This window comes from Kocuria sp. CH-021 (genome assembly GCF_049716185.1).
GTDB classification, from domain to species: domain Bacteria; phylum Actinomycetota; class Actinomycetes; order Actinomycetales; family Micrococcaceae; genus Kocuria; species Kocuria cellulosilytica.
On the sequence record NZ_JBNAFK010000029.1, the window covers coordinates 1 to 41,407 of the forward strand.

Consider the following 41,407-nt stretch of genomic DNA (forward strand, 5'->3'; position numbering starts at 1 on the left):
TCATCTTCGGGAGGCCTCGACCCCTATCCGGCGACCGACGCGCCGACCCGCACTACACCCTGGATCCTGAAGAGCCGAAAATGTCGCACGGGCATCCCGAAACAGGCGTCACGTAGTCAGGGGAACACCGGAGCTGCCCGGGAATTCCACGATGCAGTGGCGTGCACGAGAATCCACTTCGTTCCGGCGTTCGGTCCCGACCCGTTCCTGCCGTGCTGCGGCATGGTCCACGGCCCCTGACAGGGACGCCCCGGCCGGCCACCGCGCTCATGATGAGCGGGCCGAGGGCCGACGCTCCACCGTCTGTCGAGCAGAAGCCCTGCCCACTAGTGTGAACTGTGTCTCGTTACACCCTGTCCCAGGAGCCCACGATGTCCTCTCGAAGCCGTCCCCTGTCTCGGCGCACCGTGCTCGGCGGTCTCGCCGCTGCCGGGACTGTCCCTCTGCTGACGCCGGTCACCGCTGCCTCGGCGGCCGGGGCCAGGGCGCCGCTGCGCTCCGAGGCGCGGACCAAGGTCGTCCTCCTGGGCACCAACGGGGGACCGGGATGGGGCGCCACCGAGCCGCCGCGGAGGGGCATCGCGAGCGCGCTGGTCGTCGGTGACCGCTACTACCTGATCGACACCGGCGAGGGCGTCGGATTCCGGCTCATGGACGCCAAGCTCGGGAACTGGGAGTCCCGGGCCGCGCTGAGCGACCTGCGCGCGATCTTCCTCACCCACCTGCACTCGGACCACATCAACGACCTGTCGAACATCCTCAGCCTGGGCGCCTACAACGGCCTGGTGGCCGCGGACCGTCCCGTCCCGGTCTGGGGACCCGGCAACCGCGGGGCCCTGCCGCCGAAGACCGGCACCCACCCGATGCCACCCATCACCGCCCCGGAGAATCCCACCCCGGGCACCGAGGAGATGGTGGGGCTGCTCGTGCGGGCCTTCGCCACGGACTTCAACGACCGCGCCATCGACGGCGGCATGCCGGCCCCGCAGGACATGTTCGCCGGCCACGACATCCCCCTGCCGGAGCGGCTCGTGGACGACCCGAACGGTGATCCGCACCCGCGGATGAAGCCGGTGGTCTTCTACGAGGACGACCGGGTGACGGTCTCGGCGACTCTCGTCCAGCACGCGCCGATCTTCCCGTCCTTCGCCTTCCGCTTCGACACCGAGGACGGCAGCGTCGTCTTCTCCGGCGACACCGGGCCCAGCGACAACCTCGTCCGGATGGCCCGAGGGGCGGACGTGCTGGTGCACGAGGTGATCGCCACCGAGTGGGCGGCCCAGCGCTACCCGGAGCCCCGCAGTCCTGAGGACGAGGCCGCCTTCCAGCACCTCGTCAAGTCCCACACCCCGGTCGAAGAGGTCGGCGCCGTCGCGGAGCGGGCCGGTGTCCCGACGCTCGTGCTCAACCACTTCGTCCCCGGCAGCTGGCCGCTCGAGAAGTGGCAGGCCGCGCAGCAGGGATACAGCGGCCGTCTGATCGTCGGAGCCGACCTGGACGAGATCGGGCTCTAGTGCAGGCTCCCTGAGTTCCTGTCGTCGGTGCCGGGCCGCAGGTAGGCGGCCAGGTTCGCCAGCGACGAGGCGAACCCCGCGGCGTGGTCCTCGGCGGAGATCCCGTCGGGGACGTTCTCGGCGCGGATCTCCACGCGGGTGCCGTCCTCGACCCGGGTGAGCTCCCAGGTCATGGTCATCGTGCCGGCGTAGGCCGGGTCGTCGGAGACGAAGTCCCCGGCCTGCACGATGCGCACCCCAGGAACCAGCTCCACGAAACGGGCCTCCACGACATCGGAGGCGGCGGTGGTCTTGCCCGGGGCGCCGGCGGCGTCGTCGTAGGTGAGGACCATGCGGGAGGACCCGCCCGGGCGGGCGTCGAAGCGCTCGAAGCGGGCCGTCATCCCCTCCGGCGGCAGCCAGGCCGTGAGCGCGTCCGGGTCGACCAGGGCGGCGTAGACCTGCTCCGGTGAGGCGGCGACCACCCGTGCGGCGGTGTCCGTGCGGGTCATGCGGCCATCGTAGGACCTGGCCCCGCACCGGCTCCAGGGGTCGGCGGCCATCAGACGGGTTCCCCTCAAGGGGTGGCGCCGATCACGTCACATCGTATACGATCGCCAGCAAGAGACCCGGGCCGCACCGCTGGACCTGCTGGACCCGGGCCACCTCCGCAGACCACGAAGGCAGGACGGCATGGCAGAGACGACACCGGCTCCTCCCGGGGCCACCGGGCCCGTTGACTTCACCGACAGGGCGAACCGCCCCGGGAAGGTCATCGCGCTGCACCTGAACTACCCCTCCCGCATCGCCCAGCGGGGCCGCTCCCCGAAGTTCCCCGGCTACTTCCTCAAGGCCGGGACCTCCATCGCCCGGACCGGCGCCACGATCGAGCGCCCGGCCGGCACCGAGCTGCTGGCCTACGAGGGCGAGATCGCCCTGATCATCGGGCAGACGTGCCGCCGGGTGCGCCCGGAGGAGGGCTGGTCCAAGGTCTCCGGCATCACCGCCGCCAACGACTGGGGCCTGTACGACCTGCGCCACGCCGACAAGGGCTCCAACGTCAAGAACAAGTCCGGGGACGGCTACACCCCGCTCGGGCCGGACGTCATCCCGGCCGCCGGGCTCGACCCGGCCGCGCTGCGCGTCCGGACCTGGGTCAACGGGGACCTCGTCCAGGACGACACCACCGAGGCGCTGGTCTTCCCCTTCGGCCAGCTCGTGGCGGACCTGTCCCAGCTCATGACGCTGGAGGAGGGCGACGTCATCCTCACGGGCACCCCGGCCGGTTCCTCCGTGGCCCAGCCGGGCGACGTCGTCGAGGTCGAGGTCGATGCGCCCGAGGCGCCCGGCGCTCCCTCCAGCGGACGGCTGGTCACCCGCGTGGTGGCCGGTGAGGAGCCGATGGCGCCCTACGGGCACGGCCCCCAGGTGGACGACACCCAGCGGGAGGAGGCCTGGGGCTCACGGGAGGCCGCCGGGCTGGCGCCGGCCGCGGCCGACGCCGAGCCGTACCACTACGTGCCGGCCGCCCCGGTCCCCGACCGCACCCTGCTCACCGACGAGCTCAGGGCGAAGATCAACGAGACGGCCGTGGCCACGATCACCGCGCAGCTGCGCAAGCGGGGGATCGACAACGCCACGATCGACGGCGTGCGGCCCACCCATCCCGGCCACCGCATCCTCGGCTACGCCAAGACGCTGCGCTACGTGCCCAACCGGGAGGACCTGTTCAAGGCCTTCGGCGGCGGGTTCAACGCCCAGAAGCGCGCCATGGACACGGTGCAGCCGGACGACGTGGTGGTCATGGAGGCCCGGGGTGAGAAGGGGACCGGCACCCTCGGCGACGTCCTCGCCCTGCGCGCCAAGGTGCGGGGCGCCGACGCGGTGATCACCGACGGCGGGGTGCGGGACAGCGCCGCTGTCGCCGAGGTCGGCATCCAGGTCTACTCCAGCGGCGTCCACCCGGCCGTGCTCGGCCGCCGCCACATCCCCTGGGAGGTCGGCGGGACGGTGGCCTGCGGAGGGACCACCGTCCAGCCGGGCGACATCGTCATCGGCGACGACGACGGCGTCGTGGTCGTCCCCCCGCAGCTGCTGACCGAGGTGATCGCCGACGCCTGGGAGCAGGAGCAGCAGGACGCCTGGGTGTACGACCGGGTGGCGGAAGGGCACCCGGTGGACGGGCTGTTCCCGCCCAACGCCGAGTGGAAGCGCAAGTACCAGGAGCACCAGCAGCGGCACGCCGACCGGGACGCCCGGTGAGCACCGAGGTCCTCCGGTCCAAGTCGGAGACGGCCTACCACGCCATCCTCGAGGGGGTCCAGCAGGGCCGCTTCGCCCCGGGCAGCCGCCTGGTGCTGGCCCAGCTGGCCGCCGAGCTCGAGATGTCCGTGGTGCCGGTCCGCGAGGCCGTGCGGAGGCTCCAGCAGGACGGGCTGGTGGCCTATCAGCGCAATGTCGGGGCGACCGTGGTGGGCATCGATCCCGTGGAGTACCGCTACACCATGGAGACCCTGGCCCTGGTGGAGGGATTCTCCACCGCCCAGTGCGCGCCGCTGGTCACCGGGGCCGAGCTGCAGCGGGCCCGGGAGATCAACGACCGGATGCGCCGGGTGCTGGACGACTTCGACCCGGTGAGGTTCACCGCGCTGAACAAGCAGTTCCACTCCACCCTCTACGAGCACCACCAGAACGCCCACATCCTCGAGCTGGTGCACCGCGGCTGGAACCGGCTGGCCGCTCTGCGCTCGTCCACCTTCGCCTACGTCCCCGGCCGGGCCCGTGCCTCCGTGGACGAGCACGACCACCTGCTGGACCTCATCGCCGAAGGCGCCCCCTTCGACGTCGTCGAGGCCGCCGCGAGACAGCACCGCCTCAACACGCTCGACGCCTACCTGGCGTCACGAACCACACCCCAGGACACCGCACGCCGAAAGGACACACCATGACGAGCACCGAGACCGACGCCCAGAACGCACAGCGCTGGGTTCCGGCCCACCTGCCGGAGAAGATCCAGCACTACATCAACGGCGAGCACGTCGACTCGATCGACGGCGACACCTTCGACGTGCTGGACCCCGTCACCAACCAGCCCTACCTGAAGGCCGCCTCCGGCAAGGTCGCCGACATCGACGCCGCCGTCGCCGCCGCCAAGGACGCCTTCGAGAACGGCCCGTGGCCGAGCATGCTCCCGCGTCAGCGGTCCCGGGTGCTGCACCGGATCGCCGACATCGTGGAGTCCCGCGGCCAGGACCTGGCCGAGATGGAGTGCTTCGACACCGGTCTGCCGATCAAGCAGGCGCTCGGCCAGGCCCAGCGCGCCGCCGAGAACTTCCGCTTCTTCGCGGACCTGATCGTCGCCCAGGCCGACGACACCTACAAGGTGCCCGGCCGCCAGGTGAACTACGTCAACCGCAAGCCGATCGGCGTGGCCGGGCTCATCACCCCGTGGAACACCCCGTTCATGCTGGAGTCCTGGAAGCTGGGCCCGGCGCTGGCCACCGGCAACACCGTGGTGCTCAAGCCGGCCGAGTTCACCCCGCTGTCCGCGTCCCTGTGGCCGGGCATCTTCGAGGAGGCCGGTCTGCCGGCCGGTGTGTTCAACATCGTCCACGGCTACGGCGAGGAGGGCTTCGCCGGCGACTCCCTGGTCAAGCACCCGGACGTCCCGCTGATCTCCTTCACCGGCGAGTCCCGCACCGGCCAGATCATCTTCGGCAACGCCGCACCGTACCTCAAGGGCCTGTCCATGGAGCTGGGCGGCAAGTCGCCCGCCGTCGTCTTCGAGGACGCGGACCTGGAGGCGGCCATCGACGCGACGATCTTCGGGGTCTTCTCCCTCAACGGCGAACGCTGCACCGCGGGCTCGCGCATCCTGGTCCAGCGCGGCATCTACGACGAGTTCGTGTCCCGCTACTCCGCCCAGGCCCAGCGCGTGAAGGTCGGCCTGCCGCACGAGGAGACCACCGAGGTCGGCGCCCTGGTGCACCCCGAGCACTTCGAGAAGGTCATGTCCTACGTGGAGATCGGCAAGCAGGAGGCCCGCCTGACCGCCGGCGGCGGCCGTCCGGAGGAGTTCCCCGAGGGCAACTTCATCCAGCCGACCGTCTTCGCCGACGTCGCCCCGGACGCCCGGATCTTCCAGGAGGAGATCTTCGGCCCCGTCGTGGCGATCACCCCGTTCGACACGGACGAGGAGGCCCTGGCGCTGGCCAACAACACCAAGTACGGCCTGGCCGCCTACATCTGGACGAACGACCTGAAGCGGTCCCACAACTTCGCCCAGAACGTCGAGGCCGGCATGGTGTGGCTGAACTCCAACAACGTCCGCGACCTGCGCACCCCCTTCGGCGGGGTGAAGGCCTCGGGACTGGGCCACGAGGGCGGCTACCGGTCCATCGACTTCTACACCGACCAGCAGGCCGTGCACATCAACCTCGGCGAGGTGCACAACCCGGTCTTCGGCCGCCAGGAGCAGGCCGCCGAGGAGCTCCAGGCCTGATCCTCCGCGCCTGCCGACACCCACCACTCAGCACAAAGGACAGCACCATGACCCACCTCGACGACCGGACGATGACGTCCTCCGGCTTCTACGTCTCGCAGGAAGCCCCGATCCGTTCCGACAACCCGATCCCCACCCCGCAGGCGCCCGCGCCGGACATCCTGCGCTGCGCCTACATGGAGCTCGTGGTCACCGACCTGGAGCGCTCGCGGGAGTTCTACGTGGACGTGCTGGGGCTGACCGTGACCGAGGAGGACGAGAACACCGTCTACCTGCGGTCCCTGGAGGAGTTCATCCACCACAACCTCGTGCTCCGGAAGGGTCCGGTGGCCGCGGTCGCCGCCTTCTCCTACCGGGTGCGCAGCCCCGAGGACCTGGACAAGGCCGTGGCCTTCTACGAGGAGCTCGGCTGCCGCGTGGAGCGCCGCCCGGAGGGCTTCACCAAGGGCATCGGCGACTCGGTGCGCGTGCAGGACCCGCTGGGCTTCCCGTACGAGTTCTTCCACGACGTCGAGCACGTCGAGCGGCTGGCCTGGCGCTACGACCTGTACACCCCGGGCGCCCTGGTCCGCCTGGACCACTTCAACCAGGTCACCCCGGACGTGCCGCGCGCCACGAAGTTCATGCAGGACCTGGGCTTCCGCGTCACCGAGGACATCCAGGACGACGAGGGCACCGTGTACGCCGCCTGGATGCGCCGCAAGCCGACCGTGCACGACACCGCCATGACCGGCGGCGACGGCCCCCGCATGCACCACGTCGCCTTCGCCACCCACGAGAAGCACAACATCCTGGCGATCTGCGACAAGATGGGCGCCCTGCGCATCTCCGACCGCATCGAGCGCGGACCCGGCCGCCACGGCGTCTCCAACGCGTTCTACCTGTACATCCTCGACCCGGACGGCCACCGGATCGAGATCTACACCCAGGACTACTACACCGGCGACCCGGACAACCCGGTCGTCACCTGGGACGTGCACGACAACCAGCGCCGTGACTTCTGGGGCAACCCGGTGGTCCCGTCCTGGTACACCGACGCTTCCCTGGTCCTGGACCTGGACGGCAACCCGCAGCAGGTCGTGGCCCGCACCGAGGACTCGGAGATGGAGGTGACCATCGGCGCCGACGGGTTCTCCTACACCCGTGAGGGCGACGCGAACGGCACCTACAAGGGCGAGGCCGCCAAGGGCTTCAAGCTCGGCAACCAGCTCTGACCCTCCCCGGGGCGATGGCGGCCGGCCGGCTCCCTGCACGGAGCCGGCCGGCCGCCGCCGTCCCGGAGACAGAGCACCCGCAGAACACAGGAGAGGACATGCTGGACCACGAGACCCATGTGAAGATCGCCGATGAGCTGCACCGGGCGGGGCTGGACCGCACGCCGGTGCCGCGGCTGACCAAGCGGTACCCGCAGATGGAGATCGAGGACTCCTACGCGGTGCAGAGGATCTGGGCGCAGCGACAGGAGGAGGCCGGCCGCACCAAGGCCGGGCACAAGATCGGGCTGACCTCCAAGGCCATGCAGGACGCCACCGGCATCGACGAGCCGGACTACGGGGTGATCTTCGACGACCAGGTGGTCGAGTCCGGCCACGTCTACGAGTGGGCGCGGTACACCCACCCGCGCATCGAGATGGAGCTGGCCTTCGTCCTGAAGGAGGACCTCGCCGGCCCCGGCGTGAACCTCTTCGACGTGCTGCGCGCCACCGAGTACGTGGTGCCGGCCCTCGAGGTGCTGGACTCGCGCATCGAGATGGAGGGCCGGACCATCACCGACACCATCTCGGACAACGCCGCGCTCGGCTCCATGGTGATCGGGGGCCGCCCGGTCGCCCCGGACGCCGTCGACCTGCGCTGGGTCGCCGGGGCGCTGTGGCGCAACGAGGAGATCATCGAGACCGGGGTGGCCTCCGGGGTGCTCAACCACCCGGCCAACGGGGTGCACTGGCTGGCGAACCGGATCGCCGGCCACGGGGACCGGCTGGAGGCCGGGGAGATCATCCTCGCCGGGTCCTTCACCCGCCCCATGTGGGTCCACGCCGGGGACACCGTGTACGCCGACTACGGAGAGCTGGGGACCATCACATGCCGATTCGCCTAGAACCGCAGCCCGGGTTCAAGGACCTGTTCACCGAGGCCGCCCGCGCGAAGCGCGGCGGGCGGCCGGCGGCCGGCATGTTCGTCAGCTCGGGAGACCCCACCGCGACCGAGATCTGCGCCTCGGCCGGCCTGGACTACCTCCTGCTCGACGCCGAGCACTCACCGCTGGGACTCGAGACCGTCCAGTCCCAGCTGCGCGCCATGGCCGGCTACCCGGTCGTCCCCGTGGTGCGCGTGCCCGCGCTGGACACCGTGCTGGTCAAGCAGTTCCTCGACCTGGGCGCACAGTCCCTCGTCATCCCGATGGTGGACAGCGCCGGGGACGCCGAGGCGGCCGTGCGCGCCATGCACTATCCGCCGCGCGGGGTCCGCGGAGTCGGTTCCGCACTGGCCCGCTCGGCGCGGTGGAACCGGATCCCGGACTACCTGGACCGGGCCGCCGACCTGGTCACCCTGGTCGTCCAGGTCGAGTCCGCCGCCGCCGTCGAGAACGCCCGGCAGATCGCCGCGGTCGACGGCATCGACGGCATCTTCATCGGTCCCTCCGACCTGGCCGCCTCCATGGGCCTGCTCGGCCGACAGGACCACCCCGACGTGGTGCTCGCCGTCAAGGACGTCATCGCCGCCGTGCAGCAGGCGGGGAAGTTCGTGGGGGTCAACGCCTTCGCGCCGTCCCAGGCCCAGGACTATCTCGACGCCGGCGCCGACTTCGTCAACGTGGGCGCCGACGTCGCGCTGCTGGCCCGCGGGACCGAGGCGCTCGCCGACGCATGGTGCGCTCCGGCAACGGGGGAGCAGGCGCCGCGCGGGTCCTACTGATCCGACGGGGCTGGTCGCTGCCCGAGACGGGCGGCGACCAGCTCGGCGCTGTGCGCCAGCCGCCGGCCCAGCGCCTCGACGTCGAGCCGGCGGGTGGCGTAGACGACGGCCAGTGCTGCCGGCAGGTGGCCGGGAGCACGCAGGGGAACGGCCACGGAGGACACCCCGTCCAGCACCTCGTTGCTGCTGACGGCGAATCCGCGCTCCCGGGCCTGCTCCACCTCCGCGCGGGGGCGGACGCCGCCCGTCAGCTCGGTGAGCTCGTCCGGGTCCATGCCCGCCTGCACGGCGAGCCCGGGGGCGCCGCGGTCCAGCGGGTGGCGGGTGCCCGGGCGCTGGGTGACGGCGTGGCCGCGGAAGGGCTCCACCGTCACCAGCGTGATGCACTCCTCCTGGCCCCAGACCGCCACGAAGGCGCTCATCTGCAGCTCGTTGGCCAGCGCGGTCAGTTCCGGCAGGGACGCCGACTGGAGGTCCTGCTGCACCCCCCGCGCGAGCACCGCCAGCCCGGGTGCGCCGATCAGCCGGCCGGTGGAGTCCCGGGTCAGCAGGCCGTAGCTCTCCAGGGTCCGCAGGATCCGGTAGGCGATCGACCGGTGCACGCCCAGCTGGGCGGCCACGTCGGCGATCGTGGGCGGCTCCTCGGCCGAGACCACGAGCTCGAGCATGCGCAGCCCCCGGGAGAGGGTCTGCGAGGGCGCCGCCGCAGCGGCGGCCCGGCCCTGCATGCTCCCGGTCGACTGCGCGGCCGGCGTCCTGCTCGCCGGCACCTGGGCGGAAGGACGTCCCTGAGCGTTCACCGTGGCCCCTTTCTGTGGGCGGTCTGACGAGGTTCCCCGGGCCGGGTCGCGGAGCGGCCCCGGAGGCCTGACGGGTCTCGGCCCGGGGGCGACCATGTTTTCACCGCAGCGGAGCGTGAGCGGCGTCGCAGGGTCTTGTGAGGACGATCACCCACCGTATATGATCTGTCCCAAGAGTTCGATAAAAGAACGGTGTGTTCCATTATAGAACACGCAGGCCGTTCCTCCCTCTCATTCCGCCAGGAGGCCCCATGCTGTTCCACCACCACGGGTACGTGTCCACGGACCCCCGTGTCCAGCCCGCCGCCGGTGTGGGCGTCGACCGTTCCCCCGAGCTGCCCGAGACCATGGACGTGCTCGTGGTCGGCGCGGGCCCGGCCGGCATGACCGCCACCGCCCAGCTGGCCAGCTTCCCGGACGTCATGACCTGCCTCGTCGACCGCCGCCCCTACCGGCTGGAGATCGGCCAGGCCGACGGCATCCAGGCCCGCAGCGTCGAGACGTTCCAGGCCTTCGGCTTCGCCGAGGAGATCACCGCCGAGGCGTTCCACCTGAGCGAGATGAACTTCTGGAAGCCGGACCCGGCCGACCCGGGGCACATCGTCCGGACCGCACGGGCCGTGGACGACCCCACGGGGGTCAGCGAGTTCCCGCACCTGATCGTCAACCAGGCGCGCGTGCTGGACTACTTCGCCCGCTTCGCGAAGAACGCCCCGTCCCGGACCGCACCGTACTTCGGCTGGGAGTTCGTGAAGCTCGAGGTCGGTGAGGGGGAGTACCCGGTCACCGTGACCCTGAAGCGCACCGGCGACCAGCCGGAGGGCGGCACGGGCCCGGGCGAGGAGCGCGTCGTGCGCACCAAGTACGTCCTGGGGGGCGACGGCGCGCGCTCGAAGGTCCGCCGGGACATCGGTGCCCAGCACGTGGGCGCGGTGTCCTACCACGCGTGGGGCGTCATGGACGTCCTGGCCGAGACCGACTTCCCGGACATCCGCACCAAGTGCGCCATCCAGTCCAAGCACGGATCGATCCTGCACATCCCGCGCGAGGGCGGCTTCCTGTTCCGCATGTACGTGGACCTGGGCGAGGTCAGCGCGGACGACGCCGGCGCCGTCCGCAGGACCCCGATCGAGTCGATCGTGGCCCAGGCCAACCAGATCGTCTCGCCCTACACCGTGGACGTGAAGGACGTGGCGTGGTGGAGCGTCTACGAGGTCGGCCACCGGGTGACGGACCGCTTCGACGACGTCCCCGTCGAGGAGGCGGGGCAGCGCAGCCCGCGGGTGTTCATCGCCGGCGACGCCTGCCACACCCACTCGGCCAAGGCGGGCCAGGGCATGAACGTCTCCATCCAGGACGCGTTCAACCTGGGCTGGAAGCTGGGCCACGTGCTGACCGGGCTGAGCCCCGCGTCGCTGCTGTCCACCTACTCGGCCGAGCGCCAGCCCGTGGCCCAGAACCTCATCGACTTCGACCGGGAGTGGTCCGCCATGATGGCCGCCAAGCCGGAGGAGCTGGGGAGCGCGTCCGCGCTGGAGGACTTCTACCAGAAGACCGCCGAGTTCCCGGCGGGCTTCATGACGGAGTACCCGGCCGGGCTGCTCGTGGGCGAGGCGGTGCACCAGGACCTCGCCACGGGCTTCCCCCTGGGCAAGCGCTTCAAGGCGCATCCGGTCAAGCGCGTCTCGGACACCAACCCGAAGTTCCTGGGCCACCAGCACACCGCCGACGGGCGGTGGCGGATCTACGCCTTCGCCGACGCCGCCGTGTCCTCCGCGCAGGACTCGGCGCTGCGGGCCTGGGCCGAGTGGATGGACTCCGCGGAGTCCCCGGTGCGCCGGTTCACCCCGGAGGGCCAGGACCTCGACGCCCTGTTCGACCTCAACGTGGTCTACCAGCAGCCGCACGAGGAGGTGGAACTGATGAAGGTGCCGTCCGTGTTCCGCCCGAAGGTCGGCAGGTTCCAGATCTCGAACCTGAACAAGGTGTGGGGCACGGACCCGGCCGATGACATCTACGCGGCCCGGGGGCTGAGCCGGGACGGCGTGGTCGTGGTGGTCCGCCCGGACCAGTACGTCGCCCACGTGCTGCCGCTGACCGCGACCGCCGAGCTGTCGGACTTCCTGACGCCGATCTTCACCATCTGATCGGTCTGCTGCCCACCTACCAGTCCGTGGGGGGTGCTCGCCCCGGTGCTGCTGGGCCTGCTGCGCATCGTCCAGGGCATCTCGGCGGGCGGCGAATGGGGCGGGGCGGCCCTGATGGCCGTGGAGCACGCGCCGGCCGAGCGCCGTGGGCTGGCCGGTTCCATGCCCCAGCTGGGCGTGCCCCTGGGCCTGCTGCTGGCCACCGCCGTCACCGCCCTGATGACCGGGGTGATCTCCCCCGGGGAGCAGTTCCTCGAGTGGGGATGGCGCATTCCGTTCGCCGCCTCGATCGTCCTCATCGCGGTCGGCTACTTCGTCCGCATCGCCGTGGACGAGTCCCCCGTCTTCCAGGAGATCGCCGCCAAGAAGGAGCAGGCGAGCGTCCCGATCGTGGAGCTGTTCCGCAAGTACTGGCACCTCGTGGCCATCGCGGCCCTGATCTTCGTGGGCAACAACTCCGTGGGCTACATGTCCACCGGCGGCTTCATCCCCGCCTACGCCACCTCGGACGCGGTCGGGCTCTCCCGGACCGACGTGCTGGTCGCCATGACCTTCGCCGCCACCGTGTGGCTGGTCTCCACGCTGGGGGCCGGGATCGTCTCCGACCGCATCGGGCGCAAGCTCACCTACCAGATCGGCTACGTCTGGCTGATCCTCACGATCTGGCCGCTGTTCCTGCTCATCGACTCGGGCTCCCTGCTCAACCTGTACATCGGACTGGGCCTCGTCTGCATCGGTACGGGCCTGACCTACGGCCCCCAGGCCTCCCTGTACTCCGAGCTGTTCCCGGCATCGATCCGGTTCTCCGGCGTGTCGATCTCCTACGCGATCGGCGCCATCCTCGGCGGTGCCTTCGCGCCGATGATCGCCCAGGCCCTGCTCGACGCCACCGGCGGCACGCCCGCCATCGCCGTCTACCTGATCGGGATGTGCGTGGTGGCCCTGGTCGCCGTCAGCCTGGTCCGGGACCGCTCCAGGATCGACCTGTCCATCAACAACCAGGCCGAGCAGGAGATCGGGAGCACGGTGTTCGACAAGCGCCCGGTGCCGGACCGGCCCCGCCGGATGAGTGCTTCCAGGAGCTGAAGGAGCCGGTCCCGGGCCTCACACCACCCGGGCGTCGATGAGGGCGGGGCCGTCCGCCCGCAGAGCCTGCTGGTAGGCCTCCTCGAACTCCGCCCGGGTGGTGGTGCGGGTGGCGGGCACCCCGTACCCCTGGGCGAGGGACACGAAGTCGATCTCGCCCAGGACCAGGCCCGGCACGTCGGGCACGCCCATTCGCTCGGCGAATCCGGCCAGCGCGCCGTATCCGGAGTTGTTGACGATCACGAACACGGTGCGGGTGCCCCGCTGCGCCGCCGTGTACAGCGCGGTGATGCCGTAGTTGGCGGACCCGTCGCCGACCGTGGCCACGACGGTCGCCTCCGGCGCGGCCAGGGAGATCCCGACGGCGGCCGGCAGGCCGAAGCCGAGACCGCCGGAGGCCGGGAAGTGATAGCCGCCCGGCCGGTCGACGGCGACCCGCTCGAGATACTCCAGGTCCAGGGTGGTGGTCTCGTTGACGTAGACCACGCGGTTGTCGACGTGCTGGTTCAGGACCTCCAGGATCTCTGTGCCCGTCATCCCCTCGGGAGAGGTCCTCGCCGCGGGCAGCCGGCGCTCCGGGCGCCGAGCACCGCGGTCCCGCACGCCCTCGGCGAGCACGGTGACGGCATCGGCGACATCGGCGACGACCGCCCGGCCGAAGGGGGCGCGGGTGGCCTCGGACGGATCCTGCGTCACCTGCCAGACCTGCGTGCCGGGCTCGAGGTAGTCCCCCGGCTCCCACCGGTGGTACCGGAACACCGGTGCGCCGAGCACGAGCACCGTGTCGTGCCCGGCCAGCCGGCGGCGCACCGAGTCGATGCCCGGGACCAGGACGCCGCCGAAGTTGGGGTGGGTGGTGGGGAACGGTGCCCGGGACGGGGACGGCGCCACGTACACCGTCGCGTCGGCGTGCTCGGCCAGCCGGAGCACGGCGGCGAAGACCGCGGGATCCGCGACCGCGGCCGCGTCGACCTGGGGGCCCAGCACCAGCGCCGGGCTCCGGGCGTCGTCGACGGCGGCGACCAGCTCACGGGCGATCCGATCGGGCAGTCCGCCCGCGGTGGTCACCGAGCGTTCGAGCAGCAGGGCGTCATCGGGAAGGGCCGGTTCGCTCCAGTCGTCCAGGGGGACCGACACGTAGACAGGGCCTCGTGGATGGGTGGTGGCCTCGAGGACGGCCTGGGACAGCGTGCGCGGCACATCGGTGGCGGACAGGGGCTCGTGCGCGTACTTGGTCAGCGGGTAGGTCAGCATTCCCGCCTCCATGTTGGCGAGCATGGCTTCCTGCCCGACCGTGCGCCGCACCTGCTGGCCCGCCAGCAGCACCAGCGGCACGTGCGCATACCGGGCGTTGGTCAGCGCGCCCATGGCGTTGCCGGTTCCGGACGCGGCGTGCAGGTTGACCAGGACCGGCTTGCCGGAGGCGCGGGAGTAGCCCTCGGCCATGCCCACCACCACCTGCTCGTGCAGTCCCAGCACGAAGTCGAAGTCCTCGCCCAGCCCGGCCAGGAAGGGCAGCTCGTTGGACCCCGGGTTGCCGAAGATCAGGGTCATGCCGTGCGCACGGAACAGGTCCGCGGAGGCCTCCAGGACTGTCCTGCCGTCTGCCATGGTTCGACTCCCGTCAAGTGAGTGGTGCAACGCGGCCGCTCCGCCGGTTCGACGGCCTGGATGCCGGTCCGGAGCTCCTCCGGTCCGATCCGGTGGAAGGCCCGGGCCGAGAACCTGCGGACCCCTGCCTCTCGGAGGGGTGGATCCGACCGGTCGTCGCCACAGCGTGCTGTTGGGCCCAGCGTATCCGCTCCCCGCGGACCTCGGCCGGAGTCGGCCGGCCGCGGCTCTTGTCACCGCAGGTCGGACCGCGATAGGAACGACACCAGGGACGCCTCACGGTGGGCGTCCCGAAGGGAAGGACCCACGGTCGTCCCGGCCTCGACCGGCGATCCGGCGAGGTCGCGGCGGCCGTCATGACCCGCCGCGGCGCCCCGGCACCCGGAGACTCCCGAGTGTCCCGGTTCCCGGTGGAGAGGCCGGACCAGCGGGCGTGGACCTGCCCGCCGAGACGAAAGGCACGCGATGAACGCCACCCCAGACGCCCCCCGCCCCTCCGACCCGGAGGAGGAGGAGAACACGCAGGACCGGTCGAACCCGGCCTCGGACGCCTCGGACGGGCTGGCCGATCCGGAGTCCGCGGAGCACTTCCGCCAGGCCGTCGAGGACCGCCTGAGCGAGCCGGCGCCCGAGGCCTCCGGTGCCGAGGAGCCGGCACCCGGGGAGGACCCGGACGAGGACAACCCGGTCTCCGTGGACAATCCGGAGTAGGGACCCGTGGGGCGGCCGTCCCCGGGTGTTCCGAGCCGCCGGGCCTGCCGGAGGGGCGGGGCTCAGCCCTCGCAGTCGGTGCAGTAGCTGGTCCCGTTCTTCTGGCGGGCGAGCTGGGAGCGGTGGCGGACCAGGAAGCAGGAGCCGCAGGTGAACTCGTCGGCCTGCTCCGGGACGACGGCCACGGTGAGCTCTTCGTGGGAGAGGTCCGCCCCGGGCAGGTCGATGCCCTCGGCGGTGTCGAAGTCCTCGGCGTCGATGACCGCGGTCTGGGTGGTGGCGCTGCGCTGGACCTGGATCGCCTCCAGGGACTCGTTGGCCGGCTCGTCCTCGGGTCGGGTGCGCGGAGCGTCGTAGTCGGTGGCCATGATGTGGTGCGTCCTCCTGGAGCGGGGTGGTGCTGTGCAGGGGCGGTTCTGCACGGAAGGACCAGAGTGTACCCCACCGGACGAGGGTCCGGTGCACGCCCGTGATTGCGGCATCTGCACCTGACGCGGCGGGCGGCGCCGTCCCGGTCAGCGGCGGGCGTCCGAGGTCTCGTCCTCGAGGTCGTCGAGCACCCACTCCGACAGCTGCCCGGCCGGAACGACGGTCGTGACGTCGGTGCGCCGCAGTGCCTCGTGGAGCGACCGCGGCCCGTCCGTGGCGTCGGCGTCGAAGGCGGCCAGCGCCGCCGTGTACCCGGCGGCCAGGTGGTGCGCCCAGGCCCGGTGGCGGGCGTAGCAGGGGTGGCCGGGATCGGCGCTGCGCACCTCCAGCCACCGTGCCGTCTCCGCGGGATCGAGGGGGAGGGGCACCAGCACCTGGTGCAGGGGCCAGGTGACCTCGGCCCAGCGTCCCGCGGGGGTCTCGTTCATGGGGTAGTAGGTGGCGATCCATCGGACGGGGGAGTGGGGGTGCAGCTCGACGGCCAGAGCCCCGGAGGCGGAGTGGATGATGCCTTCTTCCTGTGCGCAGAGGGAGCGGGGCGGCCTGGGGCTGGACCGCATCGCCGGACCGGGGGTCCGGCGCTGATCACTCAGACTAGGCATGTGGCCGAGGTCCGTGGAAGTGCATTGAACAGTGTGACGACGAGCTGTCCTCCCCGGTGCTGACACCGGGCGCCCAGGGGCGTCGCTTCCGCTCGTGACCGGTGCCCGGGGCCGTGACGCCGATTTTCGTCGAACGCGAATATTCGGGAATCTTCTTCTCCCCGAGGGAGGACGCGGCCTTGCCGGCTCGGGCAGAGTGATCCGCATCACCTGCAGCAGGTGTCTTCGTCGGAGAGGTCACGGCGTGGACGGCCACCCGGCCGTCCACCGTCGTCTCCCGCGGATCCGGCCGGCTCCACCGGGACGGCCGGTTCCGTCCGCACCCACCGGTGCTCTCCGGCGGTCCGGCGGCACCGACCCTCCGTCCGCGCTCCCGCTGCGCCACCCGCCGTTCAACCGGCAACGAAGACCCCACCGATCGAAGAGGAGATGATCGCATGAACCGCCGGACTGTTCGACTCAATGAGCACGAGGTGACTCCCGTGGGACTGTGGAGTCTGCGGGCCGGAGCGCCCACCGTGGCCGTCCTGGTCTCGCTGAACTTCCCCGGTCTCGCTCCGCACACCCGGGACCTGATGCGCCGGACGACCCGCACCGCCCTGCAGACGCTGGTCAACGCCGGCGCCCGCCCGGTCCTGGTCGACTCCAGCGCCCGGCAGCTGCCCGATCCCGCGGTCACGGCGGCCGCGGACGGGGTCCTGGTGCTCGGAGGCGGGGACGTCGACCCCTCCCTGTACGGCGCGGAGGGGCACGAGCCTCACGAGTACGGGGTGGACCGGCGCGCTGACCTCTACACCCTGCAGCTCGTCCGGGAGAGCCTGGGCCGTGACGCCCCCCTGCTGGCCGTCGGCCGGGGCTCCCAGCTGCTCAACCTGGCCTGCGGGGGAACCCTCATCACCCACCTCGACACCTGGCACCGGCACCGGGGCGGACCCGGGCAGGCGATGTGCGTGGAGGAGGAGGTCACCCTGGAGCCGGAGAGCCTGCTGGCGGACGTCCTCGGCGCCCGGCGGCTGACCGTCCGGTCCGCCCACCACCAGGCGGTGGGCGTCGTGGCCCCCGAGCTGCGCGTCACCGCGGTGGCCGAGGACGGCATGGTCGAGGCGACCGAGCACCGCGACCTCGGCTGGGTCGTCGGTGTGCAGTGGCACCCGGAGGACCCGCGCGGTCCGGGGGCGGACCGGCGGAAACTGTTCGCCGCCTTCGTGGAGCAGGCCCGCTCCGCCCGGCACCGGGCCCCGGAGGTGTCGCTGGCGGCCGCGTGAACCGTCCCGCCGCCCGTCCGTGCCGAGGAGCTCCGGGCCTCGGCACGGACGGGCGCAGCCTGCCGGAGCTCCGGCAGGTCATCTTCTCGACGCGCCGGCTCCGTGGACGAGGGGCTTCCGGGGCAGAGCCGGCCCGGACCAGCGCACCGGCCGCGGTCCGGTCCCGGCGGCAGCGGCAGGACACCGGTGCGCGCCGGGTCCGCGCGGGAGCATCCGGGCGTCCGACGCTCTACTCTGTCAACATGCTGATCACCACCGCGGCACCGCCCGCCCCTGCCGAGACCACGCCGGAGGCCCTCCGATGAGCGGCGGTCTGATCGCCCTGCTGGACGACGTCGCCGCCCTGGCCCGCGTCACCGCGGCCTCCGTGGACGACATCGGCGCGGCCGCGGGCCGGGCGAGCATGAAGGCCGCCGGCGTCGTCGTCGACGACACCGCCGTGACCCCGCAGTACGTCCAGGACGTCTCCCCGGCCCGCGAGCTGCCCATCATCTGGCGCATCACCAAGGGCTCGCTGCGCAACAAGCTGATCTTCATCCTCCCGGTCATCCTGCTGCTGAGCCAGTTCGCGCCGTGGCTGCTGACCCCGATCCTCATGCTCGGCGGCAGCTACCTGTGCTTCGAGGGGGCCGAGAAGATCTGGGCGAAGGTCTCGGGCCACGGGGCGAAGACCAAGACCCCGGTGGTCGAGAAGGGCAAGGACGCGGAGGACACGATGGTCGGCGGCGCGGTGCGCACCGACCTGATCCTCTCGGCCGAGATCATGGTCATCTCCCTCAACGAGGTGGCCGATGAGCCGCTGCTCTCGCGCGCGGCCATCCTGGTGGTCGTCGCACTCGGCATCACGGTCCTGGTCTACGGCGTGGTGGCCCTGATCATCCGGATGGACGACTTCGGCCTGCACCTGGCCGAGCGGTCCTCCCCGACCACGCAGAAGATCGGCCACGGCCTGGTCAAGGGCATGCCCGGGCTGCTCGCGGTGATCTCGGTGGTGGGCACGGCCGCCATGCTCTGGGTGGGCGGGCACATCATCCTCGTGGGCCTCGACGAACTGGGCTGGCACGCCCCCTACGAGGCCGTCCACCACGTCGAGGTCCTCGTGCACGACGCCGTCCCCGGCGGCCTCGGCGCGGCGCTCGCCTGGCTCACGAACACCTTCTTCTCCGCGGTCCTGGGCCTCGCCTGGGGCGCCGTCCTGGTCCTGGTGTGGGAGCTGCTGCCCTTCGGCAAGGGCGAGCACGAGGCCGAGCACGCCGCCCACGGCGCGCACGAGGCGCAGGGCGAGCACCACGGGAAGCACTCCGCGGCGTCCGCCCCGGCAGACTCCTCCCCGGCGGCGTCCGCCGCGGAGGACGGCGGCGCCACGACCGACCGGCCGGATGCCGCCCCGCCGGCCGACGGGGGCTCCTCCGCGGCCCGCTGACCGCCGGACACCGGCTGCCCGTGCCGTGACCGCAGTCCCCTGACCCGGGGTCCGCCGCTCGCCGCGGGCGGCCGGGGACCGCACGCGGAGAGGCGGCCCCGCGCTCCCGGGCGGCGCCGCCCGTCAGAGGTCGTCGGGGTCCCCGGAGCGGGCGCCGAGGTACTCGTCCAGGACGGCGGAGCCCAGGTCCGCCGGGTCCGGGGCCACCACGCGCCCGTCGATCCGCTCGGCCATCCGCCGCAGGAACCGCTCCAGCCCGGGGTCGTCGCCGAGCCGGAAGAACGTCGCCTGGGCCCCCATGCGCCCCAGCCGGTCGAGCTCCTCCACCGTGGCGCGCAGGGTCTCCGGCTCCGTGGGCCAGGAGAACCAGCTCTCGCCGTCGGGCAGCAGGTGCGCCGTGGGCTCCCCGTCGGTGACCACGAGCAGGACGGGCTGCATCGACGGGTGCTTGCGGAAGAACCGCGTGGCGAGCAGCAGCGCGTGGTGCAGGTTGGTGCCCTGCTCCCGCACCGGCGGCAGGCCCGTGAGCTCGTCGACCGGCAGCGCGCGGGCGTAGCGGCCGAAGGCGACGATCTGCAGCTGGTCCCCCCGGAACCGGGTGGAGACGAGGTGGTGGAGCGCCAGCGCCGTGCGCTTCATGGGCACCCAGCGTCCCTCGGCGGCCATGGAGAACGAGGTGTCCACGAGCAGGACGACGGCGGCCTGCGTGCGCGCCTCCGTCTCCGCCACCTCGATGTCCCGGACGTCGAGGCGCAGCCCCCGGCGGGCGTCGCCGCCCTCGGCCGCCGTGCGCCGGATCGCGTTGGTGATCGTGCGGGTGGTGTCCCAGGGCTCGGCGTCCCCGAACTGCCACTCCCGGGTGGCGCCCGAGGGCTCGCCGGCCGCCCCCGCGAGGCGGGTGTCGCGCTGACCGGTCCGGGAGGACAGGTTCTGCGCGGCGTCCCGCAGCAGCGCCTTCCCGATCCGTCGCACCGCCCGGGGCGAGAGCCGCAGGTCGCCGTCCGCGCCGCGCTGCAGGTAGCCGCTGTCCCGCATCGCCTGCTCCAGCTCGGCCAGGGTCCGCGCCGACACCGCGGCGTCCGCGCCCAGCTGGCGCGCGAGCGCGTCGAGGTCCATGTCGTCCAGGTTGGCGCCCCGGTGGTGCTGCGCCAGCTGCTCGGCCAGCGCGTCGAGCTCGGCGATGTCCTGGAGCACGCCCGTGCCGTCGCCGAGCCCCAGGCCGTCCTGGCCGCCGAAGTCCTCGGAGCCGCCCCAGTCCTCACCGGGGCGCAGCCCCTGCAGGTTCGCGTCGAGCCGGCCGAGCTGGTCCATGAGCTCCGGGGAGCCGAACGCCTGGGCGGAGAGCTGCATCAGCTCCTGGCGCTGCTCCGGGGACATGGAGTTCAGCATCCGCTGGGCCGCCGCGGCGCGCTGGGCCATCGCGTCGATCAGCTCCTCGACCGACTGCGGGTTCTCGGGGAAGTGCTCCCCGTGCTTCGCCATGAAGTCCTGGAAGTCCTCGTCGGTGTCCTCGCCCCGGGCGTGCTTCTCGAGCAGCTCGTTGAGGTCCCGCAGCATCTCCGCCACGGCCTCCCGGTCGGCGTCCGTGGCGTTCTCGAGGGCCTGCTTCATCCCGGCGAAGCGCTGGTCCAGCAGCTCGCGGCCCAGGAGGTCCTTGATCTGCTCGTACGCCTCCCGCGCGGACTCGGACTGCCAGTCGTAGGACGCGAGCTCGCTGACGGCGGCGGCCGTGGAGCTCGGCAGGCCGTCGAGCTGCATCTCCCGGAAGGAGCGGTCCATCGGGTCCATCCGGGCGTCCCGCAGGAACTGCTCGCGCTCCAGGCGCAGCGCCTTCTCGAGCAGCTTCTTCGCCTCCTCGAGGGTGCCGCCCAGGCGGTGGCGCTTCAGCAGCTCGCGCCGGCGCTGCTGCACGCGCCGGGACAGGTCGTCGAGACCGTCCCGGCCGCGGCCGCCCCGCCGGAGGAACTCGCGCAGCGCGTCCTCCGGCGAGTAGCCCGCCATGACGTCCTCGGAGACGGCCTCGAGCGCCTCGGACAGGTCCACCGGCGGGGCCAGCGGATCGGGTCCTCCGGCGTACCGGCCGTAGCGGGAGGACCGGTGGTGTGCGGGCATGACGCCCCCTCTGTGTCTTGTGCCGTGTCTCTTCCGGATCCCCGTGCCGTGGACGCGCGGTCGGTGCCGCGGTCCTCCCCGGGCGGGGCGCCTCAGCCGTAGACGGTGCCGCCCTCGTCGGCGTCCTTGGAGATCTTCTGCGCCAGGTAGAGGCCCTCCAGCGCGAGCTCGATCGCGCTGGCGCGCTGTCCCGGCGTGCTCGCGCCCAGGCGCGCGGCGATCTCGTCGTAGGCGGTCCCGGCCCCGTCGTCGTCGTCCGGTGCCAGCTCGGGGAGCCCGGCGAGGAAGTCCCGGGCCGAGACGTCGTCGCCGGTGGACACCGTGGTGCGGCCGTCGAAGGCCTCCACGACCGGTCCGAGGTCGAGACCGCGGAAGCGGCCCCGGACGGTCTCGGCGGTCGCCCGGCGCAGCAGGTGGTCGAGGATCGCGCGCTCGCGGCCCTCCTCGCCGGACTCGAACTCGATCTTGCCGGCCAGGACGTCGGTGGCCGTCTCCATGTCCACCATCCGCGCCACGGCCTCCTCCTCGCCGCGGATCGTGGCGCGCCGCAGCGCCGCCGCCGCGACCGTCTCGGCGCCCGCGATGGCGAACCGTGCCGACACCCCCGAGCGCTGGTCCACCGCGGAGGAGTCCCGCAGCAGGCGGGTGAACCGGGCCAGGGTCTCGAGGATCGTGTCCGGGACCTCGGCGATCAGCTCGGCCTCCTGGCGGATCACGGCGATCTCGTCCTCGAGCTCGAGCGGGTAGTGGGTGCGGATCTCGGCGCCGAACCGGTCCTTGAGCGGCGTGATGATCCGGCCGCGGTTCGTGTAGTCCTCGGGGTTGGCCGTGGCCACCACGAGCACGTCCAGCGGCAGCCGCAGGACGTAGCCGCGGATCTGGATGTCCCGCTCCTCCATCACGTTGAGCATGGCCACCTGGATGCGCTCGGCGAGGTCGGGCAGCTCGTTGATCGCCACGATGCCGCGGTGCGAGCGCGGCACCAGCCCGTAGTGGATGGTCTCCGGGTCCCCGAGCCGCCGCCCCTCGGCGACGCGCATCGGGTCGACGTCCCCGATGAGGTCCGCCACGGACGTGTCCGGAGTGGCGAGCTTCTCCACGTAGCGCTCCGAGCGGTGCCGCCAGACCACGGGCAGCTCGTCCCCCTCGAGCAGGATCCGGCGCCGCGACGCCTCGGTCAGGGGCTCCAGGGGGTGCTCGTTGAGCTCCGAGCCCTCGATCGCGGGGGACCACTCGTCGAGCAGGCCGGCGAGGGTGCGCAGCAGGCGGGTCTTGCCCTGGCCGCGCTCGCCCAGCAGCACCACGTCGTGGCCGGCGAGCAGGGCCCGCTCCAGCTGGGGCAGCACCGTGCGCCCGAGCCCGTGCAGGCCCGGCCAGGGGTCACCGCCCTCGGCCAGCGTGCGCAGGAGGTTCTCGCGGATCTCCTCGCGCAGGGTCCTGTGGGCGACGCCGGCGGCGCGGAGCTCGCCGAGCGTGCGGATGTCCGGGTGATCGGTCACAGCGCCAACTTAACCCCGGCGTCAAGGGGCGCCCGTGCGCGGGGGTCCGGCGTCGTCGGCAGCGGTGCGTCCCGCCGCCCGCGGCGGCGCTCCCCGGCGGCGCTCCCCGGCGCCCGACGGCAGGGCCCGACGGCAGGGCCCGACGGCGGAGCCCGGCCGCGGCCCACGGCGGTGCCGGGCCGCGGCCCCTGTGGCCGCGGGGGTCCCGCCAGTACGCTGGTGCATCATGGGCACTCGCAAGGCACCACGGAGCACCCTCGTCCTGCTCGTGCGGCACGGGGAGACCCCCACCACGGGCAAGGTCCTGCCGGGGCGGGCCCCCGGCCTGCACCTGTCCGAGCGCGGCCGGGCGCAGGCGGACCGGGTGGCGGAACGGCTCGCGGGGGTCCGCGTCGACGCCGTCTACACCTCCCCGCTCGAGCGCACCCGCGAGACCGCGGCGCCGACCGAGGCCCGGACCGGCCGGGAGGCGGTCGTGGAGCCGGGCCTGCTCGAGTGCGACTTCGGGGAGTGGACGGGCGAGGAGCTCTCCCGCCTCTCCCGGCTCAAGGCCTGGTCGACCGTCCAGCGGGCGCCCTCGACCTTCCGGTTCCCCGGCGGGGAGAGCTTCCCTGAGATGCAGGCGCGGACGGTCGGCGCCGTGGACCGGGTGCGGGCGGCCCACGAGGGCGGGGTGGTGGTCTGCTTCTCGCACGCCGACCCCATCAAGGCGGCGCTCGCCCACGCCCTGGGCACGCACCTGGACCTCTTCCAGCGCATCGTGGTCAGCCCGTGCTCGGTCTCGGCGGTCTCGTACGCGCCGGGACAGGCGCCGGCCGTGCTCACGGTGAACTCCACCGACGAGCCGCTGGCCGGCCTGAGGGTGTCGTGAGCGGACGCTGATGGGCGAGCTCGTGCTCCTGACGGAGGGCCGGATCGAGCTCCTCGGCATGATCCGGGAGAGCAGCAACTCCGCGCTGCTCGTCGAGGTCACGCTCGAGGAGCAGACGGCCTGGGGGATCTACAAGCCCCTCGAGGGCGAGCGGCCGCTGATCGACTTCCGTCCCGGCCTGCACCGGCGGGAGCGCGCCGCGTACGTGCTGAGCGAGTTCCTGGGCTGGGGCCTCGTCCCGCCCACCGTGCTGCGGCAGGACGGCCCGTTCGGCGCGGGGTCCCTGCAGCGGTTCGTGGAGCACGACCCCCGGCAGCACTACTTCACTCTCTACGACGCCGCCCCGGACACCCACGACGCCCTGCGCCGGATCGCGCTGTTCGACCTCGTGGCCAACAACGCCGACCGCAAGGGCGGCCACGTGCTGCGGGGCGCCGACGGGCGGATCTGGGGGATCGACCACGGGCTGTGCTTCGCGGCCGCGTTCAAGCTGCGGACCGTCGTCTGGGACTTCTCCGGCGAACCCGTCCCCGAGGAGCTGCTCCGCGACATCGCCCCGCTGGCCGACGACGTCCCCGCCGAGCTCGCCGAGCTCCTCGACGCCACGGAGGTGGCCGCGCTGCGGCGGCGGGTGCGCCGGCTGCTCGACGAGGCGGTCCTGCCGGTGGACGCCACCGGCCGCCGGATCCCCTGGCCGCTGCTGTAGCCGCGGGCCGGTCGTGCGGATCCCGCCGCCCCGGTGCCGTCACGGCCGGAGCGGGAGCTCCAGGGCGAGTTCCGTGGCGGCCTGCTGCAGCTGCGGCAGGTATGTCCGCAGGCCCTCGAGGTCGGTGCGGAAGAGCGGGGCCGCCAGGGCGACGGCGGCGATCAGCCGGTGCGACGGGGACAGGACCGGCACGGCCACGGCGGCCATGCCCACGTCGTTCTCCTCCTGCTGGCCCGCCCAGCCCTGGACGCGGATCCGCTCGACCTGGCGCCGGAGCTCCGCGCGGTCGGTGAGCGAGTGCCCGGTGCGCGGGACGAGCTCGATCGTCTCCAGCAGGCGCTCGCGGGTGCCCGGGTCGCTGAAGGCCAGCAGCGCCTTGCCGATGGCGCTGGTGTGCAGGGACCCGTGGTCCCCGGGGTCGGTGGTGGTGCGGAACTGGGGGCCGTCCACCTTGCGCACCGTGAGGAAGTGCGGCCCGTCGAGCACGCCGAGGATCGAGCTCTCCCCCGTGACCGCGGTGAGGTGCTGGAGGATCGGTGCCGCGGCGCCCTCGAAGCCGCGGGTGCTGGCGACCTTCTGTCCCAGCTGGTAGACGCGCAGGCCCAGCCGGTAGCGCTTGTCCTGCGGGTCGTAGGTCGCGAAGTCCGTGCTGACCAGGGTGTTCAGCAGCCGGTAGACGGTGCTGAACGGGTACTGCGCCTGCTCGGCGATCTGCGCGGCGGTGGCGCCGTGCGGGTGCTCCCCGAGCAGGGTCAGCAGGCCCAGGGCCTTGCCCACGGTTCCGGAGGCCTCGGTCGTCATGATGACACCTTCCTTGACACGGTCTGTGAGGTACATCATGCTCATAATTCAAATAACAGCAACAGTTGCCAACATTCGGAAGCCGAGACATGAAGCGGACACTGCGCATCGCCGTCGTGGGGGCGGGCCTCATCGGGCGCCAGCACGCCCGGCGCGTCCTGGGCCGCCCGCACCTGCAGCTGCGCTACGTCGTCGACCCCTACGCCGATCCCGCCGGCGTGCCCACGGGACCGGACACCGCCCTGGTGGCCGATCTCGGGCAGGCCCTGGGGGACGTGGACGGCGTGGTCCTGGCCACCCCGAACGCCGCCCACCGCGAGGGGGCGCTGGCCGCCGTCGCGGCCGGGGTGCCGGTGCTCGTGGAGAAGCCGATCGCCGACACCCTGGAGGCGGCCGAGGAGATCGTCACGGCCGCCGAGGCGTGCGGGGTGCCCGTGCTGGTCGGCCACCACCGGCGGTACTCCCCGCTGCTGGCCCGCGCCGCCGAGGTCATCGCGTCCGGGGCGATCGGGGACCCGGTGGCGGTCATGGGCTCGGCGCTCTTCCGCAAGCCCGACGACTACTTCGAGAGCGCGCCCTGGCGCACCGGGCCCGGGGGAGGGCCGATCCTCATCAACCTCGTCCACGACGTGGACGCCCTCCGCGCCCTGTGCGGGGAGATCGTCCGGGTGCAGGCCGTGGCCGGCAGCGCCGCCCGCGGCCTCGCGGTCGAGGACACCGCGGCGCTCACCCTGGGCTTCGCGAACGGCGCGCTGGGCACGTTCATCGTCTCCGACGCCGCCGCCTCCGCCCGGTCCTGGGAACAGACCTCCCGGGAGAACCCCGGCTACGAGACCGACGAGCACGAGGACTGCTACCACGTGGCCGGCACCCGCGGGTCGCTGTCCGTGCCGACCCTGCGGCTGCGGACCCACCCGGGTGCGGCCTCGTGGACGGAGCCCGCCACCGTCAGCACCGTGGCGGCGCCCCGCGAGGACCCGCTGGACCTGCAGCTGGAGCACTTCGAGCACGTCCTCCGCGGGGAGGCGGCGCCGCGCGTCCCCGCCCGCGAGGGCCTGCAGTCGCTGCGCGTGGTCCACGCCGTGGCGCAGAGCGCCCGGACCGGGCTGCCCGTCCGCGTGCCCACCGATCCTCCGGCGGCCCGCCCGGCCGCCGCCCGTTCCGAGCAGCCGCCCGTCCCGAGAACAGGAGTGGATGACCATGTCGTCGATCCGTGAGCCGGCAGCGCCGGCCGACCCGCCGCCCGACCGGGAGGCCGGCGTCCTCCGCTGGCTGGGCTACGTGGAACAGGTGGTCGGAGGGCTCCTGATCCTGGTGATCTTCGTCTTCGTCCTGATGCAGGCCGTGCAGCGCTACCTGCCCACGGGCACGTGGGTGGGCGCGGGAGAGCTCTCGCGCTACGCCCTGGCCGGGCTGACGTTCCTGATGGCCGGCTACCTCTACGGCCACGGCCTGCACATCACGGTGCTCGTGATCGACCGGTACACCTCCGGGCGGACCGCGAAGGCGCTGCACGTGCTGACCCACGTCCTCGTCCTGCTGGCCTCCCTGCTGCTGCTCAACGAGGTGTGGTTCCTGCTCACGGACTCCGTCTCCCAGTCCACCCCGGCGCTGGGGATCCCCATGCTGTGGATCTACCTGCTGCCCCTGCTCGGGATCCTCACCCTGACCGTGCGCTCGGCCGTGGCGATCTTCGTGCCGCGGGCGATCGCCGCCGACCCCAATCCGCTCCTCGCGGAAGGAGCGTGAGCATGAGCATCTGGATCCTCGCCGTCCTCATCGTCGTCCTCATCGGCCTGCGCACGCCCGTGGGCCTGGCCTTCCTGGGCCCCAGCGTCCTGTACATGCTCCTGGAGGGGAACTCCGCGGGCCTCGGCTTCCGCCAGGCCTTCAACGGCGTCGCGTCCTTCCCGTTGCTGGCCGTGCCCCTGTTCATCCTGCTCGGCTCCATCGCCAACCGCGCCGGGATCGCTGACCGCATCTTCGACTTCGCCCTGGCGCTGCTGGGCCGGGTCCGCGGCAACCTCGGCTACGTCAACATCGCCACCAGCCTGGGCTTCTCCTGGATGAGCGGCTCCGCGCTGGCCGACGCCGCGGCCCTCGGCAAGATCCAGGTGCCGGCCATGATGAAGGCCGGCTACACCTTCCGGTTCGCCTCCGGCCTGACCGCCGCGTCGGCCCTGATCGCCCCGGTGATGCCCCCGTCCATCCCAGCCGTCATCTACGCCTCCGTGGCCGCGCTGTCCACCGGCGCCCTGTTCGCGGGCTCCGTGCTCCCGGCCTTCCTCATGGCGGCGGGGCTGGCGCTCACCGTGCTGCTCCTGACCCGCCGCAACACCGCGCTGGAGACCATCCCGTTCGACTGGTCGACGCTGGGCACCGCGACCCTGCGGGTGATCGGCCCGCTCGGCGCCCCCGTGATCATCCTCGGCGGCATCCTGCTCGGCCTGTTCACCCCCACCGAGGCCGCCGCGGTCGGGGTGGCCTACATGGTGGTCCTGGGCTTCGTCTACCGCACCCTGAACCTGCGCTCCCTCGTGGAAGCGGTCCGCGAGGCGGCGACCACGACGGCGGCGATCACCCTCATCCTGGCCTCGGCCTCCCTGCTGGGCTGGATCCTGGCCCGGGAGCGGGTGCCCCAGGAGGTCGCCGAGTTCGTCACCTCCTTCACCGACAGCCCGATCGTGTTCCTGCTCCTGATCAACGTGCTGCTGATCCTGCTGGGGATGGTCATCGACGCCACCGCGGTCATCATGATCACCGTCCCGGTGCTGATGCCCATCGCCACCCAGTTCGGCATCGACCCGATCCACCTCGGGGTGATCATCATCGTCAACCTCATGATCGGGCTCCTGACCCCGCCCGTGGGCAGCGTCCTCTACGTGATGAGCTCCGTGACCCGCCGGGGGGTGGACGAGGTCTTCCGGGGCATCGCCGTCTTCCTGGTCCCCCTGGTCGTCGTCCAGCTGATCATCACCTTCTTCCCGCCGGTCGTCACCGGCCTGCCGGCCCTGCTGGGCCTGTAGCCCGCCCCGCGCCACCGTCCACGTCCCGACCCACAGCACCGATCCACAGCACCGAACCACGTCACCGACCCACAGGAGAACACCATGCGATCCACCACCCGTCAGCGTCTGGCCGCCGCCGTCAGCCTGCCCCTGGCCCTCGGCCTGCTCACCGCCTGCGCCGGCGGGGGCTCCGGGAGCGGGGGAGGCGAGGGCGGAGGCCAGTCCCTGAGCTTCGCCAACAGCTACCCCGAGGACCACCCGCACAACCGCTGCGGGGCCGTGCTCGTGCAGGAGGCCGTCGCCGACGACGACCTCGAGCTGGAGATCTTCCCCTCGAGCCAGCTCGGCGGGGACACCGACCGGTTCACCTCCGTGATGTCCGGGGACATCGCCCTGGACCTGCAGGGCTCCTCCGGGCTGGCCGCGACCTACGAGCCCATCGGTGTGATGGACATGGCCTACGCCTTCGACGACGTCGACCACCTCTTCTCCTGGTTCGACGAGTCCGAGGCCGCGCAGCAGATGAAGGAGGACTTCGAGACCGAGACCGGGGCGAAGATCCTGGACGTCTGGTACTACGGCGACCGGACCTTCTCCGCGAACTCGCCCATCCGCACGCCCGCGGACCTCGACAACCTGCGCATCCGCTTCCCCGACTCCCCCGTGCACCTGCAGAACGCCGAGGCCCTCGGGGCGGAGCCGGTCGCGGTGGCCTTCGAGGAGATCTACCTGGCCCTGCAGCAGGGCACCGTGGACGGCCAGGAGAACCCGGTGCAGCTCACGGCGCAGAACAGCTTCGACGAGGTCCAGGACTACGTCAGCCTGAACCGCCACTCGGTGGGCTCGCAGCTCGTGGTGATGAACGCGGACGCCTGGAGCGGGCTCTCCGAGGAGCAGCAGACCGCGCTGACCGAGGCCGTGCGGGACGCCCGCGCCGACAACCTCGAGTGCGCCCAGACCGAGGAGCAGGAGGTCCTCGACGAGTGGGAGGCCGCCGGCACCCCGGAGGTCATCGAGGACGTCGACGTCGAGGCCTTCCGGACCAGGGCCCAGGACTACTTCCTGAACAACCTCGACGGCGAGCAGCTCGAGCTCTACCAGGACATCCGCGACTCCGCCGGACAGAACTGACCGTCCCGCGGACCGTGCACGAGGGGCGCCGACCGCACCGCGGCGGCGCCCCTCGCCCTGCCCGCGCGCCGGTGCCGTCCGGGAGGGTCTAGCGGCGCAGCGTGACGGCCGGGTTCTCGCCGTAGACCTGCCGGTGGCGGCGCGCGAAGTCACCGGGGTGGGCCATGCCCCACCGCCGGGCGATGCCGCGCACGGTGTCGCCCCGGGCGGGGTCCGCCCGGAGCAGGTCGTCGTGGGCGGCGACCAGCCGCAGCTCGCGGAGGTAGGCCCCCGGGGTGGTCCCCGCGTGGGAGCGGAAGGCCCGGGTGAGCTCCACGGTGCTGAGCCCCACGTGCCGGGCGACGTCCTCGACCGTGATCGGCGACGGCGCAGCGGCGTGCAGGTACTCCACGGCGCGCCGGTAGGCCGCGTGCTGCCCGGCGGGCGAGGTCCGCCGGGACCCGGGCTCCGCGACGAGGGGGAACGCCTCCAGGGTGGCCACCGCGATCCGCCGCCGCAGATCGGCGCGCAGCAGCGGGAGCTCGGCGATCTCGGGGTCGGCCAGGGCCTGCTGCGCGAACGCGAAGGTGCTCCTCCAGTACCTCTCCTGCGCGGGGGACCGCGGGCGCGGGTCGTGGAAGGCCGGCTCGAGCGCCTCGTCCCCGTAGACCGACCGGGCCGTCTCCTGCAGCGTGGCCCGTCCGACGGTGGCGGAGTCGACCAGCAGCTGGTCCACCTCGCCGTAGTACTCCTGACCGGGCTGGACCAGGAACACCCCCAGCCCGGTGCCCGACCGTCCGTCGATCGTCCATTCGACGCCGCCGGCGCGCGGCACGACGACCGAGAAGACCTCGTCGAGCACCATCCGCCCGGCGATGCTGCCGCGGAAGGTGAGCTGCCCCAGACTGAGGTCGGCGTCCCCCCGCACCTCCTGGCGGTACAGGAACGGCGCCCCCTCGGCGACCGGGCCCATGCGCGCACTCGTGTAGACCTGCCGCAGCGCCTCGTTGGCCACCTCGGGGTCGGTGGTCGCCACGTGCAGGTGGATCGGCGTGCCGGGTTCCGCGCGCATCGGGGATCAGCTCCGCAGGGTGGTGGCCGGGGCCTGGCCGTACCGCTGCCGGTAGGCCGCGGCGAAGCGTCCGCGGTGGCTGAAGCCCCAGTGCGCGGCGGCGGCCTCCACGGTCGCGCCGGCGGCGGGGTCGGCGGCCAGCAGCTCGTGGTGGACGGCGTCGAGCCGGGCGCCGCGCAGATAGGCGGTGGGGGTGGTGTCCAGCTCCCGGCGGAAGGCCGCCTGGAGCCCGCGCACGCTCATCCTGGCGGCCGCCGCGATCTCGGCCGGGCCGACGTCGGCGCCCACGTGCTCCTCGATGAAGGCGACCGCCCGCCGCACCCCGGCCGGGGCCGGGCGGGACTGCCCGGCCGGTGCCTCGCCGCGGGTGAGGAAGGAGCCGGGGAAGGTGTGCAGCAGGGCGGTGGTGAGGGAGCGGGCGGCCTCGGCGCGCAGCAGCGGGCTGCTCATCGCCCGCTCGTCGGGCAGCAGGTCGCGGGTCAGGTGGGAGACCGTCCCCAGCCAGTACCGGGTCATGGCCGGCGAGACCGGGCGGACCCCCGCGAACGCCAGCCGGAAGGTCTCGTCCCCCAGCAGCTGCCGTGCGTGCTCCTCCACGGCCGCAGGGTCGAGGGACACGGTGATCGCCTCGAGCTCGTCCCACCAGCTGCTGAAGGTGCGCTGGGGGAAGAGGAAGGGCCCGGTGCGCGGGAAGCGGTCGCCGGCGCTGGTGGCGCTCAGTGCGCCCGCCGTCACGTGGCACACCCGCAGCACGTCGGCGCCGTCCGTCCTGCCGGCGCACGAGGAGCCCCTGAGCAGGACGCGCTCGTAGGCCACCGGCCCGATGCCGGTCGCGGCCAGCCGCATGTCGAACGCGCCCTCCGGCGACCTGCGCACGCCCCGGATGGCGAAGACCTCGTCGAGCACCGCGATGCCCTCCGCCGGGTCGCGGGTGGTGAACACCGACCGGCGCACCTGGGAGTCCATGCTCCGCAGGCTACGCCCGCGCGCGGACGGAGTCGACAGCCGGCGCCCCGGCCCAGCACCCCGGTACGGCACCGCAGCACCGTGCCGGGTCGTGGCGACAGCACGGGGCGTTCTCCGCGCGCGGTCGCCGCCGGGACCCGGCGCCGTCCCGGGAGCGCGACCGGTGACGGGGGCCGGGGCGTGCGGCATCCTGGGAGAGTGCCGCACCTGGTCCTGGAGGTCGACCCCGCCCTGTGGTTCCTGCTGTCGCCGCGACGCCGGAGCCCGCACTTCACCGTGGACGTGCCCGGCACGGACACGGTCGGCCACGTGGTGCGCATGGTCGGCATCCCGCCGACCGAGGTCGGCCCGCTGCGCCTCGACGGGCGGCCCGTGGGACTGGAGGCGCGTCCCACCGCCGCGGCACGGCCCGGCACGGACCCCGTGCTGGAAATCCGTCCCCGCCGCCGGCCCCAGCCCACCCGGCACACGCCGCCCCGCTTCCTGCTGGACGTCCACCTGCGCCCCCTCGCCCGCCGGCTCCGCCTGCTGGGGCTCGACGCCGCGTGGGAGCCCGACGCCGAGGACGCCCACCTCGTGGAGCGGGCCGCCCGGGAGGAGCGGGTGCTGCTGACCGAGGACCGGGGCCTGCTCCACCGCGGCGCCCTGCCCGAGGGCGCCCTCGTGCGCGGCGGGGACGCCGACGCCCAGCTGGCCGACGTCCTGGAGCGCTTCGCCCCGCCCCTGGCGCCGTGGACCCGGTGCCTGCGCTGCGGCGCCCCGCTCGCCGCGGCGAGCGCGGAGGACGTCGCCGACCAGCTGCTGCCGCGCACCCGGCGGGCCTACCGGGAGTTCTCCCGCTGCACCGGCTGCGGCCGGGCGTACTGGCGCGGGGCCCACGCCGGGCGCCTTGACGCCGTCGTCGCCCGGGCCGAGCAGGTGCTGGCCGCGGCCCCGGACGGGCCGGGCGGCCCGCGGCCGTGACCCGGGCGGTGTCCACGGGCGGGGACCGCCCCGGGCCTCCGAGGGCCGCCCGGCCCGGGGTCGCGCGGGGCGCCGGAGCCCTTGCCGGTGGGCGGGCGCGGGCGTAGCTTGGTGGTCATGTTCCTGTCCTGACGCCCCTGGCCCGCGCCCGCGGCCGGCACCGTCGATCCGAGCCCCTGTGGGCTCCGCGCATCCGGTGCCGCACCGGCCCGGCGGGCCTCGTCCCCGCAGCGACAGGACCGCACCGTGACCTCCACCGCCCCTCCGGCGGCGACCGCCGCCCCGCACCGCGCCGTCCACCTGCGCCTGGACGGCATCGGCGTCAGCCACCCCGGCCGCCGGGTCCTCACCGACGTGTCGCTGACCGTCACCGCCGGTGAGCGCATCGGCCTGATCGGGGAGAACGGCGCCGGCAAGACCACCCTGCTGCACGTGGCCGCCGGCCTCCTCGTGCCCGCCACCGGCACCGTGCACCGGCCCGGGCGCACCGGGCTGCTCCGCCAGGAACTCGACCTCCCCGCCGCGACCGCCCTGGGACAGGTCGTCGAGCGGGCCGTGGGGGAGGTCCGCGCCCTCGAGCACCGGCTGGCCGGGGCGGCCGCCGCGATCGCCCGGGCGCCCGGCGACCCCGCGACGGCCGACGCCTACGACTTCGCCCTCCGGGACGCCGAGCGCCACGGGCTGTGGACCCTCGACGCCCGCATCGAGACGGTCCTCGCCGGGCTCGGCCTGGCCCGCCTGCCGAGGGACCGCCCGGTCGGGGAGCTCTCCGGCGGACAGCGCCGACGGCTCGCGCTCGCGGCCCTGCTGCTGGCCCGCCCCGGGGCGCTGCTGCTCGACGAGCCGACCAACCACCTCGACGACGACGCCGTCGACTTCCTGGCGGGCGAGCTGGCCGGCTGGCGGGGACCGGTGCTCCTGGCCAGCCACGACCGCTGGTTCCTGGACGAGGTGGCCACCGGGCTCGTCGACCTCGACCCCGCCCTGGGGCCCGACGAGTCCGCCGGCGGACCGCCCCGGCAGGGCACGGCCACCACGGGCGGCTACAGCTCCTACCTCGAGCAGCGGGAGCTCGCCCGGCGCCGCTGGGCCGAGCGCTTCGCCGCCCAGGGGCAGGAGCGGGAGCGGCTGCAGGAGATCGCCGAGGTCTCCGGCCGGGAGATCTTCCACACCACGGCCCCCAAGTCCGAGGGACGGATCACCCGGAAGTTCTACAGCGACCGCGCCGCCAAGACCGTCGGCGGACGGGTGCGCTCGGCCCGGCACCGGCTGGCCGAGCTCGAGCGCACCGCGGTGGGCGCCCCGCCGCAGCCGCTGCGCTTCGCGGGGTTCGCCCGGGACGCGGACGCCCTGCCCGGCACCGGTTCCCCGCTGGTCCGGCTGACGGGGGTGTCGATCACGGGGCGCCTGGCGCCGACCGACCTCGAGCTGCGCGCCGGGGACCGGGTGCTGGTCGAGGGCCCGAACGGCAGCGGCAAGTCGACGCTGCTCGCCGTGCTGGCGGGGGAGCTGCGCCCCGACGGCGGGACGGTGGAGCGGCAGGGCTCCGTCGTCGTCGGCCGCCTGGCCCAGGACGACTCCTGGCCGGACCTCGCGTGCACGGCCGAGGCGGCCTTCCGCGCCCGGCTGCGCGACGCGGACCGCGCCCCGACGCCGGCGGAGCTGGGCCTGCTGCGCGCCGGCGACGCCGCCCGCCCCCTCGGGGAGCTCTCCCCCGGGCAGCGCCGGCGGGTCGCGCTCGCGGCGCTGGTCGCGGAGCCCGCCCCGCTGCTCCTCCTGGACGAGCCGACCAACCACCTGTCGCTGGCCCTGGCCGAGGAGCTCGAGCGGGCCCTCCAGGACTTCGCGGGCACGGTGGTGCTGGCCACGCACGACCGGTGGCTCCGGCGGCGCTGGCGGGGCCGGACCGTCCCGGTGCGGCCCGGGACGGAGTGAGGGGCCCGGTGCCCGGCTACGGCGCCGCCGCCGGCAGCGGGCCCGCGGCGGCGTCCTCGCGGACGAACGCCTCGATCTCCCGGCCGGCCTCCCCGAACCAGGGCGCCGACTCCTCGTAGTCGGACCACCCGTCGGTCAGCACGGCGACGACGTAGTCGCGGCCGCCGAGCTCGAGGATCCCGGCGTCGTGCGAGACGTCCTGCAGCAGGCCGGTCTTGTGCGCGAAGCCGACGTCCGGGGAGAAGCCCGAGGACAGGGCGTAGTCGAGGTGCTGCTCCTCGAGGAAGCCCAGGAGCAGCTCGGTGGAGGGGCCGGAGAGCAGCTCGCCCCGGCGCAGGCGGTCCAGGAGATCGGCGACGTCGGCGGGGGTGGTGGTCATCGCCACGACGTCCTCGGAGCCGGTGCCGGGGTCGAACGTCGTGGCCCCGAAGCCCTGCTCGTGCGCGAAGGCCTCGACCTCCTGCCACCCGAGCCGGCGGCCCAGTGCCGCGCCGGAGGCGTTGTCCGACCAGCTGATCATCACGTCGAGGGCCTGCTCGACCGTGAGGCCCAGCTCGGGCAGGGTGTCGGAGAGGGAGAGGGCCCCCCGGTCGACCTGGTCGAGGACCGCGTGGGCGAGGAAGAGCTTGTAGAGGCTCGCGCTCGTGAACGGGCGGTCGGCGTTGCGGGCCGCCACCTCCCCGCCCTCGGGGTCGAGCAGCACGACCCCGAGCTCCCCGGGCACCTCCTCGGCGAGCTCCGCCAGGCGCTGCGCCGGCCCCGCGGGAGCGTCCTCGGCCGTGGGGGCCGCCATCGGTACGTCCACGGTCCCGCCGCAGGCACCGAGGAGGAGGACGAGGGCGAGGCCCAGCGCCGCGGTGCGGCCGGTCCGGGTTCCTCGACAGCTCCTGGGCACGGCACGCCTCCTTCCCTGGGCGGGGGACACGGGCTGAGCGCCCCGGCGCACGGCGCCGGTCCCGCCTCCGACGGTACCGGCGCGGACCGGGGCTGTGGCTGAGCATGTTCCGTCAATCGGGGCGCCGTCCCTTGAACGGAAGTGCGAAGCGTGCTTACCTCTGAGCATCCATGCAGCACCACGGAGGAGGGGTCATGGCCGCAGCGGCAGGCGAGACATGGTGGCGGAGGATGCTGGCGATCGGGTTCCTGTCCTTCGCCGCCCTCGGGCTCGCGGGGTGCGACGAGTCCGGGTCCAGCGGCGGGGAGGGCACGGAGCAGGAGGCCCCCGACGGCGGCAGCGAAGGCGGCGACGACGAGGGCGGCGAGGACGACGGCGCCGGTGACGACGGCTCCACGCCCGAGGGCGAGGGCCCCACGGAGGGCGAGCAACCCGCGGAACAGGGCCAGGAGCAGGGCGAGGAGCAGGACGACGGCTGATCCGGAGGGCCCCTGGCCGGCGGCGCCGGAGCTGCCCCGCCCGCACCTGATGGACCAGCGCTGGGAGGACGCGGTCTTCCTGCACTGGCGGATCCCGGTGGCCGCGGCGCAGGCGCGCATGCCGCCAGGAGTGCGCGCCGACGTGCTCGACGGCTCCGCCTGGGTGGGCCTCGTGGGGTTCCGCATGCACCGGGTGCGGCTCGGCGCCGCGCTGCCCCTGCCGTGGGTGGGCAGCTTCCCGGAGATCAACGTGCGCCTGTACTCGCGCGAGCCGGACGGCACCCGCGGGGTGGTGTTCCGCTCCCTCGACGCCCCGCGGCTCGCGGTGGTCCTCGGCGCCCGTGCCGCCGGCATCCCCTACGTCTGGTCGCGCTGCCGGGCCGTCGTCACGGACGGGACGGACCCGGCCTTCGGCTACGACGTCGAACGGCGCCGCGGAGGGACGCGGTCCTCGTTCGCCGTGCGCCCGGACCGCGCCGCCCGGGCCGACGACGAGCTGTCGCTCGAGCTCACCGCACGCTTCGGCCTGCACAGCCGGTTCGCCGGCCGGACGGTGCACGTCCCGGTCGCGCACGATCCCTGGCCGCTGCACCCCGCCACGGCCGTGCACCTCGAGGACGGGCTGGTGGCGGCGGCCGGCCTCGACGTCGGCGGACCGCCCGAGTCGGTGCTGTTCTCGCCGGGCGTCCGCACCCGGATCGGGCGCCCCCGGACGGTGCCTCGGTCGTGAACCGCCGGGCCGGCCCGTCCTGCTGGGCCGGGCCCGCCGGTGCCGGGCGCCCGCCAGCCCCACAAGAGTGGGCAGGCCCCGGGGCGTGCGGGAGGTCCAGGATGGGACCAACTCCCGCGGGAGCGGCCGGAGGACTCCGGTCGAGGTCGCTCCCGGAGCCGCTCATCCCCGGGACCGTGTCTCCGGGGGAGCCGGACGCGAAAGGCCCGCCGTGACCACCCCCTTCGTTCCCGAGCTGCCCCAGCTGCCGGAGTTCTCCGGAGGCTCCCCGGCCCCGCCGGCGAGCCCGCGCCCGGCCCGCGCGTTCGAGCCGGCGGCCACGGGCGTCCTGCTCCTGCTGCTCGCGCTGACCCTCGTCCTGGCGGTCCTCGTCCGGGCCGTGCCGGTGGGGCCGCTGATCACGGTGGTGCTCCTGCTGCTGGTGTCCGCCGGCGTGTTCGCGGTGGGCGCCCGGGAGGACGACGGTTCCGTCCCGGTCCCGGGGGATCCCCCCGAGGTGCCGGAGACGGCGGGGGCCTACTACTACGACCGGCAGGGCCGCCCGGTGCCCATCGAGGACGCGTTCTGAGCGGCGCCGGCGTCCGCCCGCCGGGGCGGGCGGACCGTGTCCGAAACGTGTCCGTCATCTTCGCCCATGTTGGCCGGTGAGCCCTGACCTGCGCCTACGTTGGTGACGTCGCACCAGACACGGGGTCCGGGGGTGTTCGGGGGAACGCGCCGCGGGCCGGCACCAGTCGCGAAGCGGTCCTCGCTTCTCCACCGGATGGGACGGAACCATGAGAAGAACCACCAGGGCAGTCACGGCCGCGGCCTTCGCGGCAGGAGTCGGGCTCGTCGCCGCCGCGCCGGCGCAGGCGATGGAGATCTACGACATCAGCAACGCCACACGGCTCGCCGAGGGGGCTGCCGTCGAGGGCACCTACACGGTGTCCTGCACGGCGGGAACGAACATCTTCGTCTCCCTCAACGTGACCCAGCGGGTCTCCGAGGGGCGGATCGCCAACGGCAGCTACTTCAAGCAGTGGGTCTGCGAGGGCGGTGAGGTCGAGCTGGACTACCAGGCCGTGGCCTTCAACATGGCCTTCGACGAGGGACCGGCCGTGCTCTCCGGGTTCATCCAGGAGTGCGCGACCGAGTTCTGCGGGACGGGCACCAACCTGCCGCTGCAGGTCATCGAGATCACCGACTAGATCACCGACCAGCAGGACCGCGCCGCGGCCCGGCAGGTCTGCCCGAAAGTCCAGTGCCCGCGGACTCCGCCCGGACCTATAGTCGAAGGCATCGATCGCACACAGCTCCCCCCGCGCCTCCCGCAGCAGCTCGACGACCGCGCCGTCCCCGCCGTCCGCGAAGCGGTCCTCCACGAGGAGGTCCTCGCGTGCCGGCCGGCGCGGGTCGACGTCGTGAGCGGGGCCGACCCCGCCGTGCAGGGCTACCGCACGGCCTGCCGGGAGCTGCTCGAGAGGGCCGGGCTGTGAGCGCGCCCGCCGTCGAGCTGCGCCGCCCCCGGGGCCGGTGGCACCGCCATCGGGAGATGATCTGGGGCACCGCCGTGACCGTGGACGTCCGCGCCGGCGCGGAGGGCCTGCCCCCCGAGTCCGCGGTGCAGCACGCGCTGGACACGGCCGTGGCCAACATGCGGTGGGTCGACGCCGTCTTCTCCACCTACCGCCCCGACTCGCTCGTGACGGCCCTCCGGTCCGGTCTGCTGGACGAGCGCCGGCTCAGCCGCTGGGACGCCGCGCAGGGGGCCCTGCTGGACGTGCTGCAGCGCTGCCGGGAGGGCCGGGTCCTGACCGACGGCTGCTTCGACCCGTGGGCCGTGCGCGGCGGCTTCGACCCCTCCGGCTACGTCACGGCGTGGGCCGCGGAGCGGATCGCCGACGACCTGGTCCGCGCCGGGTGCGCCAACGTCTGCGTGGAGGCCGGCGGGGACGTCGTGACCCGCGGCTCCGCCGCCCCCGGGGAGCCCTGGACGGTTGGGATCCGCCACCCCGACGACGCCGGGGCCGTCACGTGGACCGTGCTCCCCGGCGACGGCGCGGTGTCGACCTCCGGCACCTACGAGCGCCCCGCGCACATCGTCGACCCGCGCACCGGCCGGCCCGCCACGGGCGCCCGCTCCGCGACGGTCGTCGGCCCGGACGCACGGCTGGCCGGGGTGCTCGCCACGGCGCTCGTGGTCGCCGGCCGGGAGGGGGCCCGCTGGTTCACCGGCCTGGACGGCTGGTCGGCCTGGGCGGTGGACCCCGCCCCCGCGGACACCGCGTGGTCGGTCGGCGGGGAGCGGCACCGGGCCGGCTGAGTCCGCGCACGGCCCGGCCGGTGGCTAGGGTGGAGGCGGTGAGCACCCACCCCGACACCGCCCCGGCCCCCGACCCCACCCGCACCGGCATGGTCCGGGTCCGCGGGGCCTCCGAGCACAACCTGCGCCACGTGGACGTGGACGTCCCCCGCGACGCGATCGTCGCCTTCACCGGCGTCTCCGGATCGGGGAAGTCCTCCCTGGCCTTCGGCACCATCTACGCCGAGGCGCAGCGGCGCTACCTGGAGTCCGTGGCGCCCTACGCCCGGCGGCTGATCCAGCAGGGGCACAACCCCGCGGTCGAGGGCATCACCGGGCTGCCGCCGGCCGTCGCCCTGCAGCAGCGGCGGGGGGCGCCCAGCTCTCGCTCCACCGTGGGCACCCTCACCACGCTGTCCAACTCGATGCGCATGCTCTTCTCCCGCGCGGGCACCTACCCCGCGTCCGCCGCGGGGAGCCTCGACTCGGACGCCTTCTCGCCCAACACCGCCGCCGGCGCGTGCCCGAAGTGCTCCGGCCTGGGCACCGTGCACGACGTCACCGAGTCCTCCCTGGTCCCCGATCCGGCGCTCAGCATCCGGGACGGGGCGATCGCGGCGTGGCCGGGCGCGTGGCAGGGCAAGAACCTGCGCGACATCCTGAGCCACCTCGGCCATGACGTCGACGTCCCCTGGCGCGAGCTGCAGCGGCAGGAGCGCGACTGGATCCTGTTCACCGAGGAGCAGCCGGTCGTGGAGATCACCCCGCAGCGGGACCGGGTGGCGAAGCCGTACAAGGGCCGGTTCTGGAGCGCCCGCAGCTACGTCCTGCACACCCTCGCGGACTCCGCGAGCCAGCAGATGCGCGAGCGCGTCCTGCAGTACGTGGTCACCGGCCCCTGCCCCGCGTGCGCCGGCAGCGGCCTGCGCCCCGAGGCGCTCGCCGTGACCTTCGCGGGCCGGAGCATCGCCGAACTCAACGGGGCCTCCCTGGGCGAGCTGGCCGAGGTGGTCCGGCCCACGGCCGCCCTGGAGCACGCCGGCACCGCCTCCCGGGCCGTGTCCTCGGGGGAGCGCAGCGAGGCCGCGGTGACCATCGCCAAGGACCTGCTCGCCCGGCTGCAGGTGCTCCTGGACCTGGGCCTGGGCTACCTGAGCCTGGACCGGTCCACGCCCACGCTCTCCCCGGGGGAGATGCAGCGGCTGCGGATCGCCACCCAGCTGCGCTCCGGGCTCTTCGGCGTGGTCTACGTGCTCGACGAGCCCTCGGCGGGCCTGCACCCGGCCGACGCCGAGCCGCTGCTGGCCGTGCTCGAGGAGCTGAAGGCCTCCGGGAACTCGGTCTTCGTGGTGGAGCACGACATGGCCGTGGTGCGGCGCTCCGACTGGGTCGTGGACGTGGGACCGCAGGCCGGGGACCGCGGCGGCTCGGTGCTCTACAGCGGGCCCGTCCCCGGCCTGGCCGCGGTGGCGGAGTCCGCCACGCGCCCGTTCCTGTTCCCGGACGGCTCCCCCGACGGGACTCCCGGCGGCACGACGGCGCAGCGCACGCCCCGCCCGGTCGATCGGCGGCTGCGGCTGCGCGGGGTCACGCGCCACAACCTGGTGGACCTCGACGCGGAGATCCCCCTGGGCGTGCTCACCGCCGTCACCGGGGTCTCCGGCTCGGGCAAGTCCACGCTGGTCAGCCAGGTCCTGGCCGAGACGGTCGGCCGGTACGTGCACGGCGGGCCCGGCGGCGGCACCGGGTCCGCGGCCGAGCCCGCCGTCGAACCCGCCGCCGCGGCCGCCGCCCCGGCCGCGGCGGCCGGGACGCAGCTGGGCGCGGTCGAGGGCCTGGAGCACCTGGACCGGCTGATCCGCGTGGACCAGCGGCCCATCGGCCGGACCCCGCGCTCCAACCTGGCGACCTACACGGGACTGTTCGACGCGGTCCGCAAGCTCTACGCCGCCACCGACGAGGCGCGGGCCCGCGGCTACGGGGCCGGGCGGTTCTCCTTCAACGTGACCGGCGGCCGCTGCGAGACGTGCCAGGGCGAGGGCTTCCTGGCCGTGGAGCTGCTGTTCCTGCCGGGCACCTACGGCCCCTGCCCCGACTGCCACGGCGCCCGCTACAACCCCGAGACGCTGGAGGTGACCCACCGGGGCCGGAGCATCGCCGACGTCCTGGGCATGCGCGTGGAGACCGCCGCGGAGTTCCTCGCGGACGTCCCGGCCGCCGCGCGCAGCCTGCGCACCCTGCTCGAGGTGGGACTGGGCTACCTGCGGCTCGGCCAGCCGGCCACCGAGCTCTCGGGCGGCGAGGCGCAGCGGATCAAGCTGGCCACCGAGCTGCAGCGGGCCCGCCGCGGCCACACCCTCTACCTCCTGGACGAGCCGACCACCGGGCTGCACCCGCAGGACGTGCAGCTGCTGCTGCGCCAGCTGAACCGCCTGGTGGACGCCGGCAACACCGTGGTGGTGGTGGAGCACGCCATGGACGTGGTGGCGGCCTCGGACTGGGTGATCGACATGGGCCCGTCCGGCGGCGAGGCCGGCGGGCGGATCGTGTGCGCCGGCACCCCGGCGGACGTGGCGGGCTGCCCGCACAGCCGGACGGCGCCCTACCTGGCCGCGGCCCTGACCTGACCCCGACCCCTCCTCCTCCCTCTCCCGTCCGCTTCCCCGGTCCGCTTCCCCCGTCCGCTTCCCCCGTCCGCGAGATTGCGGTTGTCGGCCACCGGGCACGGTTGCGTCGCCGTCAGCTGCGACCTCGGCGCAGGAGGCGCAGGAGGCGCAGGAGGCGCAGGAGGGGCCCCGGAACGGCGCAGCCCCCGCGCGCCGGACGGCGGGCGGGGGCTGCTGGGACTGCCGGGGATCAGTTCTGCTGGTCCTTCTGGTCCTGCTCGCCGGTGCCGAGGAAGTCCCCGGCCTTTTCCGGCCCTTCCCAAATGAGTGTGGGTAAGGGCCCAAGCGGGGTGCGTGTCACGGGGGTCGGGTAGGGGTCGAGGCCT

Annotated in this window: 37 protein-coding genes; 26 read left to right on the forward strand and 11 right to left on the reverse strand. The window is 73.6% G+C overall.

The window, feature by feature from the left end:
* Positions 1-371 precede the first annotated feature (371 nt).
* Complete coding sequence (locus ACPYN7_RS16750) at positions 372-1,514, forward strand: MBL fold metallo-hydrolase (protein WP_424348399.1); 1,143 nt, start codon at positions 372-374, stop codon at positions 1,512-1,514.
* On the opposite strand, the gene ACPYN7_RS16755 is transcribed toward ACPYN7_RS16750, so the two are convergent.
* Positions 1,511-2,005, reverse strand: a complete 495-nt coding sequence (locus tag ACPYN7_RS16755; RefSeq protein WP_424348400.1) for an SRPBCC family protein — start codon at positions 2,003-2,005, stop codon at positions 1,511-1,513. The genes ACPYN7_RS16750 and ACPYN7_RS16755 overlap by 4 nt on opposite strands.
* Positions 2,006-2,186: 181 nt before the next feature.
* Between ACPYN7_RS16755 and ACPYN7_RS16760 the strand changes: the two genes are divergently transcribed.
* The 6 genes from ACPYN7_RS16760 to ACPYN7_RS16785 all read left to right on the forward strand — a co-directional run bounded on the left by ACPYN7_RS16760 (position 2,187) and on the right by ACPYN7_RS16785 (position 8,910).
* The gene (locus ACPYN7_RS16760) at positions 2,187-3,755 is read left to right on the forward strand and encodes a fumarylacetoacetate hydrolase family protein (protein ID WP_424348401.1); all 1,569 of its coding nucleotides are present in this window, start codon (positions 2,187-2,189) and stop codon (positions 3,753-3,755) included.
* Positions 3,752-4,441, forward strand: coding sequence for a GntR family transcriptional regulator (locus ACPYN7_RS16765; protein WP_424348402.1), 690 nt, complete (start codon positions 3,752-3,754; stop codon positions 4,439-4,441). Before ACPYN7_RS16760 ends, ACPYN7_RS16765 begins: the two co-directional genes overlap by 4 nt.
* A complete protein-coding gene (gene hpaE / locus ACPYN7_RS16770) occupies positions 4,438-5,994 on the forward strand; it encodes a 5-carboxymethyl-2-hydroxymuconate semialdehyde dehydrogenase (protein WP_424348403.1) in 1,557 nt (518 codons plus the stop codon). The genes ACPYN7_RS16765 and hpaE overlap by 4 nt, the downstream gene beginning before the upstream one ends.
* A gap of 47 nt (positions 5,995-6,041) precedes the next feature.
* Entirely contained in the window at positions 6,042-7,208 is a 1,167-nt protein-coding gene (gene hpaD, locus ACPYN7_RS16775) for a 3,4-dihydroxyphenylacetate 2,3-dioxygenase (protein WP_424348404.1), read from the forward strand.
* Between the two features lie 98 nt (positions 7,209-7,306).
* Positions 7,307-8,092: a 2-keto-4-pentenoate hydratase gene (locus ACPYN7_RS16780; RefSeq protein ID WP_058872784.1), complete on the forward strand. Its 786-nt coding sequence runs from the start codon at positions 7,307-7,309 to the stop codon at positions 8,090-8,092.
* Positions 8,077-8,910: an HpcH/HpaI aldolase family protein gene (locus ACPYN7_RS16785; RefSeq protein WP_424348405.1), complete on the forward strand. Its 834-nt coding sequence runs from the start codon at positions 8,077-8,079 to the stop codon at positions 8,908-8,910. The genes ACPYN7_RS16780 and ACPYN7_RS16785 overlap by 16 nt, the downstream gene beginning before the upstream one ends.
* Here the strand turns inward: ACPYN7_RS16785 and ACPYN7_RS16790 are convergent.
* Positions 8,904-9,638, reverse strand: a complete 735-nt coding sequence (locus tag ACPYN7_RS16790) for an IclR family transcriptional regulator (protein WP_424348429.1) — start codon at positions 9,636-9,638, stop codon at positions 8,904-8,906. The genes ACPYN7_RS16785 and ACPYN7_RS16790 overlap by 7 nt on opposite strands.
* Positions 9,639-9,961: 323 nt before the next feature.
* On the opposite strand from ACPYN7_RS16790, the gene ACPYN7_RS16795 reads away from it, so the two are divergent.
* Positions 9,962-11,857, forward strand: a complete 1,896-nt coding sequence (locus tag ACPYN7_RS16795) for an FAD-dependent monooxygenase (protein WP_424348406.1) — start codon at positions 9,962-9,964, stop codon at positions 11,855-11,857.
* Between the two features lie 33 nt (positions 11,858-11,890).
* Positions 11,891-12,943, forward strand: coding sequence for an MFS transporter (locus tag ACPYN7_RS16800; RefSeq protein WP_424348407.1), 1,053 nt, complete (start codon positions 11,891-11,893; stop codon positions 12,941-12,943).
* Between the two features lie 18 nt (positions 12,944-12,961).
* On the opposite strand, the gene mdlC is transcribed toward ACPYN7_RS16800, so the two are convergent.
* Complete coding sequence (mdlC, locus tag ACPYN7_RS16805; protein WP_424348408.1) at positions 12,962-14,554, reverse strand: benzoylformate decarboxylase; 1,593 nt, start codon at positions 14,552-14,554, stop codon at positions 12,962-12,964.
* Positions 14,555-15,019: 465 nt separating this feature from the next.
* Here mdlC and ACPYN7_RS16810 point away from each other — a divergent pair, with 465 nt between their 5' ends.
* On the forward strand, positions 15,020-15,265 hold the full coding sequence (locus tag ACPYN7_RS16810) for a hypothetical protein (protein ID WP_424348409.1): 246 nt from the start codon (positions 15,020-15,022) through the stop codon (positions 15,263-15,265).
* Between the two features lie 62 nt (positions 15,266-15,327).
* Here ACPYN7_RS16810 and ACPYN7_RS16815 read toward each other — a convergent pair whose 3' ends face one another.
* A complete protein-coding gene (locus tag ACPYN7_RS16815; protein WP_298587864.1) occupies positions 15,328-15,633 on the reverse strand; it encodes a DUF4193 domain-containing protein in 306 nt (101 codons plus the stop codon).
* 147 nt (positions 15,634-15,780) lie between these two features.
* The gene (locus ACPYN7_RS16820; protein ID WP_424348410.1) at positions 15,781-16,122 is read right to left on the reverse strand and encodes a hypothetical protein; all 342 of its coding nucleotides are present in this window, start codon (positions 16,120-16,122) and stop codon (positions 15,781-15,783) included.
* A 656-nt stretch (positions 16,123-16,778) separates the two neighbouring features.
* Between ACPYN7_RS16820 and ACPYN7_RS16825 the strand changes: the two genes are divergently transcribed.
* Both ACPYN7_RS16825 and ACPYN7_RS16830 read left to right on the forward strand, forming a co-directional pair.
* Positions 16,779-17,561 carry a gamma-glutamyl-gamma-aminobutyrate hydrolase family protein gene (locus ACPYN7_RS16825; RefSeq protein WP_424348411.1) on the forward strand — a complete coding sequence of 261 codons (783 nt, stop codon included), beginning with the start codon at positions 16,779-16,781 and terminating at the stop codon, positions 17,559-17,561.
* 301 nt (positions 17,562-17,862) lie between these two features.
* Complete coding sequence (locus tag ACPYN7_RS16830; RefSeq protein WP_424348412.1) at positions 17,863-18,984, forward strand: DUF808 domain-containing protein; 1,122 nt, start codon at positions 17,863-17,865, stop codon at positions 18,982-18,984.
* Positions 18,985-19,107: 123 nt separating this feature from the next.
* On the opposite strand, the gene ACPYN7_RS16835 is transcribed toward ACPYN7_RS16830, so the two are convergent.
* Together ACPYN7_RS16835 and ACPYN7_RS16840 are read right to left on the reverse strand one after the other, a co-directional pair.
* Positions 19,108-21,096 carry a vWA domain-containing protein gene (locus tag ACPYN7_RS16835; RefSeq protein ID WP_424348413.1) on the reverse strand — a complete coding sequence of 663 codons (1,989 nt, stop codon included), beginning with the start codon at positions 21,094-21,096 and terminating at the stop codon, positions 19,108-19,110.
* A 92-nt stretch (positions 21,097-21,188) separates the two neighbouring features.
* The gene (locus ACPYN7_RS16840; RefSeq protein WP_424348414.1) at positions 21,189-22,595 is read right to left on the reverse strand and encodes a magnesium chelatase; all 1,407 of its coding nucleotides are present in this window, start codon (positions 22,593-22,595) and stop codon (positions 21,189-21,191) included.
* A 226-nt stretch (positions 22,596-22,821) separates the two neighbouring features.
* Between ACPYN7_RS16840 and ACPYN7_RS16845 the strand changes: the two genes are divergently transcribed.
* A complete protein-coding gene (locus ACPYN7_RS16845) occupies positions 22,822-23,466 on the forward strand; it encodes an MSMEG_4193 family putative phosphomutase (RefSeq protein WP_424348415.1) in 645 nt (214 codons plus the stop codon).
* Positions 23,467-23,476: 10 nt separating this feature from the next.
* Positions 23,477-24,172 (forward strand): SCO1664 family protein, encoded by a 696-nt coding sequence (locus tag ACPYN7_RS16850; protein WP_424348416.1) that lies wholly within the window; start codon positions 23,477-23,479, stop codon positions 24,170-24,172.
* 39 nt (positions 24,173-24,211) lie between these two features.
* Here the strand turns inward: ACPYN7_RS16850 and ACPYN7_RS16855 are convergent, their stop codons facing one another.
* The gene (locus ACPYN7_RS16855) at positions 24,212-25,012 is read right to left on the reverse strand and encodes an IclR family transcriptional regulator (RefSeq protein WP_368824482.1); all 801 of its coding nucleotides are present in this window, start codon (positions 25,010-25,012) and stop codon (positions 24,212-24,214) included.
* A gap of 50 nt (positions 25,013-25,062) precedes the next feature.
* Between ACPYN7_RS16855 and ACPYN7_RS16860 the strand changes: the two genes are divergently transcribed.
* From ACPYN7_RS16860 to ACPYN7_RS16875, 4 genes are all read left to right on the forward strand, one after another.
* Complete coding sequence (locus ACPYN7_RS16860; RefSeq protein WP_424348417.1) at positions 25,063-26,190, forward strand: Gfo/Idh/MocA family protein; 1,128 nt, start codon at positions 25,063-25,065, stop codon at positions 26,188-26,190.
* A complete protein-coding gene (locus ACPYN7_RS16865) occupies positions 26,168-26,722 on the forward strand; it encodes a TRAP transporter small permease (protein ID WP_424348418.1) in 555 nt (184 codons plus the stop codon). The genes ACPYN7_RS16860 and ACPYN7_RS16865 overlap by 23 nt, the downstream gene beginning before the upstream one ends.
* A gap of 2 nt (positions 26,723-26,724) precedes the next feature.
* Complete coding sequence (locus tag ACPYN7_RS16870) at positions 26,725-27,999, forward strand: TRAP transporter large permease (RefSeq protein WP_424348419.1); 1,275 nt, start codon at positions 26,725-26,727, stop codon at positions 27,997-27,999.
* Positions 28,000-28,083: 84 nt separating this feature from the next.
* Positions 28,084-29,112 carry a DctP family TRAP transporter solute-binding subunit gene (locus tag ACPYN7_RS16875; protein WP_058872799.1) on the forward strand — a complete coding sequence of 343 codons (1,029 nt, stop codon included), beginning with the start codon at positions 28,084-28,086 and terminating at the stop codon, positions 29,110-29,112.
* A gap of 88 nt (positions 29,113-29,200) precedes the next feature.
* On the opposite strand, the gene ACPYN7_RS16880 is transcribed toward ACPYN7_RS16875, so the two are convergent.
* Positions 29,201-30,163, reverse strand: a complete 963-nt coding sequence (locus ACPYN7_RS16880) for a helix-turn-helix transcriptional regulator (RefSeq protein ID WP_424348420.1) — start codon at positions 30,161-30,163, stop codon at positions 29,201-29,203.
* 6 nt (positions 30,164-30,169) lie between these two features.
* On the reverse strand, positions 30,170-31,129 hold the full coding sequence (locus ACPYN7_RS16885; protein ID WP_424348421.1) for a helix-turn-helix domain-containing protein: 960 nt from the start codon (positions 31,127-31,129) through the stop codon (positions 30,170-30,172).
* Positions 31,130-31,327: 198 nt separating this feature from the next.
* Here ACPYN7_RS16885 and ACPYN7_RS16890 point away from each other — a divergent pair, with 198 nt between their 5' ends.
* Together ACPYN7_RS16890 and ACPYN7_RS16895 are read left to right on the forward strand one after the other, a co-directional pair.
* Complete coding sequence (locus ACPYN7_RS16890; protein WP_424348422.1) at positions 31,328-32,092, forward strand: Mut7-C RNAse domain-containing protein; 765 nt, start codon at positions 31,328-31,330, stop codon at positions 32,090-32,092.
* A 246-nt stretch (positions 32,093-32,338) separates the two neighbouring features.
* Positions 32,339-34,027, forward strand: a complete 1,689-nt coding sequence (locus ACPYN7_RS16895) for an ABC-F family ATP-binding cassette domain-containing protein (protein WP_424348423.1) — start codon at positions 32,339-32,341, stop codon at positions 34,025-34,027.
* Between the two features lie 16 nt (positions 34,028-34,043).
* Here the strand turns inward: ACPYN7_RS16895 and ACPYN7_RS16900 are convergent, their stop codons facing one another.
* Complete coding sequence (locus ACPYN7_RS16900) at positions 34,044-34,922, reverse strand: serine hydrolase (protein ID WP_424348424.1); 879 nt, start codon at positions 34,920-34,922, stop codon at positions 34,044-34,046.
* Positions 34,923-35,116: 194 nt separating this feature from the next.
* Between ACPYN7_RS16900 and ACPYN7_RS16905 the strand changes: the two genes are divergently transcribed.
* The 6 genes from ACPYN7_RS16905 to ACPYN7_RS16930 all read left to right on the forward strand — a co-directional run bounded on the left by ACPYN7_RS16905 (position 35,117) and on the right by ACPYN7_RS16930 (position 41,042).
* Entirely contained in the window at positions 35,117-35,401 is a 285-nt protein-coding gene (locus ACPYN7_RS16905; protein WP_424348425.1) for a hypothetical protein, read from the forward strand.
* A gap of 49 nt (positions 35,402-35,450) precedes the next feature.
* Entirely contained in the window at positions 35,451-36,131 is a 681-nt protein-coding gene (locus ACPYN7_RS16910; RefSeq protein ID WP_424348426.1) for a YqjF family protein, read from the forward strand.
* Between the two features lie 211 nt (positions 36,132-36,342).
* Positions 36,343-36,699, forward strand: coding sequence for a hypothetical protein (locus ACPYN7_RS16915; RefSeq protein ID WP_424348427.1), 357 nt, complete (start codon positions 36,343-36,345; stop codon positions 36,697-36,699).
* 208 nt (positions 36,700-36,907) lie between these two features.
* Positions 36,908-37,321 carry a hypothetical protein gene (locus ACPYN7_RS16920; RefSeq protein WP_157571260.1) on the forward strand — a complete coding sequence of 138 codons (414 nt, stop codon included), beginning with the start codon at positions 36,908-36,910 and terminating at the stop codon, positions 37,319-37,321.
* A gap of 284 nt (positions 37,322-37,605) precedes the next feature.
* Complete coding sequence (locus ACPYN7_RS16925; RefSeq protein WP_424348428.1) at positions 37,606-38,436, forward strand: FAD:protein FMN transferase; 831 nt, start codon at positions 37,606-37,608, stop codon at positions 38,434-38,436.
* A gap of 89 nt (positions 38,437-38,525) precedes the next feature.
* The gene (locus ACPYN7_RS16930; protein WP_424348430.1) at positions 38,526-41,042 is read left to right on the forward strand and encodes an ABC transporter; all 2,517 of its coding nucleotides are present in this window, start codon (positions 38,526-38,528) and stop codon (positions 41,040-41,042) included.
* The last annotated feature ends 365 nt before the right edge of the window (positions 41,043-41,407 follow it).

Bases quoted from the DNA above. Each gene is read 5' to 3' on its own strand.
- ACPYN7_RS16750 (WP_424348399.1), top strand. From the start codon at position 372: ATGTCCTCTCGAAGCCGTCCCCTGTCTCGGCGCACCGTGCTCGGCGGT.
- ACPYN7_RS16755 (WP_424348400.1), bottom strand. From the start codon at position 2,005: ATGACCCGCACGGACACCGCCGCACGGGTGGTCGCCGCCTCACCGGAG.
- ACPYN7_RS16760 (WP_424348401.1), top strand. From the start codon at position 2,187: ATGGCAGAGACGACACCGGCTCCTCCCGGGGCCACCGGGCCCGTTGAC.
- hpaE (WP_424348403.1), top strand. From the start codon at position 4,438: ATGACGAGCACCGAGACCGACGCCCAGAACGCACAGCGCTGGGTTCCG.
- hpaD (WP_424348404.1), top strand. From the start codon at position 6,042: ATGACCCACCTCGACGACCGGACGATGACGTCCTCCGGCTTCTACGTC.
- ACPYN7_RS16780 (WP_058872784.1), top strand. From the start codon at position 7,307: ATGCTGGACCACGAGACCCATGTGAAGATCGCCGATGAGCTGCACCGG.
- ACPYN7_RS16785 (WP_424348405.1), top strand. From the start codon at position 8,077: ATGCCGATTCGCCTAGAACCGCAGCCCGGGTTCAAGGACCTGTTCACC.
- ACPYN7_RS16790 (WP_424348429.1), bottom strand. From the start codon at position 9,638: ATGCAGGGCCGGGCCGCCGCTGCGGCGGCGCCCTCGCAGACCCTCTCC.
- ACPYN7_RS16795 (WP_424348406.1), top strand. From the start codon at position 9,962: ATGCTGTTCCACCACCACGGGTACGTGTCCACGGACCCCCGTGTCCAG.
- mdlC (WP_424348408.1), bottom strand. From the start codon at position 14,554: ATGGCAGACGGCAGGACAGTCCTGGAGGCCTCCGCGGACCTGTTCCGT.
- ACPYN7_RS16810 (WP_424348409.1), top strand. From the start codon at position 15,020: ATGAACGCCACCCCAGACGCCCCCCGCCCCTCCGACCCGGAGGAGGAG.
- ACPYN7_RS16815 (WP_298587864.1), bottom strand. From the start codon at position 15,633: ATGGCCACCGACTACGACGCTCCGCGCACCCGACCCGAGGACGAGCCG.
- ACPYN7_RS16820 (WP_424348410.1), bottom strand. From the start codon at position 16,122: ATGAACGAGACCCCCGCGGGACGCTGGGCCGAGGTCACCTGGCCCCTG.
- ACPYN7_RS16830 (WP_424348412.1), top strand. From the start codon at position 17,863: ATGAGCGGCGGTCTGATCGCCCTGCTGGACGACGTCGCCGCCCTGGCC.
- ACPYN7_RS16835 (WP_424348413.1), bottom strand. From the start codon at position 21,096: ATGCCCGCACACCACCGGTCCTCCCGCTACGGCCGGTACGCCGGAGGA.
- ACPYN7_RS16845 (WP_424348415.1), top strand. From the start codon at position 22,822: ATGGGCACTCGCAAGGCACCACGGAGCACCCTCGTCCTGCTCGTGCGG.
- ACPYN7_RS16850 (WP_424348416.1), top strand. From the start codon at position 23,477: ATGGGCGAGCTCGTGCTCCTGACGGAGGGCCGGATCGAGCTCCTCGGC.
- ACPYN7_RS16855 (WP_368824482.1), bottom strand. From the start codon at position 25,012: ATGATGTACCTCACAGACCGTGTCAAGGAAGGTGTCATCATGACGACC.
- ACPYN7_RS16860 (WP_424348417.1), top strand. From the start codon at position 25,063: ATGAAGCGGACACTGCGCATCGCCGTCGTGGGGGCGGGCCTCATCGGG.
- ACPYN7_RS16865 (WP_424348418.1), top strand. From the start codon at position 26,168: ATGACCATGTCGTCGATCCGTGAGCCGGCAGCGCCGGCCGACCCGCCG.
- ACPYN7_RS16870 (WP_424348419.1), top strand. From the start codon at position 26,725: ATGAGCATCTGGATCCTCGCCGTCCTCATCGTCGTCCTCATCGGCCTG.
- ACPYN7_RS16875 (WP_058872799.1), top strand. From the start codon at position 28,084: ATGCGATCCACCACCCGTCAGCGTCTGGCCGCCGCCGTCAGCCTGCCC.
- ACPYN7_RS16880 (WP_424348420.1), bottom strand. From the start codon at position 30,163: ATGCGCGCGGAACCCGGCACGCCGATCCACCTGCACGTGGCGACCACC.
- ACPYN7_RS16885 (WP_424348421.1), bottom strand. From the start codon at position 31,129: ATGGACTCCCAGGTGCGCCGGTCGGTGTTCACCACCCGCGACCCGGCG.
- ACPYN7_RS16905 (WP_424348425.1), top strand. From the start codon at position 35,117: ATGGCCGCAGCGGCAGGCGAGACATGGTGGCGGAGGATGCTGGCGATC.
- ACPYN7_RS16910 (WP_424348426.1), top strand. From the start codon at position 35,451: ATGGACCAGCGCTGGGAGGACGCGGTCTTCCTGCACTGGCGGATCCCG.
- ACPYN7_RS16920 (WP_157571260.1), top strand. From the start codon at position 36,908: ATGAGAAGAACCACCAGGGCAGTCACGGCCGCGGCCTTCGCGGCAGGA.
- ACPYN7_RS16930 (WP_424348430.1), top strand. From the start codon at position 38,526: ATGGTCCGGGTCCGCGGGGCCTCCGAGCACAACCTGCGCCACGTGGAC.